Consider the following 54372-nt stretch of genomic DNA (forward strand, 5'->3'; position numbering starts at 1 on the left):
CCGGCTGGACGGGGAAGCTGTGGGCGCTGCGGAACGGCATGGCACTGGCACGCGCGCGTGGACCGGAGTTCCTGCTCCTGACGGACGCGGACATCGCTCATGAGGCGGACAGCCTCCGTCTTCTGGTGTCGGCGGCGGTGGAGTACGAGCTGGATCTGGTGTCGCAGATGGCCCGGCTCCGGGTGGTGACCCTCTGGGAGCGTCTGGTCGTGCCGGCGTTCGTCTACTTCTTCGCGCAGCTCTATCCCTTCCGCTGGATCAACCGGGCGCGGCCGCTCGCGACGGCCGCCGCGGGCGGCTGTGTGCTGCTGCGGACGGAGACGACGGTGGCCGCGGACGTGCCGGAGGCGATCCGGCAGGCGGTGATCGACGATGTGTCGCTGGCGCGGGCGGTGCGGCGGGCCGGTGGGCGGATCTGGCTGGGGCTCGCGGAGCGGGTCGACAGCGTGCGCCCGTATCCGGGGCTCGGCGAGCTCTGGCGGATGGTCGCGCGGAGCGCGTACGCGCAGCTGCGGCACAACCCGCTGCTGCTCGTGGGGACGGTGGCGGGGCTCGTGCTCGTCTACCTGGTGCCACCCGTGGCCCTGGTGGCGGGTGCGGTGAGCGGGAGCGGGGTGGCGGCCTGGGCGGGTGGGGTGGCCTGGGCGGTGATGGCGGGGACGTACGTCCCGATGCTCCGCTACTACCGGCAGCCGCTGTGGCTCGCTCCGCTGCTGCCCTTCACCGCGTTCCTCTATCTCCTGATGACGGTGGACTCGGCGGTGCGGCACTATCGGGGCGTCGGTGCGGCGTGGAAGGGCCGGACGTACGCGCGCCCGGAGGCGGCACAGGACCGGTGACCGGGCTGTCGCGGCGTAACGGAAATGGTTTTTCCGACACAGGGAGTAGCGCCGTCAATTCGGCGCGTACACAGCACCCCGGGCATCCGCGGATTGACGCTTAATCATGCCCATGATCACTTCCCCCACCCCCTCTCGGCACTTTTTCTTTATGTGTTCTTCATGCCCGGGTCCCCGGACTCGGCGGGCGACGCCCGACCCGCCGGTAACCCCCTCCGAACTCGGCTTTTACACGATCTTGAGACTCATCGGCGCCCGTTTTTGTCACGTTCGCTCTGATTGGGGATCCACTTCTTCACGAAGCCCGTCAAACAACCCTCTAATCAGGCTCCCCAACCAGCACATCGTGGGCTTAACTTATGTGCCATGACCTCCCCCCGCTCCACCTATGGAGGCGGTTACCACACCGCGCCGTCCTTCCCGGACACCCCGATCTACGACTCCCTGGTCGCGGAGCGGGGCACGCCTCAGATCGCCCCGATCCGAGTGCCCGCCGCCTACGACACCGGCAGCAGCTTCCCCTCGAGCGGTTCCTATCTGCCGGCGCTCCCCGCGGCACTGCCCGCCCTCCCGGCGGCGCCCACCCCGCAGCCCTCCTACGGCAACGGCTACGGATACCCGCAGCCCACGCCGCAGATGGCACCGGTGCCCCTGCAGCACGCCCCCGCCCCGTACATCCCGCAGCAGCAGGTGGCCCCGCGCGGCTACCAGGGCGGTCAGTACCCCCAGCAGGCCCGTCCCGCCCCCGCGGGATACGAGGCGATGCGTCCGGCGGCGCCCCGTCCCGCCCCCGCGCCCGTGCAGTACGACGACCCGTACAACCGTCCCTACCAGGGCGGGGGTTACTGACCGGCTTTCGCACACCGGACGACGTCGGGTCCGGAGCGGCTGGCAGGATGACCGTATGCCGACTCCTGTGCTCCGCTCCGTCCACGTCCACCCGGTGAAGGCCATGCGGGCGCTGGCCCGCACGGAGGCCGAGGTACAGCCCTGGGGGCTGGCCGGAGACCGCCGCTGGGCCGTTGTCGACTCCGCGAGCAAGGTCGTGACCCAACGCCGTCACCCCCGGATGGCGTTGGCCACGGCGGAGCCGCTGCCGGGCGGTGGGATCACCCTGTCCGCCCCCGGACAGCCGTCGCTGACCGTCGAGGTACCGCACCCCTCGGCCACGCTCACGGTGGAGATCTTCGACAAGCCGGTGGAGGCGGTCCCGGCGGGCCCCGTCGCGGCCGCCTGGCTCTCCGCGTATCTGGAGGGCGAGTTCCGGCTCGTCCACATGGACGCGCCCGAACACCGGCGGCCGGTCGACCCGGACTACGCACTGCCCGGTGAGACGGTGAGCTTCGCGGACGGCTATCCGCTGCTCGTCACCACGGCGTCCTCGCTCGACGCCCTCAATTCACTGATCGCGCAGGGAGACCACGCCCACGAGGGTCCCCTGCCGATGAACCGGTTCCGGCCGAACCTGGTGATCGAGGGAGCCGCGCCCTGGGCGGAGGACGGCTGGACACGGCTCGCCGTCGGAGAGGTCACCTTCCGGGTCGCCCGGCCCTGCGGGCGCTGTGTCGTCACCACCACGAACCAGTTCACCGCCGAGCGCGGCAAGGAACCGCTGCGCACGCTCGCCCGGCACCGCAAGAACGACGGCCGGGTCATCTTCGGCCAGAACCTCGTCCCCGAGCACACCGGCACGGTCCGGGTCGGCGACGAGGTGAAGATCCTGGACTGAAGCACCCCCGGAACACCCCCACGGAACACCCCCACCGAACACCTCCGCGGAAGCCCCCCTCCGAAGCCGGCCGGGAACCGGGCCCTCGGGGGACTCCCGTCACACTTCACCTGCCCGACAGGCGGGGAACCCTCCCCCGGGGCACACTCGTTGGAGGAACGGTGGACGACGAGAGGGTTCCGGCGTGCGCTCAGCCATCGGACTCTGGCGCTGGCGGCACAATCCCCTGCGCCGGACCACTGATCTCGTCGAGGCCTGGGTCGCCTTCGCGGCGCTCGCCCTGCTCTGTCTCGTGGCGCCCCTGACCGGCTGGGCCGCCGGCGCCTCCGCCCACGGCTCGCTCCAGCGCGCGGTCCGCACCCAGCAGGAACAGCGCGTACCGACGACGGCCCGGGTGGTACGCCCCGCAGACCGTCCGGCGAGCGCCCCGGCCAGCACCGAGGCGGCCGGCGAGGACCGTCTGCGCCGCTCCGTGGTGGCCCGGTGGACCGCGCCCGACGGCTCGGCCCGTACGGGGACGGTGACCACGGCCCGGCGGAACTCCGCCCCCGGTTCGGCCTTCCCGCTCTGGACCGACCGGCACGGACAGCCGGTGGCGCCCCCCATGCACCCCGACACGGCGCGGGCGCACGCGATCATCGCCGGGGTGACCGCCGCGCTCCTGGCGGGCCTCATGGTGGAGACCGTCCGCCGCCTCGCCGTACGCCGGCTCGTGCTGATGCGGTACGCGCGCCTCGACCGTGCCTGGGCCGCGGCGGGCCCCGACTGGGGCCGCACCGGAACCGGCAGCTGAACCGGCGGGACGAACGGACCCGGAACCCGACCGAGGCCGACCGACATCGACCACCCGTGACCGCCCCCGACCGTGCGTGACGTGCTCCCCGAGCCCTCTCCGCCGTCGTACCGGCACGGGCCCACGACCCGTCAACCCCGTGCCGCCGCGCGCGCTACGGTGGGGCATCGGATCAGCGGCGAGGCATGAGGCGGGGGCAGGACACACCCATGGCACAGGGCACGGTCCAGGTGACGCACACCGGCACATCGCGGTGGCGGCGCCGCACGGGTGAGTACCCCTCGCTTGCCGCCGCCCTCGAGGCCGCCGGGGACGGGGACGTACTCACCGTCGCCCCCGGCACCTACCGGGAGAACCTCGTGGTGCGGCGGGCGATCACCCTGCGGGGCCCCGAGGGCGCGATCGGCTCGGTGCGGATCGCCCCGCCGGACGGGGTGCCGCTGACCCTGCGCGCCTCCGTCACCGTGCAGGACCTCCACATCGAGGGGCAGGACGTCGCCGCACCGGCGCTGCTCATCGAGGACTGCACCCCCGAGCTGCTCGACCTGCGGATCATGACCCGCTCCGCCGCCGGGATAGAGGTGCGGGGCGCGGCCCGGCCGACGGTCCGCCGCTGCACCGTCGACAATCCCGCCGGAGTCGGCATCGCCGTCCTCGACGGCGCGGGCGGGGTGTTCGAGGAGTGCGAGGTGGTCTCCGCCGGGCAGGCGGGCGTCTCCGTGCGCGGCGGGGCCCATCCCCGTCTGGAGCGCTGCCGGGTGCACCACGCCTCCGGCGCCGGGATCGCCGTGACCGGCGAGGGCAGCGGACTCGAGGGCGTCGGCTGCGAGGTGTACGAGATCAAGGGCGCCGGCCTCCAGATCGCGGCCCGGGCCACCGCCCACCTCTCGGACTCCTCCGTGCACCGCACGTCGGGGGACGGCATCACGCTCGACACCGACGCGGTGCTCACGCTCTCGGACTGCGACATCCACGACGTCCCGGAGAACGCCGTCGACCTGCGCTCGCGCTCGGTCCTGACACTGACCCGGTCGACCGTCCGCCGCTTCGGCCGCAACGGTCTGTCGGTGTGGGACCCGGGGACCCGGGTGGACGCCAACCAGTGCGAGATCCACGACAGTACGGGCGACTACCCGGCGGTGTGGGTGAGCGACGGGGCGACGGCCGTCCTCGACGCCTGCCGGGTGCACGACGTGCCGGACGCGCTGTTCGTCCTCGACCGAGGGTCGCGGGTGGACGTCGTCGACAGCGATCTGTCGCAGGTGCGGAACACGGCGGTGTCGGTCAGCGACGGGGCGACGGCCCAGCTCGACGACTGCCGGATCCGTGAGGCCTCCACGGGCGCCTGGTTCCGGGACCACGGCAGCGGCGGCACCCTCGGCGGCTGCACGTTCGACTCCGTGCAGACCGGGGTCATCGTCACCAAGGGCGCCGACCCCACGATCGACCGGTGCACGGTCACCTCGCCCGCCGAGGCCGGTTTCTACGTGTCGGCGGAGGGCCGCGGTTCCTTCACCGGCTGCCGGGTCACGGGCAGCGGCGGATACGGCTTCCATGTCACGGACGGCTGCCGGACCACGCTGCGCAAGTGCCGTACGGAGCGGTGCGCGCGTGGCGGTTACGAGTTCCCCGAGGAGGGCGCGAGCGCGGAGGACTGCACCAGCGACGAGAGCGCGGTCCGTTCCTCCGTACCCGACGGCGGGACGGTCCTGACGGCCACCCAGTCGGGCGGGCTGCTCGGGAACGTGCCCGCGCCGCGAGTCCCGGCTCCGGCTCCGGTACCGGCCCCGGACGTTCCGGCGGTCGACGCCCGCTCCTCGCAGGACGTGCTCGGGGAGCTGGACGCCCTGGTCGGCCTGGAGAGCGTCAAGCTGGAGGTACGGACCCTCACCAACATGATCGAGGTGGGTCGCAGACGCCAGGAGGCCGGGCTCAAGGCCGCATCGGTCCGGCGTCATCTGGTCTTCACCGGCAACCCGGGGACGGGAAAGACGACGGTCGCCCGGCTCTACGGCGAGATCCTGGCCTCGCTCGGAGTCCTCGAGCGCGGGCATCTGGTGGAGGTCTCGCGGGTGGACCTGGTCGGCGAGCACATCGGCTCGACGGCCATCCGGACCCAGGAGGCCTTCGACCGGGCGCGCGGCGGGGTGCTGTTCGTCGACGAGGCGTACGCGCTCTCGCCGGAGGACTCGGGCCGGGACTTCGGCCGTGAGGCGATCGACACGCTGGTGAAGCTGATGGAGGACCACCGGGACGCGGTGGTGGTGATCGTCGCGGGCTACACGGCGGAGATGGAGCGGTTCCTCACGGTCAACCCCGGTGTGGCGTCCCGTTTCTCACGGACCATCACCTTCGGCGACTACGACCCGGACGAGCTGCTCCGGATCGTGGGGCAGCAGGCGGACGAGCACGAGTACCGGCTCGCCGCGGGCACCGACGAGGCACTGCTCAGGTACTTCGTGAGGCTGCCCAAGGGCCCGGCCTTCGGCAACGGGCGTACGGCGCGGCAGACCTTCGAGTCGATGGTCGAGCGGCACGCGGGCCGGGTCGCCGCGCTCACCGAGATGAGCACGGACGACCTGACGCTGCTCTATCCGGACGATCTCCCCGAACTCCCCTGATCCGTGAGGTTGTTCGGCTCGCGCTGATGGGGCAGGGCGGGCGGCAGCCGGTCCAGGAGGGCGCCGCGGCGACGGGCGAACGCCGGGTCGGCCTGGTAGTCGGAGTGCCCGAGGATCGGTTCGGGCAGCGGGTGCGCCCGGGTGCGGCCGTAGGCGACCGGGTCGAGCAGGACCGCTCCGTCGACGGCCGGCCGGCCGTCCTCGGCGGGGACCCTGACGGGCCCGCCGATGGGGTCGGTGGCGCGGTACAGATTGCTCCAGCAGTGGACCGTGCGGTTCAGGCCGCGGAGCGCCTCGGGGCCGAAGTAGGCGGGGAACCAGCGCCCGTAGAGCCGCTCCAGGGGTGAGCCGTAGGTGAGGAGCGCGACCCGGCCGCGGGTGGTGGGCGGCAGCTGCCAGACGGCGGCCGCGGCGAGGACACTGCCCTGGGAGTGACCGGAGATGACGAGCCGGCCGCCGGTGCTCCGGGTCCAGGAGCTCATCCGCCAGGTCAGGTCGGGTACCGCCCGTTCGGCGTAGCAGGGCGGGGCGAACGGGTGGGCGGCGCGGGGCCAGAAGGTGCCGACGTCCCAGAGGATGCCGATGGTGCGGCGCGCGGAGGCGTCGCGGTAGGCGCGCCGGCCCCAGGTGACGAAGAGCAGGAAGCCGAAGCCGATCATCCAGGAGCCGATGGCCTGGGTGGCCGAGGCCAGGGAGGCGATCGCCGGGTGGGCGCCGTCGAAGGCCCGCCCCGGGACGTTCCCGCTGGCCCACGCGCCGACGACGGAGCCTGCCCCGAGGAGCAGGGTCGCTCCGGAGATCACACCGACGAGGACGGGCGCCGAATCGGTGAGCGACGCCCGCGCCCGGCCGGCGGCGATCTGTCCGGTGCGGACGGGGTCGCGTTCCCCGGCGGCGTCGTAGTCGTCCTCGACCGTGGCGCGCAGCCGTCGGCCGGTGAGGACGGTCCGTACGGCGAGGAGGGCGGCGGGCGCGAGCAGCAGGAGGAGCAGGACGGGGATGACGGAGGCCTGCCAGCTGAGCAGCACGGGCGGGCCGATCCGGGGGCCCGCGTCTCCCATGCCGGGGGTGGCGGGCCCGTCGAGCCAGTCGGCGACGCGCTGCGCGACTCCGCCGGACATGACCCCGGCGAGCGCGCAGGCGAGCATCGCGACGGCGGGGCCGCCGAGTCCGCGCAGCGCGGTGCGCGGGTCCCGGTGGGGCCGCTGGAGGAGCAGGGCGACGGCACCGAGGGCGACGACGAGGCCGCCCTGGACGAGGGTGAGGGCTCCGAAGGCGACATCGCCGGGGAGGGAACCGCCCGACTTCCAGCCGGGTCGGGACCAGCCGGTGTGCACGGCGGTGAGGAGGAGCAGGGCGAGGGAGACGCGGGGCAGCCAGGAGACGAGGGCCCGTTCGACGCGCAGGTCGAGTCGGCGTTCGCTGCGGCCCCGGCGGCAGACGACCGAGACGACGAGCACGGCGAGGACGGCGACGGCGGCCTGGAGGACCGAGCCCAGGACGGCACGGATCCCCGGGGTGGCGGCGTCGTGGCGCCCGGCGGCGGTGGCGAGGACGGCGGCGACGGTGAGGAAACCGGCGGAGGTGTGGGCGGCCCTGAGGCGGGCGACGAGCCGGCGCCCGTACCAGAAGCCGGGGCGGCCGAGGGCGGGTCGCGGCTCGGCGGGCACGGGGGTGGCCTCCCCCGCGTCGGCCTGCGCGGTGGCGGGCGGCTGCGCCACGGGGTCGTCGTAGCCGGTGGGCGGGCGCTGGGCCTCGTACGCGCTCCAGGTGCGGTTCGACAGGTACCAGAGCAGGCCGACGAGGAGGGCCGGCACCAGGGACGCGAGGGCGAGCCGGCGGCCGGGCACGGACCACCAGCCGCCGCGCCCCTCGGCCAGGAAGCCGAGCCAGGAGTACGTGTCGGCGCAGGCGGCGCTCGCGGCGCACTGCCAGGCCGTCAGGTCGAGCGCGACCTCGCAGGCGGCGGCGGTGAGGAGCACGGTGAGGGTGAGGGCGACGAGCCGGACGAGGACCCCGTAGAGCCGGACGAGCCCGGGACGGCCCTGGGCGGGCGGGCGCATCCAGTGCGCCAGATTGGCGACCATGAAGGGCAGGAGCAGCAGCCAGAGGGCGCGGGCGCCGTCGCCCGAGGTGAGGTTGGACCAGACGTACGCCTCCGGGACCGGGCGGGCGGCGTACCGCTCGGGGTGGTCCTCGGCGTCGAGGTCCTCGGCGCGCCGGTGCATGGCGGCGGTGCGGTCGCCGGTGATCCGTACGGTCCTGGGGTCGTCGAGCATGTCCTGGGGGGTGGCTCCGCCGACTCCGTGGACGAGGAGTTCGAGCGCCGCGCCCCCGCTCTCCGGGGCGGGTGTGGCAGGGGACACTGAGGGGACTTCCTCTCAGGGTGGGAAGATGCGACGTCGGCACCAGGATCGCGGACGGTCGTACGCCAGCGCACCGTTCCTCACCGAATCCGACACCCATCCCCTTGACTCCTGCGGAAGGACCGGCCCCGGCGGTGACTGACAACCAGAACCTCCTCGCGGAGCAGCGGCGTGCTTTGATCCTCGACGAGGTACGGCGACGCGGCGGTGTACGGGTCAACGAGCTGACCCGGCGCCTCAGTGTCTCGGACATGACGATCCGTCGCGACCTGGACGCGCTGGCCCGGCAGGGCATGCTGGCGAAGGTGCACGGCGGGGCCGTTCCGGTGGTCGAGGCGAGTACCCACGAGCCGGGCTTCGCGGCCAAGTCGGTGCTCGAACCGAGCGCCAAGGACGAGATCGCCCGAGCGGCGGCGGCCCTGGTCGCGCCGGGCAGCGCGATCGCCCTGTCCGGCGGGACGACGACGTACGCCCTGGCACGGCACCTGCTCGACGTACCCGACCTGACGGTGGTGACCAACTCGGTCCGGGTCGCGGACGTCTTCCACGAGGCCCAACTGGCGGGCAGTGGGAACGAGTCGCGGCGCGGGGCGGCCACGGTCGTCCTGACGGGCGGGATGCGCACGCCGTCCGACGCCCTGGTGGGTCCGGTGGCCGACCGGGCGGTCCGCTCGCTCCACTTCGACCTGCTGTTCCTCGGGGTGCACGGCATCTCCGTGGAGGCGGGGCTCTCCACGCCGAACCTGGCGGAGGCGGAGACGAACGGATGCCTGATGCGGTCCGCGCGCCGGGTCGTGGTGGTCGCCGACCACACCAAGTGGGGCACGGTGGGCCTCAGTTCCTTCGCCGGCCTCGACGAGGTCGACACCTGGGTGACGGACCGCGGCCTGCCCGAGAGCGTCCGGGCCGAGGTCATGGAGCACCTGCCGGGGGTCGTGGTGGCGGGCGAGGAGCAGGCATGACCCTCTTCCGGGTCGAGCGGACGGTGCCGTCGGCACCGGAGGAGGTGTGGCGGCGGCTCACGGACTGGCCGGCGCACGGCCGCCAGGTGCCGCTGACCCGGACGAGGGTGCTGACCCCGGGACCGAACCGGGCCGGGACCCGGTTCACGGCCCGTACCGGCGTCGGCCGGCTGTCCTTCGACGATCCGATGGAGGTCGTGCGCTGGGAACCCCCGGCGGCGGACCGCCCGGGGACGTGCCGACTGGAGAAGTCCGGCCGGGTCGTGCGGGGGTGGGCGCTCGTCGAGGTGACGGGGCTGCCCGGGGGCGGCAGCCGGGTGGTGTGGACGGAGGAGCTGTCCGTACGAGGGGTGCCGAAGGGCTTCGACTCGCTGCTCCGGCGGGCGGGGCGGTTCCTGTTCGGGCGGGCCGTGGACGGGCTGCTGCGGGCGGGGTGATCCACTACTGCCGCACGCGGCGTGAGCCGTGCTGCCTCCGGAGGAGTGAGCGGGGCCACCGCCCCCTCCCCCTGTGCTGTTGACATCTCGTCAGCTACGGTGCTCTTTCGCGTCCGTCCTGGGGAGGTTCGGTCCATGTCACGCCGACTGAGGCCGGTGGAGCTCGACTTCACCGCATCCGCGCCCGTCCGTCTCGTCTTCACCGCCACGCTCGCCGCCCCGCCCTCGGCCGTCTACCGGTCTCTGGCCGTGGAGGTGGGGAGCCTGCCCGCCTGGTTCACCCCGGTCACCTCCGCCGTCCCGTCGGGCGACGGCGCGGGCCGGACCGTCCGGCTGCGGGGCGGGATAGCCTTCGAGGAGACCATCCTCGCCTCCGAGCCCGACGTCCGGTACGCCTACCGGGTCGACTCGACGAACGCCCCCGGCATCACGGCGCTCGCCGAGGAGTGGGCCCTCTCCCCCACCGGGAAGGGCACCCGGCTGCGGTGGACGATGGCCGCCGACGGCCCGGCCCCGCTGCGGCTCGGTCTGCGCCTCGCGGGGCCGGGCGTGGGGCTCTCCTTCAGGGACGCGGCGCGCCGACTGGACCGGAGACTCACTCCGGCCAGGCGCCCGTCGCCAGGAAGCGTTCGATGACGGCGCTGTACGGGGCGATGTCGAGGCCCTGGGCGGCCAGCCAGTCGTCGGAGTAGTACTTGTCGAGGTACCGCTCGCCCGGGTCGCACATCAGGGTGACGACACTGCCGGTCCGCTCGTGGGCGACCATCTCGGCGATGATCTTGAAGGCGCTCCACAGGCCGGTGCCGGTCGAGCCGCCCGCCTTGCGGCCGATCGCGGTCTCCAGGGCCCGGACGGCGGCGACGCTCGCCGCGTCGGGCACCTTCATCATGCGGTCGACGGCCCCGGGGACGAAGCTGGGCTCCATCCGGGGGCGTCCGATGCCCTCGATCCGCGAGCCGCAGTCCGCGGTGGCGTCCGGGTCGTGGTGCGTCCAGCCCTCGAAGAAGCAGGAGTTCTCGGGGTCGGCGACACAGATACGGGTGTCGTGCTGCATGTAGTGGACGTAGCGGGCGATGGTCGCCGAGGTGCCGCCGGTGCCCGCGGTGGCCACGATCCAGGCGGGCTCCGGATAGCGCTCCAACTTCAGCTGCTGGTACATCGATTCGGCGATGTTGTTGTTGCCGCGCCAGTCCGTGGCCCGCTCCGCGTAGGTGAACTGGTCCATGTAGTGACCGCCGGTGCGCTCGGCGAGCGCCGCGGCCTCCTCGTACATCGTGCGCGAGTCGTCGACGAAGTGGCACCGCCCGCCGTGGAACTCGATCAGCCGGCACTTCTCGGGGCTGGTCGTGCGGGGCATCACGGAGATGAAGGGCACGCCGATGAGCTTCGCGAAGTACGCCTCGGAGACGGCGGTCGAGCCGCTGGAGGCCTCGATGACGGGCGCTCCCGGCCGCACCCAGCCGTTGCAGAGGCCGTAGAGGAACAGGGAGCGGGCCAGGCGGTGCTTGAGGCTGCCGGTGGGGTGGGTGGACTCGTCCTTGAGGTAGAGGTCGATGCCCCACTTCTCGGGGAGCGGGAAGCGCAGCAGATGCGTGTCGGCCGAGCGGTTGGCGTCGGCCTGGACCTTGCGCACGGCCTCCTTGAGCCAGGACCGGTAGGCGGGATCGCTGCGGTCGATGTCGACGGTCACCGCCGCGGTGGCCGCGCCGCTCACGGCGCCGCTCTCCGCGCCGCCCACCCCACCGCTCACCGCACTGTTCTCCGTGGTGCTCATCCGCGCTTCTCCTCGGTCGCTTCCATGGGGTGCCCCGCCGCCGACAATACCCCTCCCACCTGGGCAAACGTTTCCTTTGACTGTCCATAGGGATGACTTGCGGAAGGGCCACTGGTGCGGACCGCGACGGCCCGGCACACTGGGAACGACAACCGGGTGAAAGGGGCGGATCGGTATGTCGGAACCCGAGTTCAGCGCCAGGGGTGTGCGGATCGCCCGCTGGCCGCGGTCACTGACACGCGCCGGCGAGGTGCGGATCGAGGACGGGCGGCTCGCCCTTCTCACGAGTTACGGCAGCGAGATCGACAGCGCGCCCGTGACGGCGGTCCGGGCGGGGCGGCCGTGGTTCGCGAAGCCCGACGAGGCGGTGGCGACCGTCAACGGCACCCGTTACCGGCTGACGCTCCACAAGGACGGCGACGCCGGGGGTGAGGGCCGCGGCGCGGCGGAGCAGTCGGGGCGGTTCCTCGCGGCGCTCAAGCGGGCGGCGGGACGGCGCTGAAGCCGTCGCCGGGGGCTGCCGAAGTCGTCGAGGGGGCTCGCGGTTCGCCGTGAGTTGCGGGACGGTCACCACTGGTTCACGCTGGAAGCACCTCACCGAGGGTTTACCGGTGGTGACACTGAGCTCAGTCCACCACCCCGCTGTACCGCATGAGAGATCCGAATCTTCGTCTTCTTCCGGACTACTTCGGGGAGTCGCAGCCGTGATCAGCGAGCCGAGCAGATATTACGCGGTGGAGCTTCAAGCTCTGCCGTCGCGGATCGGACAGGTCCGCAGGATTGTCTCCGCGCATCTTCGCCATTGGCATCTCGATCCTCTGATCGACCATGCCGTGCTCGGTGTCACCGAGCTTCTGACGAACGTCCACCGGCACGCGCAGCCGGACAAGCGGTGCACCGTGGAGATCGAGCTGCTGCTCGACCGCCTCACGGTCTCCGTCCGGGACCACGACCCCCGCATACCGAAGGCCGGCTGTCCGGACCCGCTCGACGCTTTCGACGAGCTGGCCACATCGGGCCGGGGCCTCGCCATCGTCGGCGCGGTCAGCGAGAGTTGGGGCGTCCGTCCCTGTGGGGCCGACGGGAAGGTGGTGTGGTTCACGCTCTCGGCACCCTCGTCGCCCGCGCCGGTCGCGACCCGTTCCCACGCCGTGTACGGCTCCGCGACCGAGGGCCCCTTCCTGGGGTACACGCCGTTCCCCGGCGTTCCGCTCAGCGCCCCGGCCGCGCCGGCCCCGGCCCCCGAGCCCGTCCTCGTGCCGGTCCCCGAGCCCGTCCTCACCCCGGTTCCCGAGCCCGTCCTCGCGCCGAGCCCCGCGCCGGCCCTCGCGCCGAGCACCGCCGTGGCCACGGCCCGCCGGTTGCCGGCGGGCCGCGCGGGCTGACCGCCGCCCGTGGCCACGGACCCGCCCCTCACTCCGTGGCGATCGCCCGGAGGATCTCCAGGCGGGCCGCCCGGCGCGCCGGGCGCCAGGACGCCACGGCGCCCGCGACGAGACCGACCAGGGCCACGGTCACCAGCTGCACGCCCGGTACGGCGAAGGCGAACGCGCTGTCGCCCGAACCCTCCGAGGCCCGGACCAGCACCCAGCCGAGGAATCCGCCGAGGAGCAGTCCGCCGACCGTGCCGAACGCGGCCACCAGGACCGACTCCCAGCGGACCATGGCCTTCAGCTGGGCCCGGGTCTGCCCGACGGCCCGCAACAGGCCCAGTTCGCGGGTCCGTTCGTGGACGGACAGGGTCAGGGTGTTCGCGATGCCGAGCAGCGCGATCAGGACGGCGAGCGCGAGGAGCGCGTACACGAGGGTGAGCATCATGTCGATGCCGGCCGCCGAGGACTCCGCGTACTCCTCCCGGGTCTGCACCTCCGGTTGGCCGTAGCGGTCCGCGACCTCGGTCACGGCCGCCCTGCCCCGGTCGGTGGTGACCCCGTCCACGAAGGAGACGGCGACGAGAGTGTCGGCGTCCTGGGTGCGGTGCGGGGCCCAGGCCTCCCGGGTGACGAGGTATTCGCCCGCGAGGTCGGCGCGCTCGTAGACCGCGCGGACGGTGAAGGTCCGCCGGCTTCCGTCCGTGAACGTCAGCTCGGCCGTCCTGCCGGGAGCGAGACCCGAGGACGCCGCCTCGTCTGCGGCGACGGCGAGACCGTCCGCACCGAGTCCGGTGAGCGAGCCCCGTACCTCCCCCAGGTCGAGGGTGCGGGCGAGGGCGGCCGGGTCGGTGACCGTCAGGGCGCGGCCCCGGCCGTCCACCTCCGCCACCCCGCGTCCCAGGCCCACGGCGGTGTCGACCTCGGGCAGCGCGGCCACGGCGGGGGCCAGTCGGGGGCTGAGGCCCGCGCCGCCCGCGCCAAACGAGGCGCCGCTGATGGCCACGTCGCCCGCGAAGGAGCGGTCGACCGTGCGGTCCATGGTCGCCTTGAGGGAGGCGCCGAAGACCGTGAAGAGGGTGACCACGGCGACGCCGATCATCAGGGCGGTGGCAGTGGCCGCCGTACGCCCCGGGCTGCGCAGGGCGTTGCGGCGGGCGAGCCCCCGGTTGGCACCGCGCAGCGGGCGGGCCAGCACCCGTACGGCGACGGAGGCGGCGACCGGTCCGAGGACCACGAAGGCGGCGACGGCGAGGGCGGCGCCGGTGGCGGCGAGCCACAGGGAGGGTGTGCCGAGCACCCCGGCGAGCACCGCGCCGACCGCGACGGCGAGCAGGGATCCGCCGGTCAGCGCCCGTGTGCGGGAGGTTCCCGAGGCGTCCACCCGCGTCTCGCGGAGTGCGGCGAGCGGGGCGGTGCGCCCGGCTCGTACGGCGGGCAGGAGCGCCGAACCGGCGCAGACCGCGAGCCCGACGCCGAGCGGCAGCGCCAGGGAGGTACCGGACACCACCAGGTCGCCCTCGGGGAAGGGGAAGCCGACGGCCGGGAACAGTGCCTGGAGTCCGGCCGCCACGCCGATGCCGGCGAGCAGTCCGCCGAGGGAGGCGAGCAGACCCACGGTCAGCGCCTCGGCCAGGGTGCCGGTGACGACCTGGCGCCGGGCGGCGCCGATCGCGCGCAGCAGGGCGTTCTCGCGGGTCCGCTGGCCGACGAGCACGGCGAAGGTGTTGTGGATGGTGAAGACGGAGACGAGCACCGCGACCCCGCTGAACACCAGCAGGAAGGTGGTGAAGAGGCTGAGGAAGCGGCCGGAGACCATCTCGGTGTTCTCCTCGGCGGCGCGCTGCCCGGTGATCGCCTCGACCCCTTCGGGGAGGGCGGGGGCGAGCGCGGTGACCAGCTCCTCCTGGGAGACACCGGGACCGGCGCGTACGGCGATGCTCGTCGCCTCGCCGGGGCTCGCCGTCAGATACCGCTCGGCGTCGGAGCGGGTGAGGCCGGCCCAGGTGACCTGGCCCATGCCGTCCGCGCCGCCGAAGGTGGCCAGACCGACGACGGTGACGCGCACCGGGTCGGGGGTGCGCAGCACGGTCGTGTCGCCGAGGGCGAGACCGGCGGTCTTCGCGGCCCCCCGGTTGACGACGACCTCCCCGGAGGCGTTCGGGGCGCGGCCTTCCGCGAGCCGGTACGGGTTGAGGGCCGGGTCCTCGATCCAGTTCCCGGCGAGGGTGGGCGGCCCCTTGCCGCCGACGGGGGTGCCGTCGGCGGCGAGGAGCTGGCCGGCGCCCTCGATGCGGGGCGCGGCTGCGGCGACCCCGGGCACACGCGCGAGGCGCTCGGCGAGGGCCGCGTCGACGGGACCGCGGGTGCCCTGGGCCTCGCCCGAGGCGGTCACCGTGACGGCGCTGCGGACCACGGCGTCCGTGCCCCGGGTGGCGCCGGTGAACATCGAGTCGAAGCTCGCGCGCAGGGTGTCGCCCATGACGAGGGTGCCGGTGAGGAAGGCGACCCCGAGGAGGACGGCGGCGAAGGTGCCGAGGAAACGGCGCCGGTGCGCGCGGAGGGAGGAACGGGCGAGGCGGAGGGAGGCCGGGGTACTCGTGGTTCCGGTTCCGGTGTTCGTCATGGCGTCGCTCCCCCGGTGGTGACGGGCGCCTGGCTGTCGAAGGCCTTCATCCGGTCGAGTACGCGGTCGGCCGTCGGTGACGTCATCCGGTCGACGAGCCTGCCGTCCGCGAGGAAGATCACCTCGTCGGCGTGGGCGGCGGCGACCGGGTCGTGGGTGACCATGACGACCGTGCGGCCGGTCTCGCGCACCGTCCGGCCGAGCAGCCGCAGGACCTCCTCGCCGGAGCGCGAGTCGAGGTTGCCGGTGGGCTCGTCGGCGAAGACGACGTCGGGGTCCCCGGCGAAGGCACGGGCGACGGCCACGCGCTGCTGCTGCCCGCCGGAGAGCTCGCTCGGCCGGTGGTGGAGGCGGTCGCGGAGCCCGACGGTGTCGACGAGCCGGTCGAACCGCTCCCGGTCGACGGTGTGTCCCGCGAGGTCGAGCGGAAGGGTGATGTTCTCGGCGACGGTGAGGGTCGGCAACAGGTTGAAGGCCTGGAAGACGAAGCCGATCCGGTCGCGGCGCAGCAGCGTCAGACGGCGGTCGTCGAGGGTGGACAGGTCGGTGTCGCCGAGGAGGGCTGCGCCGGAGGTGAGGGTGTCGAGCCCGGCGGCACAGTGCATCAGGGTGGACTTGCCGGAGCCCGAGGGGCCCATGACGGCGGTGAAGCGGCCGACCGGGAAGTCGACGCTCACCGCGTCCAGGGCCCGGACCTCGGTGTCGCCGCGCCCGTAGACCTTGACGGCGTCGACGACGCGGACGGCGGCGGGCAGGGTGGCCCGGGGGCGTGTTCCGGTGGTGGTCATGCCCGGCGCCCCTTGGTGTCGGTGCGTCGGCCGAACTGCTCTTCGAGCACGGTCAGCCGGCGCCAGTACTCGTCCTCGTCGATCTCTCCGGCGGCGAACCGGTGGCCGAGCAGGGCGATGGGCGAGGTGTCGTCGGGCCCGCGGTCGCGCTCCGGGCCGGCGAAGCGGCCGAAGCCGCCGAAAGGTCCGCGGCGCAGGCCGACGCGACGGGCGACGGTGACGAGCCCGAGGATCACGGCCGCCCAGACGAGGGGGAAGAGAAGGATCCACGGGCCGGGGCCCGCGTGGGCGAGTGTGTTCATGAGGGTTCAGCTCCTCGGTCGCTGTGACGGTCGTTGTCCTTGGTTCGAGGCTCCCTCCGGAGGGGGGTCGGGCGCGTCGTACGGGCAGCGGCATCGCGCGTACGACGGGGGGAGTACGTGGCGGCTCCGGGGCTCCTTCCGTTCTGTACCTACTGGTATGTACAGTGCGTGCGTGAGCACCTCCGAGCGACTGATCGAGGCGACCCGCGAGCTGCTGTGGGAGCGCGGATACGTGGGGACCAGCCCCAAGGCCGTCCAGCAGGCGGCGGGAGCGGGCCAGGGCAGCATGTACCACCACTTCGCGGGCAAGCCCGATCTCGCGCTCGCGGCGATCCGGCGCACGGCCGAGGAGACGGTGGCGACCGCCGAGGCCGTCCTCGGCGGCGAGGGCACGGCGTACGCCCGGATCGAGGCCTATCTGCTGCGCGAGCGGGACGTCCTGCGGGGCTGCCCGGTGGGGCGGCTGACGATGGACCCCGAGGTGATCGCCGATCCCGCGCTGCGCGCACCGGTCGACGAGGCGCTCGGCCGACTCCGTACCCGCCTCGCCGAGGTCGTCCAGGAGGGCCTGGACAGCGGCGGGCTGAGCCCCTCCCTCGACGCGGACGAGATCGCGGCGACGATCGTGTCGACCGTGCAGGGCGGCTACGTACTGGCCCGCGCGACGGGCTCACGAGCGCCCTTCGACAGCGCGGTCCGCGGCCTGCTGAGCCTCTTGTCCCCTCGTACCGCCGCCGGCTGAACAAACCTTCCGGCCGGCCGATTGGAGCCTTCCGTGCACGCGATGCAGTACGAGATCACCCTGCCCGCCGACTACGACATGGGGATCGTCCGCGAGCGGGTGGCGACGAAGGGCCCTCTCCTCGACGCCTTCCCCGGACTCGGTCTGAAGGCGTATCTGATCCGGGAGCGGGAGGCCGGATCACCGGTCAACCAGTACGCGCCGTTCTACCTCTGGACCACCCCCGAGGGCATGAACTCCTTCCTCTGGGGCCCGGGATTCCAGGGCATCGTGAACGACTTCGGCCGGCCCGTGGTGCGGCACTGGACGGGCCTGTCGTACGAGGAGGGCCGCGCGTCCGGTGCCGTACCGGGCGCGGCGACGCGCCGCGGGATCCCGCTCGGAGAGACGGTCCCGCCGGGTGAGGCCGTGACGGACGCGGTGGACCGGCACGCGCGCGAGGCGCGGCGGGACGGGGTGGTGGCCTCCGCCCTGGCGGTGGATCCGCACCACTGGGAACTGCTCGCCTTCACCCTGTGGGCCGGCGCGGAAGCGCCCGCCGACGAGGGCGAGCGCTTCCGGGTCCTGCATCTGTCCACGCCGGAGCGGGGGCGACTGGGCACCGGGCGGCAGTGGTGAGCCGGGGCCCGGGACGCGCTCGACCCGGGTCCGTCGACCCGGGAGTCGCTCGCGCCTGAGATCCGTGGGCCCCGGACGCGCTTGACCCGGGCCCGTCGTCCGGGGAGTCGCTCGGCCCGGGGCCCGTGGGGCCCGGACGTCGTGGATCAGGCCACGGCGACGAGCGTCAGATAGGTGATGCCGAGAACGCGACGGTAGCCGTTCACCCACGTCGAGCGCTGGCGGTCGACGCGCTCCCGGGTCTCGGCGGCGAGCGGGTGGTCGGGGTGGGCGGCGAGCCAGACCTCGGTGTCGTACCGGTAGCCCGACTCGAACTCCTCCCACTCCTCCCCGCTCGCCGTCTCGATCCGCGCGGGCCGGAAGCCCGCCTCGATCGCGAGGTCGACGAGGGCGCCGAGGGACAGGTGGTCGTCGGCGGTCGCGCCGGGCCACATCCGGGCCAGCTCCTGCTCCGTGGGGGTGCGCTCCCAGAAGCCCTCCCCGAGCACCACGTGGCCCCCGGGCCGGACGAGCCGGCGGAGCTCACGCAGGACGGCGGCCGGGTCGTACGGCTGCTCGGGGTCGCAGAGGGCCTGGCTCGATCCGAGACAGAGGATCGCGTCGACGGGCCCCCGGTCGGTGCCGAGCGCGGACTCCTCGACGAACTCGACGCGGTCGGCGAGGCCGCGGGACTCGGCGAGGGCCCGGCCGCGGGCCAGGTCCTCGGCGTTGATGTCGATCCCGGCGCCCTTGGCCGCCGGGGCGGCGTCCAGGACACGCAGCAGCAACTCGCCCCAGCCGCAGCCGATGTCGAGCACATCGGCCGGCTCGATGGCGGCGAGCCGCTCGACCATGCCGGTGGCGCGGGCCTCGGAGAGCGGGCCGTGGAAGGTGAGGCTGCCGAGGCGCGGAGGAAGATCGGATTCGGAAGTGATCATGAGGGGGAACGGTACGTGGTTCGACCGCCCTCGACCAGGAGTTTTCGCCGGCGAGGGGGAATGCGGGCGGCTCGCGCGACCGAGAAGGCGACGCGGCCGGACACCGCCTAGCCTGGGAGGGGTGTACACCACGCGCGTATCCCGTCATGTCGACGCCCCGCCCTCGGCCGTCTACCGGGCGCTTCTCGACCCGGAGGCCGTCGCGCGCTGGCGGGTTCCGTACGGAATGAGCTGCGAGGTCCACGAGTTCGACGCGCGCGAAGGGGGCACCTTCCGGATCTCCCTCACCTACGAGACGGCCGACGGCGCCGGCAAGTCGGGGGCGCGCACGGACACGTACCGCGGGCGCTTCGTGGAGCTGCTGCCCGACGAACGCGTCGTCGAGATCTCCGAGTTCGAGACACCGGACCCCCTGCTGCGGGGTCCGATGACGCTCACGACCACGCTGATCGCGCTGGAGGGCGGGACGGAAGTGGTCCTCGTCCATGAGGGGGTGCCGGACGCCGTACCCGCCGCCGACAACGAGGCGGGCACGCGAACGGCTCTGGACCGGCTCGCCGCGCTGGTCGAGGCGCGACCGGAGCCGTAATCCCCGCCCGTGGCCGAGCGGTCTCCAGGATCAGACCCGTTCGCGGCTCAGGGCCGCCAGCGGGTCGTCGAGGACCGGCTGCCACGCCAGCTCGGCGGCACCGACGAGACTGTTGTGGTCCAGGGTGCAGGGGAGGATCGGCACTCCGCCGCTGCGGCCCCAGAGGCTGCGGTCGGCGACGACCGCGCGGAGCCGCTCGGGGTCCGCGTCGAGGAGCTCGCGGTGGAGGCCGCCGAGGATGATCCGGTCCGGGTTGAGAATGTTCACGAGCCCGGCCAGGCCCAGCCCCAGACGGTCGATCAGCTCCCCCACGGCGACCCGGACACCGGGATCGTCGGGGCTGGTGCGCAGCAGGTCGCGGGATTGCTGGAGCAGGGAGACCTCGGGGCCGGGAGCGCGGCCCGCGACGGTCAGGAAGGCGAGCGGGTCGGTCTCGACGTCCAGGCAGCCCCGGCTGCCGCAGTGACAGGGGCGGCCCTCGGGGTTCACCGTGAGGTGGCCGACCTCCAGGGCGAGGCCCGCGCTGCCGGTGTGCAGGCGCCCGTCGAGGACGAGCGCGCCGCCGACGCCCCGGTGGCCGGTGGCCACGCAGAGCAGGTCCCGGGCGCCGCGCCCCGCGCCGTGGCGGTGCTCGGCGAGGGCGGCGAGGTTCACGTCGTTGCCGGTGAAGGCGGGGCCCTCGATGCCGGCGGCGCGTACGCGCTCGGCGAAGATCTCCCGGACCTGCGCCCCGGCGGGCCAGGCGAGGTGCAGCGGGTTGAGCGCGGTGCCCTCCGGCTCGGCCACGGCGGAGGGGGCGGCGAGCCCCGCGCCCACGCAGCGGCGGCCGCTCTCCCGGAGGAGTGCCGCTCCGGCGTCGACGACCTCGCCGAGGACCTGGGCGGGGTCCGCGGAGACGGTGACGCAGCCGGGGGCGGTGGCGACGATGGTGCCGCCGAGGCCGACGAGGGCGGCGCGGAAGCCGTCGGCGTGGACCTGGGCGGCGAGGGCGACGGGGCCCTTCTCGTCGACGGCGAGGCGGTGCGAGGGGCGCCCCTGGGAGCCGGCGGCGGCGCCGGGGTTGGAGTCGACGCGGATGAGGCCGAGGGCCTCCAGCTCGGCGGCGACCGCACCGGCGGTGGCCCGGGTGACGCCGAGTTCGGCGGTGAGGACGGCTCGGGTCGGCGCCCTGCCCGTGTGCACCAGTTCCAGTGCGGGGCCGAGCGCGTTGCGCCCCCTGTCCAGCCGTGTCCGGGTCGTCGTCGCCTTGCCGTTCATGGGGTGGAGTCTCCCATGATCGGGGGGTGGGGTGATGCCCGGGCAGCGGGGGGCGGGAGGCGGGGGTGGCGGCCGGAGGTTCTCGGGCGGTGGTCCGCCGCGCGGGACGCTCCGGGGCCGCGTTCGGAACCGCCCGACGACGACCGTCGGCTTGATTGCATCCGCCGGTGCCCCCTATCCTGAGTTTGTGCCGCTACTAAACAAAGTACGGACGGCCGTATCGGGGGGCTCCGGCGGAGACACCGCCACCCACTCCCTGTCCCGCCTCCGCCTCGCCCTGACCCTCTTCTTCGCCCTCGACGGCTTCCTGTTCGCCGGCTGGGTCGTCCGGATCCCCGCCGTCAAGCAGCAGACCGGCGCCTCGGCCGGCGACCTCGGCCTCGCGCTTCTCGGGGTGTCCGCCGGCGCCGTCATCACCATGACGCTGACCGGCCGGCTCTGCCGCCGCTACGGCTCCCACGCCGTCACCGTGGCCACCGCCGTACTGCTGTCCCTGTCGGTCGCCCTGCCGGCGCTCACCCGGTCCCCGCTCGCCCTCGGCCTCGTCCTGCTCGTCTTCGGCGCCGCGTACGGCGGGATCAACGTCGCCATGAACAGCGCCGCCGTCGATCTCGTGACCGCGCTCCGGCGCCCGGTGATGCCGAGCTTCCACGCCGCGTTCAGCCTCGGCGGCATGATCGGCGCGGGCCTCGGCGGACTGCTCGCCGGAGGACTGTCCCCGACCGCGCACCTGCTGGGGCTGACCGTCGTCGGCCTGGCCCTGACGGCCGTCGCCGGACCCGTACTCCTGCGCCACCCCTCCCCCGCACCCCCCGAGTCCCTCGCGCCCGTACGGGACAGGGAGGGCGTCACACCGGCCGGGGCCCGCCGTACCGTGCTGGTCTTCGGGGTGATCGCGCTCTGCACGGCGTACGGCGAGGGGGCGCTCGCCGACTGGGGCGCCCTGCACCTGGAGCAGGACCTCGACGCGCACCCCGGCGTGGCCGCGGCCGGGTACTCCGTCTTCGCACTGACGATGACCGCCGGGCGCCTCTCCGGCACCGCCCTGCTCGAACGCCTCGGCCAGACCCGGACCCTGGTCCTGGGCGGCGCCACGGCCGCCGTCGGGATGCTGCTCGGCGCGCTCGCACCCAGCGTCTGGGCCACCCTGCTGGGCTTCGCGATCACCGGTCTGGGGCTCGCCAACATCTTCCCCGTCGCCGTGGCCCGCGCGGGCGCCGTCGCCGGCCCCGGCGGAGTGGCGACGGCCTCCACCCTCGGTTACGGAGGGATGCTGCTCGGCCCCCCGTCCATCGGGTTCCTCGCCGACTGGTTCTCCCTGCCGGTGGCACTCACGACGGTCGCGGTGCTCGCCGCCGGCGCCGCCGCGATGGGCTACTGGGCACGGAACGCCGGAGCACCCCGGGCCAATTGAGTGCCGGACCCGGTCGACGGCTGCGAGAATCCACGCCATGGAAGCGACCGGGGGAAACATGAAGATCGCAGAGCACATCGAAGCGGTGGAGACGGCCGGACACGCCCTCGCCGAGGCGGCGGCCGGGGCGGGCTCGGACGCGGAGGTGCCGGCCTGCCCGGGGTGGCGGGTCCGGGACCTCCTCCGGCACACCTCGGCGGTGCACCGCTGGGCCACGGACATCGTGACCCGGGCACACACCGCCTACCATCCGGTCGGCGACGAGACGGAACTCGACGGCGAAGAGCTGCTGACCTACTACCGCGAGGGGCACGCCGGTCTGGTCACCGCACTGCGCGCGGCGCCCGAGGACCTGCGGTGCTGGACCTTCCTCCCGGCGCCCTCGCCGCTCGCCTTCTGGGCGCGGCGGCAGGCGCACGAGACCACCGTCCACCGCGCCGACGCCGAGTCGGCGCTCCCGAACGGCCCCGGGCCGGTGGACCCGGAGCTCGCCGCCGACGGCATCGACGAGCTGCTGCGCCTGTTCCACGGCCGGAACACCAGCCGGGTACGTACGGCCGAGCCCCGGATCCTGCGAGTACGCGCGACGGACACCGGTGACGTCTGGACCGTGCGGCTCTCGGCGACGGAACCTCCCCGGGCGGAGCGGAGCGGCCGCCCGACCGCGGCGGCGGACACGGAACTGAGCGGGCCGGCCGACCTGATGTACCTGACCCTGTGGAACCGGCTGCCGCCCGGGTCCGTGACGCTCACCGGCGACGAGGCGGTCGCCCGGCTGTGGCACGAGACCTCGGGGATCATCTGATCCCCGAGTCCCGGAGCCGTATCACCCGATCCCGGGTCCGAGGCTCGTGTCGTCCGGTCCCGAATTCCGGGTCCGTCAGGCCGTTCCGTCCAGCATCCGGGTCAGTACGTCACGCTGGAGCGGCCGCACCTCGGCGTGGCGGGCGAGACCCTTCTCGGTCACCTTGACCTGGACACCGCGCCGGTCCTCGGGGCACATCCCCCGCAGGACCAGGCCGTCCTTCTCCAGGCGCGCGACGAGACGGGACAGGGCGCTCTGGCTGAGATGGACCCGCCCGGCCAGCTCCTGGACACGCCAGGAGGCCGGGCCGTCCGCCGCCGCGCCCTCGGCGAGGACGTCGAGCACCTCGAAGTCGCTGGCGCCGAGTCCGTACGGATGGAGCGCCCGGTCGAGCTCACAGGTCGTACGGGCGTGCAGGGCGAGGACGTCACGCCACTCGTCCACGAGCGCGCGTTCGGACTTGTTCGCTGCCATGGCCGCACGTTAGCAGAAACGACTCTTTTTGTTGCACAGGAATTAAATGCGCTTGCATTCAATGCATGCGCATGTACCGTGCTGCTCATGACCACTCCGCTCACCGACGCGCCCAACTCCGTCCAGGAACACTGGAGTCCGCGCCTCTGGGGCACCCTGCTCGTGCTCTGCGCCGCGATGTTCCTCGACGCCCTCGACGTCTCCATGGTCGGCGTCGCCCTGCCCTCCATCGCCACCGACCTCGACCTCTCCACCGCCACCCTCCAGTGGATCGTGAGCGGCTACATCCTCGGCTACGGCGGCCTGCTCCTCCTCGGCGGCCGCGCCGCCGACCTGCTCGGCCGACGTCGGGTCTTCCTCATCGCCCTCGCCGTCTTCGCGCTCGCCTCCCTGCTCGGCGGGCTCGTCGACTCCGGGCCGCTGCTGATCGCCAGCCGGTTCATCAAGGGCCTCAGCGCCGCCTTCACCGCCCCCGCCGGCCTGTCGATCATCACCACGACCTTCAAGGAGGGCCCACAGCGCAACCGGGCCCTGTCCATCTACACCACCTGCGCCGCCACCGGCTTCTCCATGGGCCTGGTCCTGTCCGGGCTCCTCACCGAGCTGAGCTGGCGCTGGACCATGCTGCTTCCCGCCCCGGTCGCCCTCGTCGCCCTCGTCTTCGCACTGCGCCTCATCCCGCACAGCGCCCGCGAGAACGCCTCCGGCGGCTACGACCTGCCGGGCGCCGTCACCGGCACGGCCGCGATGCTGCTGCTCGTCTTCACCGTCGTCCAGGCCCCGGAGGCGGGCTGGACCTCCGCCCGCACCCTGCTCTCCTTCCTGGTCGCCGCCGCCCTGCTCGTCTCCTTCGTCCTCATCGAACGACGGAGCACGAGCCCCCTCGTACGGCTCGGGGTGCTGCGCTCCGGCTCACAGGTGCGGGCCCAGCTCGGCGCGGCCGCGTTCTTCGGCTCGTACGTCGCCTTCCAGTTCATCGTGACCCAGTACATGCAGTCGCTCCTCCACTGGTCGGCGCTCCAGACCGCCCTCGCCTTCCTGCCCGCCGGCGTGCTCGTGGCGCTCTCCTCCACGAAGATCGGCGGGATCGTGGACCGCTTCGGCACGCCCCGGGTGATCGCCGCCGGCTTCACGCTGCTGGTCGTCGCGTACGCGCTCTTCCTGCGGATCTCCCTCACCCCCGAGTACGCCGCCGTCATCCTGCCGTCGATGCTGCTCCTCGGAGCGGCCTGCGCGCTGGTCTTCCCCTCCCTCAACATCCAGGCCACCAACGGGGTGGACGACCACGAGCAGGGCATGGTGTCGGGACTGCTCAACACCTCGATCCAGGTCGGCGGCGCCCTTTTCCTCGCCGTCGTCACCGCCGTGATCACGGCGGACGGCGGCGAGGGGACCTCCTCCCCACAGGCCGTCCTGGACCACTTCCGCCCGGGTCTCGCCGTGGTCACGGTCATCGCCCTGGCCGGACTGGTCATCACCCTGCCGGGCCTCCGGAAGGCGCGGCAGCGGGGTGACGAGCGGTCGGTCGTGGTGGCTCGCTCCACGGTCGCGGAGGGCGCGTCCGAGAAGGTCTCGGTCCGCGACTAGCGGGTGCCCGCGTCCTATTGATCAGGCCGGAGCGGGCCGAGCCGGGCCGGATCCGGCCGAGCCGGGCCGGATCGGGCCGGATCAGCCCAGCCAGCCCGGCCGGACCAGGCCCGACTCGTAGGCGAGGACGACGAGTTGGGCCCGGTCCCGGGCGCCGAGTTTCACCATGGCACGGCTGACATGGGTCTTGGCGGTGAGCGGGCTGACGACCAGCCTGCGGGCGATCTCGTCGTTCGACAGGCCGATCCCCACCAGGGCCATCACCTCCCGCTCCCGCTCGGTCAGGGCGCCGAGCGCGGCCGTGGCCCCCGGGGCCTTGGAGCGGGCCGCGAACTCCTCGATCAGCCGGCGCGTGACGCCCGGGGAGAGCAGCGCGTCCCCGTGGACGACGGCCCGCACGGCCCGGAGCAGCTCCTCCGGCTCGGTGTCCTTGACGAGAAAGCCGGAGGCTCCGGCGCGGATCGCCTCGAAGACGTACTCGTCGAGTTCGAAGGTGGTCAGCATGACGACCCGGACCTCCGCGAGGTCCGGGTCGTCCGTGATGCGCCGGGTCGCCTCCAGGCCGTCGAGCCGCGGCATCCGGATGTCCATGAGCACGACGTCGGGGCGCACGGCGCGCACCTGCTCCACGGCCTCGCCGCCGTCGGCGGCCTCCCCCGCCACCTCGATGTCCGGCTGGGCGTCGAGCAGTGCGCGGAAGCCTGCCCGGACCAGCGACTGGTCGTCGGCGAGCAGCACACGGATCACGGGGTCTCCTCCGGACGGAGCGGGAGTACGGCGTGGACGCGGAAGCCGCCGTCCGGCCGGGCGCCCGCATCGATGGTGCCGCCGAGGGCCGCGGCCCGCTCCCGCATGCCGGCGAGCCCGTTGCCGCTGCCGCCCGCCTCGGTGCCGGTGGCGGGGCCGTCGTCGTCGACCGTCAGCTCCAGCCGCCCGGAGACGTACCCGATCCGTACCCGAGCGGTACGGGAACCGGAGTGGCGCACCACGTTGGTGAGCGCCTCCTGCACGATCCGGAAGCCGGCCAGATCGGCGCCGGGCGGCAGATCGGAACGCGGGCCGGCCGTCGCGACGGTGACGGTGAGGCCGGCGGCGGCGGCCTGTTCGACGAGTTCGGGGAGCCGGCCGAGACCGGGAGCGGGGGCGCGGGGCGCGTCGCCGCGGGCACGAAGGGTGTCGAGGACCTGACGCACCTCGCCGAGCGCCTCCTTGCTGGCGCTCTTGATGGTGGTCAGTGCGGTGCGGGCCTGCTCGGGGTCGGAGTCCAGGAGGGCGAGGCCGACCCCTGCCTGCACATTGATCACGGAGATCGAGTGGGCGAGCACGTCGTGGAGTTCACGGGCGATACGCAGCCGCTCCTCGTCGGCCCGCCGCTGCTCGGCGGCAGCCCGGTCGGCGCGCAGCTGGGCCCGCTGCTCGCGCCGCACCCGGACCGTCTCGGAGGCGGCCAGTACGGCGACGGCGAAGGCGGCCGCCGGGAGTTCCTGACCCCAGGGGGCGGGGCCGTCACCCGCCGGGGGCAGCCAGCGGTAGAGCCAGTGGGAGAGCAGCAGATGGCCCGCCCACAGGAGGCCGAGCGCCCAGGCGGCCGCGGTGCGGTGACCGTGCACGACGGCCGCGAAACAGGCGACGGCGATCATGACGAAGACCGGGCCGTACGGGTAACCGGCCACCAGATAGCCGAGGGTGACGGCCGCGACGCCGAACACCACCGGCACCGGCCACCGGTGACGGAACAGCAACGGAGCCGCGGCGAGGAGCAGCAGGACGCGGCCGAGCGCGTCGAGCGCCTCCCGGTCGGGCTGGTTCCGGGCGGCGAAGCCGGTCCCCGCCATGACGACCACGGCGATGAGCAGGGTCGACCGCCAGGGCAGCCCCTGTCCGCCGTCTCCCCGCCGCCACCGGCCCCACCGGCCGGTCCCGGCCGTCCGCTCCTGTTCCATGCCCGCCACGCTAACCGCGTCCGGCCCGCGAAATCGTCAGCCCGACGGGGTGGTCACCCGTACTCCCGGCGGAGTAGACGGGGCGGTGGCGGTGCCGTTGCCTCTAGGCCGAGGGGACGCAGCAGGCCTCCGGTGCGTCGGTGGCCTTGTCGAGGGTGTCGGCGTCGGCCTTGACCACGTAGACCTCCCACGGCTCCTTGCCCGGGCCGTGGACCCAGACCTTGTCCTGGAGGGCGTAGCAGCACGAGGTGTCGCTCTCCGGGCGGGTGGCGAGACCGGCCCGTGCCAGCCGGTCGGTGGCGGCGGCCACGTCCTCGGAGGACCGCGACCGGTCTGGCGAAGGCGTTCAAAGCCCTGTCGGACCCGGTCCGGCTGCGTCTCCTCTCGCTGATCGCCTCCCACGAGGGCGGTGAGGCCTGCGTCTGCGATCTCACCGGGCCGTTCGACGTGTCCCAGCCGACCATCTCGCACCATCTGAAGGTGCTCAGGGAGGCCGGCCTGGTCGGCTCGGAGCGGCGCGGGACCTGGGTCTACTACTGGGTGATGCCCACCGCCCTGACGCGACTCTCCTCCCTGCTCCAAGCCCCGGGCGGGGCGACGGGCGAGCCCGCCGGCACCCCCCGGTGACCGCTACGACCCCGCTCGGGCGTCGCGCGGCGGCCGAGTTCGTCGGGACCGGCGCCCTGGTCGCGATCGTCGTCGGCTCCGGTGTCCAGGCCACCCGGCTCAGCCAGGACGTCGGCGTGCAGCTCCTGGCCAACTCCCTCGCGACCGTGTTCGGCCTCGGCGTCCTCATCGCCCTGCTCGGGCCCGTCTCGGGCGCCCACTTCAATCCGGTCGTCACACTGGCGACCTGGGCGGCCGGCCGCCGGTCAGGCGACGGCCCGCCCGCACGCGAGATCGCCGCCTACCTGCCGGCCCAGGCCGCCGGGGCGATCTGCGGCGCGGTCCTCGCCGACGCGATGTTCGCCGAACCGCTCGTCCGCTGGTCCGGCCACGACCGGTCCGCGCCTCAGCTGTGGCTGGGCGAGACCGTCGCCACCGCCGGCCTGATCCTGCTGGTCCTCGGCCTGTCCCGGTCCGGGCGCGCGCACATCGCCCCGGTCGCGGTCGCCTCGTACATCGGCTCCGCCTACTGGTTCACCTCGTCCACCGGCTTCGCCAACCCGGCCGTCACGGCCGGCCGGGCGTTCACCGACACCTTCGCCGGCGTCTCCCCCGGGTCGGTTCCGATGTTCGTCCTCGCGCAGGCGGGCGGACTGGCCGCGGGGCTCGCTCTGTACGTCCTGCTCTTCGGCCGCCCCGGCGCCGTACCCGCCGCCTTCGCCCCGGGCCCCCCGGCCGTCCCGGAACCGGTACCCGCGACGCCCCCACGCCCCCGTGAAGGAAGTACCCACCCATGAGTGCTCCGCCGATCCCCTCCACCCCGTCCGTGCTGTTCGTCTGCGTGCACAACGCCGGACGGTCCCAGATGGCCGCCGCGTTCCTCACCCACCTCGGCCGCGACCGCGTCCAGGTGCGCTCGGCGGGATCCGCGCCTGCGGACGCGGTGAACCCCGCCGCCGTCGAAGCCCTCCGGGAGGTCGGGATCGACATCTCGGCCGAGACCCCGAAGGTGCTCACCGTAGAGGCGGTGCGGGAATCGGATGTCGTGATCACCATGGGGTGCGGGGACGCCTGCCCGTACTTCCCGGGCAAGCGGTACCTGGACTGGCGACTCGACGACCCCGCGGGCCAGGGTGTCGCCGCCGTCCGGCCGATCCGCGACCGGATCGAGCACCTCGTACGCGAACTGCTCGGCGAGCTCGGCGTCGAGGTGACGGGATGAACGCGAGGGATGACATGACCGGGAGTGATGGCACGGCCGGGACGGACGGCGCGATCGGGACGGACGGCACCGCCGGGGCGGACACGGTGCGCCTCGCTCCCCTGTCGCCCGTGCACGCCGAAGCGGTGCTGGAGATCTATCGACTCGGCATCGAGGGCGGCGACGCCACGTTCGAGACGAGTCCGCCCACCTGGGAGGCGTTCGACAGCGGCCGGGCCCGGCGGCACCGGCTGGTCGCGCTCGACGGGGACGGCCGGGTCCTGGGCTGGGCGGCCGCCACTCCGGTCTCCGACCGTTGTGCGTACGCGGGCGTCGTCGAGCACTCCGTCTACGTCCATCCCGACGCCCGGGGCCGGGGCATCGGCCTGGCGCTCCTCGACGGCCTGCTCGCGTCCACCGACGCCGCCGGGATCTGGACGGTCCAGTCGGGCATCTTCCCGGAGAACACCGCCAGCCTCGCCCTCCACGCGAAGGCGGGCTTCCGTGTCGTCGGCACGCGGGAACGCCTCGGGCGCCACCGGGGCGCCTGGCGCGACGTGGTCCTCGTCGAACGCCGCAGCCCCGCCGTCGACTGACGCGCGCCGGGACGGCCGACGATCCCGATGCCTGCCGCGCGCGGTCTCAGCCGCGCGGCAGCAGGCCCACGTCCTGGCCGAGCCTGCGGGCGGCGGCCGTGAAGAACGCGTCGCGGTCCTCGACGATGTTGTGGAAGTGCCCGAACACCTCGAAGGAGACGAGGCCGAACAGCTGCGACCAGGCCGCCACGAGCGTGACCGCGAGGGCAGGGGGCAGGTCCGGCGCGAGGTCGGCGGCCAGCCGGGCGGCTTCGGGACGGAGCCCTTCCGGGAGCGGGGGGAGGGCGACGCCCTCGCCGGTGTGCGCACCGCGCACGGTCTCGATGAGGACGAGGCCGACACGGGAGGCGGGGCCGATGGTGTCCTGCGGGGCCGTGTAACCGGGCACCGGGGAGCCGTAGATCAGGGCGTACTCGTGCGGGTGGGCGACGGCCCAGGCGCGGACCGCCCGGCAGACGGCGGTCCAGCGCTCCAGCGGGCTCTGTTCGGCGGCCTCGGCGGCGGCCTGTTCGGCGGCGGCGCCGACGGCGTCGTAGGCGTCGACGATCAGGGCCGTGAGGAGGTCGTCGCGGCTCGGGAAGTAGCGGTAGAGCGCGGAGGACACCATGCCGAGCTCGCGGGCCACGGCCCGCAGGGACAGCTTGGAAGCCCCTTCGGCGGCGAGCTGGGTGCGGGCCTCGTCCTTGATGGCGGCGGTGATCTCGATACGGGCGCGGGCGCGGGCTCCTCGAACGGTCGTCATGGAGAGCAGTGTGCCACTTTTAGAGCGGCGATACGAAACGAGAGCACCGCTCTTGCTTGAGAGCGGCGATTCGTGCACACTGATCTCAAGCGAGAGCAGTGCTCACACATTGCTCCGGTGGTCAGCAGTCACCCGTCGATTCACTTCCGCAGGAGGAACCCATGTCCGCCCAGCCCACCGGCTCGAACGGCTCCACCCCCGCCGCACACGTCATGAAGCCCGGCTGGCTCACGGTGAACGTCCTCAACCGCACGGTCGCCTGGATGACCCGCCGGGGCATCAGCGTCTGGGGCTCCCGCGTACTCGCCGTCCGCGGCCGCAAGAGCGGTGAGTGGCGCCGCACCCCCGTCAACCTCCTGACGCTGGACGGCAGCCGTTACCTCGTGGCCCCCCGCGGCCACGTCCAGTGGACCCACAACATGCGGGCCGCCGGCGGCGGGCAGCTGATCCTCGGCAAGCACGTGCAGGAGTTCACCGTCGTCGAGGTGGCCGACGACGACAAGCCCGCGCTGCTGCGCGCCTACCTCAAGCGCTGGAAGGCCGAGGTCGGTGTCTTCTTCGGCGGTGTCGGCCCCGACTCCTCCGACGCGGAGCTGCGCGCCATCGCCCCGAAGCACCCGGTCTTCCGCGTCACGCCGACGGGCCCCACCACTCCGGCCGCATGAACCGGCCGGAGCGGCGGAGCCCGTCCGCCGCACTCACCTCACGCACGCCGAGACGTGCGACGAGGCCTGTCTCGATCGGTCAGACGACTTCCGGAGCGTCCGGCGTCTCGGAAGCCGCGGAGGTCGCGGAGGTCGCGGAGGTCGCGGAAGCCTCAAGGGACTTCGTCCCCTCGGTCTCCGCCCCCTCGGGCTTCGAGCCCTCGTCCTGCGGCGCCGAGCGTTCCCGCTGCCCGACCCCCCGGCCCGCCGGGCCGACACCCGTCGAGGTGTCCATCCGCCGGTCCAGGATCTCCAGCGCGCGGCGGGCCATGCCGTTCGAGCGGACCATGCCGCCGAGCGTCGCCGATCCCCGGGTGATGTCCGCGAACGCGTTCCACGCCGGCCGCAGCCCCGTGAGCGTCGCGTGCAGCAGCCCCGGCCGCCGCTCGAAGACGGCGAGCATCCGGCGGCCGACGGCCATCTCGACACCGAGCCCGGCCTTGATCGCGAAGGCGTAGTTCAGGGCCTGGCGCCGCGCGTCGACCGCGTCGTTGGCCTCGGCGACCCGTACCGCCCACTCGCCCGCCAGCCGGCCGGAGCGGAGCGCGTACGAGATGCCCTCACGCGTCCAGGGCTCCAGGAGTCCGGCCGCGTCACCGCAGACGAGGACCCGGCCGCGGGAGAGCGGCGAGTCGTCCGTGCGGCAGCGCGTCAGATGGCCGGAGGAGATCGTGGGCTCGAAGCCGGCGAGGCCGAGCCGGGCGACGAAGTCCTCCATGTACCGCTTGGTGGCGGCGCCCTCGCCGCGCGCCGAGATGACGCCGACGGTCAGGGTGTCGCCCTTCGGGAAGACCCACCCGTAACTTCCGGGCATCGGGCCCCAGTCGATGAGGACCCGGCCCTTCCAGTCCTCGGCCACGGACGGCGGCACGGGGATCTCCGCCTCGAGCCCCAGGTCGACCTGACCGAGCTTCACCCCGACGTGAGCGCCTATCCGGCTGGCACTGCCGTCGGCGCCGACGACCGCGCGGGCCAGGACGGTCTCGCCGTCGGCGAGGACCACGGCGACGGTCCGCCGGTCCGGGACCGCCGGGCCGTGCTGCTCCACCCGGCTCACCGTGGCTCCGGTCCGCAGCTCGGCGCCGGCCTTCTGCGCGTGCTCGACGAGCTGCGCGTCGAACTCCGGGCGGTTGATGAGCCCGAAGAGCATCTTGCGTGAGCGGCGGGTGCGGGCGAAGCGTCCGTCCAGGGAGAAGGTGACGGCGTGCACCCGGTCCTGGAGGGGCAGTTCGAAGCCGGGCGGCAGACAGTCGCGGGAGGGGCCGATGATGCCGCCGCCGCAGGTCTTGTACCGGGGCAGCTCGGACTTCTCCAGCAGCAGTACCCGACGTCCGGCCACTGCGGCCGCGTAGGCCGCGGACGCGCCGGCCGGGCCCGCGCCGACGACCACCACGTCCCAGACCTCGGCCGACGGATCCGGCTCGGCCGACCGGTCCGGCTCGACCGACGGGTCCGCTTCTGCCGACGGCTCCGGCTGGGCCGACGACTCCGGCCCGGCCGACGGATCCGCCTCGGCCGGAGCGGTCGTCTCGTTCGACGCGCCGCCTTCCGTGCCTCGTTCGGCCGCCGGCTCCGTGACCTCGTCCGACACTGCGGCCGGGCCCGCGTCCGTCGCCGCCTCCACACCGATGCCCTCAGGAGCCGCGCCTTCGGGCGCGGTGTTCTCCGGACCGGCGTTCTCTGCGTGCTCGCTGCTCACGATGTGCTTCTGCTCCTGATCCGACCGGTGGTCTGCTCCTGACGCATCCTACGGCGCGGTAGCCGACGGCCTGCGCCGTAGGATCGGCGGTGCGTTCGCCGTACCACGACATACTCCGAACGCACTCCTCACGTCGTAAACGTCGCACCCATCAGGAGCGTGCCCATGACCTCGAATCCGATCGCCGAGACCGTCCGGTCCCTGATGCCCCGGGCCAAGGCCGAGCTCACGGAGCTGGTGGCCTTCGAGTCGGTGGCGGACGAGACCGTGGCGCCCCGCAGCGAGTGCGAGGCGGCGGCCAACTGGGTCGCGGACGCCCTGCGTGCCGAGGACTTCCAGGATGTGGCGCTGCTCGACACCCCGGACGGATCGCAGGCGGTGTACGGCATCCTGCCCGGCCCGGCCGGCGCGCCGACCGTTCTTCTCTACGCCCACTACGACGTGCAGCCGAAGCTCGACGAGTCCGCCTGGCTCACCCCGCCGTTCGAACTGACGGAGCGGAACGGGCGCTGGTATGGGCGCGGCACGGCCGACTGCAAGGGCGGGTTCGTCCTGCACCTGCTCGCGCTGCGCGCCCTCAAGGCGAACGGCGGCGTCCCGGTGACGGTCAAGGTGATCGTCGAGGGTTCGGAGGAGCAGGGCACCGGCGGTCTGGAGCGGTACGCCGAGCAGCACCCCGAGCTGCTCGCCTCGGACGCGATCGTGATCGGTGACGCGGGCAACTTCCGGGTGGGGCTGCCGACGGTGACCGCGACCCTGCGCGGCATGACGATGATCCGGGTGCGGATCGACACCCTGGAGGGCAACCTGCACTCCGGCCAGTTCGGCGGCGCCGCGCCGGACGCGCTGGCCGCGCTGATCCGCGTACTGGACTCGCTGCGGGGCCCCGACGGTTCGACCGTCATCGACGGGCTGCCGGGCGACGAGGTCTGGGACGGCCTGCAGTACCCCGAGGAGAACTTCCGCCAGGACGCCAAGGTCCTCGCGGGCGTGGACCTGCCGGGTGCCGGTACGGTCGCCGACCGGATCTGGGCGCGCCCCGCCGTCACCGTCGTCGGCATCGACTGCCACCCGGTGGCCGGGGCGACCCCGTCGATCCCGTCGTCGGCCCGCGCCCAGGTCAGCCTGCGGGTGCCGCCGGGCCAGAACGCGGCCGAGGCGACGAAGCTGCTCTTCGCGCACATCGAGAAGCACACCCCGTGGAACGCCCGGGTGTCCCTGGAGCAGGTCGGCCAGGGCCAGGCGTTCCAGGCGGACACGTCGAGCCCGGCGTACGCGTCGATGGCCGAGGCGATGCGCGTCGCGTACCCCGGTCAGGAGATGCAGACGGCCGGCATGGGCGGTTCGATCCCGCTGTGCAACACGCTGGCCGAGCTGTACCCGGAGGCGGAGATCCTGCTGATCGGTCTGAGCGAGCCGGAGGCGCAGATCCACGCGCCCAACGAGTCCGTGTCGCCCGAGGAGCTGGAGCGTCTCTCGGTGGCCGAGGCGCACTTCCTGCTCAACTACGCCCACTCCAAGAAGGTCTGACGCGGGCACGGATCCTGACGGGCTGACACGTTTCGCGTTGGGCGAAGCTCGCCGAGAGCGTAGAAGCATACGGCGGACCTGCGGGGATGCGTAGGTTCGCCGTATGGAACTCACCCGGATCACCCCGCGCCTACACCTCCTCGACTACTCCATCGGCCAGGCCTATCTCTGGCAGGACGAGGAGGAACTGACCCTGGTCGACGCCGGCTGGGCCGGTACGGCGACGGAGACGGCGAAGGCGATACGCGCGGCCGGCCTGGACCCGGACCGGCTGCGCCGGATCGTGCTGACGCACTGTCACAGGGACCACGTGGGCGCCGCGCAGGAGCTCGCGGACCGGCACGGCGCCGAGATCCTCGCGCACCGGCTCGACGCGCCGGTGATCCGGGGCGAGGCTCCGGTCCCCGAACCCGATCTCCTGGACTGGGAGCTCCCGCTGTTCGAGCACGGGCTGACCGTGCCGGACGCACCGCCGACCCGAGTGGACCGCGAGGTCGAGGACGGCGAGGAGCTCGGCTTCGGCGACGGCGCGGTCGTGATCCACACGCCGGGGCACACGCCCGGCTCGATCGCCGTCCACCTCCCCCGCCACGGCGTGCTGTTCACCGGGGACACGGTGGCGACGGTCCAGGACGTGACGTTCGGCGTGTTCCATGTCGACCGCGCGCTCGCCATGGAGTCGATGCGGGGCCTCGCGAAGCTGGCACCGTCGGTGCTGTGCTGCGGCCACGGCGCTCCGGTGACCGAGGACACGGCGGACCGCCTCACCGCCGCGGTGGCGTAGCCCCCGGCCTTCGCGGTGCGCCCCGGTCGACGACGATCCCACCGGGGCGTTGCGCCCCTGCCCCCGGGTGCGCCGTCAGCCGACCGGGACTCCCGCCTCCAGGTTGAGCACCGTGCCGCGCTCGCGGGCGCGCAGCGCCCAGCGGAGGCGGCGGTAGCGGACCGGGGGCAGAAGCTCCTCGGCCTCCGCCTCGGTGACGAAGCGCCAGTCGCGGAGTTCGGCGCCGGGGAGGTGGAGCCGTGCGGTGTCGTCGGGGCCGAGCGTGCCGCCGTCGAAGAGGAGGCGCAGTCCTCCGTAGCCGGGGGGCCGGGGCCGTTCCCAGTCGACGAGCAGGAGGCGGGGTACGGCGTCGAGTTCGAGGCCTATCTCCTCGGCCACCTCGCGCATGCCGGCGCGGGCCGGGGGTTCGCCGGACTCGACGACGCCGCCGGGGAACTCCCAGCCGGGCTTGTACGTGGGGTCGACGAGCAGGAAGCGGTCCTGTTCGTCGAAGAGGAGGACGCCGGCGGCGAGGGTCTCACCGGTCGGTTCGGGGGTCTGGACGATGCCGCAGGGGGCGGCGAGTCCGGTGAGGACCGCGTCGGCGACGGACCGGGCGGCCTCGGGGACGGTGAGCGACGAGGTGTCGACGACGTGGGCGTCGGCGGCGAGCCAGTCGAGGGCGGCGCGGTAGGGCCCGACATGCTGGTGGCACCACTCCCGGACGCGGGCGTCGACCTCGGGATCGCCGTACTCCGCGCGGGCGTCGATCCGCTGACGCAGGATCGTTTCCTCCGGGGCGAGCAGGACATGGCGCACGTCGATACGGCGGGCGGCGAGCCCACCGAAGATCTCGTCCCGGTACTCCTGGCGCAGCAGGGTCATGGGAACCACCAGGACACCGCCGACCTCGGCGAGCAGGGCGGCCGCGGTGTCGACCACCAGACGCCGCCAGATCGGCAGGTCCTGGTAGTCCTCGACCTCGGCGAGCCGCTTGGCCGGCAGGAGGCGGCGCAGCCCCCCGCCGGTGACCTCGGGGTCGTACAGCGTGCTGTTCGGGATCAGATCGACCAGCTCGCGCGCGGTACTGGACTTCCCCGCGCCGAACGTCCCGTTGATCCAGACGATCACGATTCCCCCTCTTCGACGGCCCCCTGTGGCTTGCCCGCAACACCCTGCCACGAAAACCACGAACACATGTCCGGGCCTGTGCGTGACACTTCCGCGCTGCCGTCGTTGAGAACGGCAAGCACGAGGGGGTGCGGAGAATGAGTCGTAGGGTTCTCGAGCGTTTTCCGGCCGGCGGCCCGCGGGGCAGCTGGCCGGCGGAGGAGTTCGCCGGTGCGCGGCGCGACGAGGGGGTGCCGGCCAGGGTCGTGATGGACCTGGAGTCCGACGCGTTCCTGGTGATCGTGGAGCAGCGGACGGCCGAGCGGGTACGGGAGGAATGAGGGACGGCTGCGGGATCGGACGCCGGGGCCACGGGCCGGCCTACGGGCCTACGGGCCTACGGGCCAGACTGCCGGGCCGCACACTTCGCGTGCCGGGCCCAGGCGCGGGGGCGTGGACTCCGGCCGCCGACCCGCGGGGTCAGGACGCCGGGCCCGCCCACGCTGCCGCGCCGTTCGCGCGCGATGCCGCCGCGGCCGCGCCGAGGAGGCCCGCGTCGGTGCCCGTCAGAGCCGGGACGACCGTCAGGTTCCGGACGAAGGAGAGCGTGGCGTACGTGCCGAGGCTGCGCCGGAGCGGGGCGAAGAGGATCTCGCCCGCGCCCGCGACCCCGCCGCCGACGACCGCGATGTCGATCTCGACGAGGGCGGCCGTCGTGGCGATGCCCGCCGCGAGCGCCTGGGCGGCCCGCTCGAAGGACGCCACGGCGACCGGGTCCCCCGCGTGGGCCGCGGCGGCCACCGCGGCGGCGGAGAGGTCGCCGTCGGGCCCCGGGCGCCAGCCGTTCGCCAGGGCGCGGCGGGCGAGGTGCGGGCCGCTGGCGATGCCCTCGACGCACCCGCGGCCGCCGCAGGCGCAGGGCTCGCCGTCCATGTCCACCACGATGTGGCCGATGTGACCGGCGTTGCCCGTGGGGCCGGCGTGGACCCGGCCGCCGAGGACGAGACCGCCGCCGACGCCCGTGGAGACGACGAGGCACAGGGCGTTGTCGTGGCCCCGGGCGGCTCCGAGCCAGTGCTCGGCGGCCGTCATGGCGACGCCGTCGCCCACCAGGGTGACGGGCCGTCCGCCCGTCGCGCGGTGGACCCGTTCGACGAGCGGGTAGTCGCGCCAGCCGGGCACGTTGACCGGGCTGACGGTCCCCCGGTACGCGTCGACGGGGCCCGCGCTGCCGATCCCGACGGCCCCCGCGGCCTCCCACAGGGGCGAGGCGGCGAGGTCCGTGAGGACGTCCTCGACCGCGCGCATCACCGTCTCGCCGTCCTCGCGCGCGGGCGTGGGCCGCTGCGAGCGGACGCGGATGCGGCCCTCGTCGTCGACCAGGGCACCGGCGATCTTGGTGCCGCCGATGTCGAGAGCGATGACGAGACCGTCGGCGGGGCCCGTGGCGGGGTCGGTCTGCATGAGCGCGGGGTCTCCAGTCGGCGACGGGCGGACGGAACGGTGTTCCGTACAGTCTCCCCTGCCGTGACAACGTTGTCCAGGCCCTATGCTTCGGGCAGGGGGTCCATCCGACACCCCACTGAACGACCTGCCGGACCGCCGGACACACCGAGCACCGAGCACCGAGCACCGAGCACCGAGCACCGACGGAGGAATCGCACACCGTGGCCGAGATCGCCCGCCGCCCCGAACACCGTTACGGCAACCGGCCCACGATGAAGGACGTCGCCGCACGCGCCGGCGTCGGCCTGAAGACGGTGTCACGGGTCGTGAACGGCGAGCCGGGCGTCACCCCGGACACCGAGCGCCGGGTCCAGGAGGCCATCGAGATCCTCGGTTTCCGCCGCAACGACAGCGCGCGGGTGCTGCGCAAGGGCAGGACCGCGACGGTCGGACTCGTCCTGGAGGATCTCGCCGACCCGTTCTACGGGCCGCTCAGCCGGGCGATCGAGGAGGTCGCGCGGGCGCACGGCGCCCTCCTCATCAACGGCTCGAGCGCCGAGGACCCGGACCGGGAGCAGGAGCTGGCGCTCGCGCTGTGCGCGCGCCGGGTCGACGGCCTGATCGTCATCCCCGCCGGGGACGACCACCGCTATCTGGAGCCGGAGATCCGGGCGGGCGTCGCCACGGTCTTCGTCGACCGTCCCGCCGGGCTCATCGACGCCGACGCCGTCCTCTCCGACAGCTTCGGAGGGGCCCGCGACGGAGTGGCGCATCTGATCGCCCACGGCCACCGCCGCATCGGCTTCATCGGCGACCGTCCCCGGATCCACACCGCGTCCGAGCGGCTGCGCGGCTATCGCGCGGCGATGGAGGACGCGGGCCTGCCGGTCCAGGACGCCTGGGTGTCGCCGGGTTCCACGAATCCGGAGCGGGTGAGGGCGGCCGTACGGGAGATGCTGGCCGCGCCGGAGCCCGTGACGGCGCTGTTCGCGGGGAACAACCGGGTCATGGTCACGGTGGTCCGCGCCCTCGCCGAGCACTCGAGGCCGGTCGCCCTGGTCGGCTTCGACGACATCGAACTGGCCGATCTGCTCGGCGTCACGGTCATCGCGCAGGATGCCGCCGCGCTCGGCCGAACGGCGGCGGAGCGGCTGTTCCGGCGCCTCGACGGGGCCGACGGGGCGCCGGAACGAGTGGTCCTCGGCACCACGCTCCTCACCCGCGGATCGGGCGAGATCCCGCCGCCGGCAGCCTGAGCGAAGGCCGTCCCGGGCCGCCGGATCCCGGATCCCGGATCAACAAGCGTTCCGGGCCGCCGACGAGGCGACCCGGAACGGTGTGGCGACTGCTCGGCGAGCCTCGGCGAGCCGAAAGTCCTCCCTGCTGCTCCGCTACTCCGCCGAAGCCGTGAGGTCGCCGCGTCGCGGGGCCGCGAAGCGGTCGAGGGCGGCGCGGTTCATGCCGGTGAGCGCGTCGACCTCGGCGGTGTCGAGGGCCCCGCAGTCGATGCCGCGCAGCAGGTAGGAGCTGAGCGCCTTGGCGGTGGCGGGCTCGTCCATGACGTCGCCGCCCGCGTGGTTGGCGTAGGCGGAGAGGCGCTTGGCGGCGGCCTCGAAGCCCTCCCGGTAGAAGGCGAAGACGGCGGCGTACCGGGTCGGGATGTGGCCCGGGTGCATGTCCCAGCCCTGGTAGTAGGCGCGGGAGAGGGCGCGGCGGGTGAGGCCGTAGTGCAGGCGCCAGGCCTCGTGGACGTGCTCGGTGGTGCCGACGGGGAGAATGTTGGTGGAGCCGTCGGAGACCCGTACGCCCGTGCCCGCGGCGGCGACCTGCATGATCGCCTTGGCGTGGTCGGCGGCCGGGTGGTCGCTCGCCTGGTAGGCGGCGGAGACGCCGAGGCAGGCGCTGTAGTCGAAGGTGCCGTAGTGCAGTCCGGTGGCGCGGCCCTCGGCGGCGCCGATCATGCGGGCGACGGCGGCGGTGCCGTCGGTGGCGAGGATGGACTGGCTGGTCTCGATCTGGATCTCGAAGCCGAGGCGGCCGGCGTCGAGGCCGTGGGCCTTCTCGAAGGCCTCCAGGAGGCGGACGAAGGCGGTGACCTGCTCGGGGTAGGTCACCTTGGGGAGGGTGAGGACGAGCCCCTCGGGGAGGCCGCCGTTCTCCAGGAGGCCGGTGAGGAAGACGTCGGTGGTGCGGATGCCCCGGTCGCGTACGGCGGACTCCATGCACTTCATCCGGATGCCCATGTACGGGGCGGCGGTGCCGTCGCGGTACGCCTCCGCGATGAGCCGGGCGGCGCGGGCGGCGTCCTGGTCCTCGTCGGCTCCGGCGTAGCCGTCCTCGAAGTCGACGCGGAGGTCCTCGACGGGCTCCCGCCGCAGCTTGGCGACCACGCGGCCGTAGACGTCCTCGGCGAGGTCGTCGGAGAGGCCGAGGACGGCGGCGAAGGAGTGGGCGTCGGGGGCGTGCTCGTCGAGGGCGGCGAGTGCCTGGTCGCCCCAGGAGCGGATCGTTCCGGCGTCGAAGACGTTCCCGGGGACGTAGACGGTGTGGACGGGCTGGCGGGTGCCGGGGTCTCCCGGGTAGCGGCGGTCCAGCTCGGCGTCCACCTCTGCGAGGGAGGCGCTGATGCCCTCGCTGACCGTGCCCGCGAGGCTCGTCGACACCTTCTCCTGCTGACCCATCCCACATCCTCCTGTTTTCCGCTTCACGGAATCAACAATCCGTATAGCGAAGTTAGTAGTCCGTCGGGACCCACGTCAATGGGTGTCCGAAACGGCCGGGGGCCGCGCGGTGATGATCACCACGCGGCCCCCGGACCGTACAGAATCGCAGGTCAAGCCTACCGAGCTCAGCCCTTGCGGGACTTGACCTCTTCGGTCAGCTGCGGGACGACGTCGAAGAGGTCGCCCACGACGCCGTAGTCGACGAGGTCGAAGATCGGCGCCTCCGCGTCCTTGTTGATCGCGACGATCGTCTTCGAGGTCTGCATGCCCGCGCGGTGCTGGATCGCGCCGGAGATGCCGGAGGCGATGTACAGCTGCGGCGAGACCGACTTGCCGGTCTGGCCGACCTGGTTGGAGTGCGGGTACCAGCCGGCGTCCACCGCGGCACGCGAGGCGCCGACGGCCGCACCGAGCGAGTCGGCGAGCGCCTCGATGATCGCGAAGTTCTCGGCACCGTTGACGCCGCGGCCGCCGGAGACCACGATCGCGGCCTCGGTCAGCTCCGGGCGGCCGGTGGACTCGCGCGGGGTACGGGCGGTCACCTTGGTGCCGGTGGCCAGCGCGCCGAAGGAGACCGTGAGGGCCTCGACGGCGCCGGCGGCCGGGGCGGCCTCGACGGGAGCCGAGTTCGGCTTGACCGTGATGACCGGAGTGCCCTTGGAGACACGGGACTTGGTGGTGAAGGAGGCGGCGAACGCGGACTGCGTCGCGACCGGGCCCTCGTCACCGGCCTCCAGGTCCACGGCGTCGGTGATGATGCCGGAGCCGATGCGGACCGCGAGGCGGGCCGCGATCTCCTTGCCCTCGGCGGAGGACGGGACGAGCACGGCGGCCGGGGAGACGGCCTCGTACGCGGCCTGGAGCGCGTCGACCTTGGGGACGACGAGGTACTCGGTGAACTCGGGGGCGTCGGCCGTCAGGACCTTCACCGCGCCGTGCTCGGCGAGGACGGCCGCGGTGTCGGCGGCGCCGTTGCCCAGCGCGACGGCGACCGGCTCGCCGATGCGGCGGGCGAGGGTCAGCAGCTCCAGGGTGGGCTTGCGGACGGCTCCGTCGACGTGGTCGACGTAGACGAGAATCTCAGCCATGGGACTTCAATCTCCTGCAAACGAAAGGGGCGGTCTGAGGGGCTCGCGCGAGCCTCGGACGCGTGTCCGGCCCGCGAGGCCGAGCTCTAGATGAACTTCTGGCCCGCGAGGAACTCGGCGAGCTGCTTGCCGCCCTCGCCCTCGTCCTTGACGATCGTGCCGGCGGTGCGCGCCGGGCGCTCGGCGGCGGAGTCGACGGCCGTCCAGGCGCCGGCGAGGCCGACCTCGTCCGCGTCGATGTCCAGGTCGTCCAGCTCCAGGGACTCCACCGGCTTCTTCTTGGCGGCCATGATGCCCTTGAAGGAGGGGTAGCGCGCCTCGCCCGACTGGTCGGTCACGGACACGACCGCCGGGAGGGAGGCCTCAAGCCGCTCGGAGGCGGTGTCGCCGTCGCGACGGCCGGTCACCTTGCCGTCCTCGATCTTCACCTCGGAGAGCAGCGTGACCTGCGGGACGCCCAGACGCTCGGCGAGGATCGCCGGGAGGACACCCATGGTGCCGTCGGTGGAGGCCATACCGGCGATGACGACGTCGTAGCCGGTCTTCTCGATCGCCTTGGCGAGCACCAGCGAGGTGCCCATGACGTCGGTGCCGTGCAGGTCGTCGTCCTCGACGTGGACGGCCTTGTCGGCGCCCATGGAGAGCGCCTTGCGCAGCGCGTCCTTGGCGTCCTCGGGGCCGACCGTCAGCACGGTGACCTCGGCGTCGTCCGCCTCTTCGGCGATCTGCAGTGCCTGCTCGACGGCGTACTCGTCGAGCTCCGACAGCAGACCGTCGACGTCGTCGCGGTCGACCGTCAGGTCGTCCGCGAACTTGCGGTCTCCGGTCGCGTCGGGCACGTACTTCACACAGACAACGATCCTCAAGCTCACGCCGGCTCTCCTACTGCATCGTCATAACTGGGCTGCCTTGTTGCTCGCAGCATAGGCGCCTGAAGGGCGGGTTTCCGGTCGGGGCGCCGGACGCCCCGACCGAAATATTACTCGCCAGTACACCCAGTCTGTTACAAGTAAGCAAGCGCTCAGCGATGTGATCTGCCCAACGCCCGGAGAGCGGCGCGCGCGGGAACTCTCAGTCGCGCAGCGCGTTGAAGCGGCCGTGGTGGTAGAGGAGCGGCCGGCCCACCCCGTCGGGATCCCCGGCGACCGCCTGCGCGATCACGATCCGGTGGTCCCCGGCGGGCACACGGGCCACCACACGGCAGACCAGCCAGGCGAGTACGCCGTCGAGCACCGGCACGCCCTCGGGGCCCACACTCCAGCGGGTCCCCTCGCCGAAGCGGTCGGCGCCGCTCCGCGCGAAGGTGGCGGCCAGGTCCTGCTGGTGTTCCCCGAGTATGTGGACGCCGATGTGCTCGGCCTCGGCCAGCACGGGCCAGCTGGAGGAGGAGGTGCCCACCCCGAAGGAGATCAGCGGGGGCTCGGCGGCGACCGAGTTCAGCGAGGTCGCGGTGAAGCCGACGGGGCGCTCGCCGTGGGCGGTGACGACCGCGACACCGGCCGCGTGCCGGCGGAAGACTGAGCGGAGCAGATCGGGAGAGGCCTGGCGGGGTGCGCCGATCGTGGGAACGGCACGGAGCTCGGGCGAAACCGTCATGGAGTTGTCCTTCGGCGAGGGCGGCATGAGAGAGGTCCTGGGGTCGTCAGACGCCCGGACAGCGCGCGCTCGCGTTGCGGGCCAGGTCCACGTGGGTCCGGCCGTAGAGAAGGAGTTCTGGGGGCACTCCGCCAGGGTGACGATCGTTGCCGCGTGCAGTCAAGTGCGTACCGGGATGTGGGAGAAGTGTCACGGCGTCAGACCGCGCGGCCCAGGGCCGCGATGACGTCCGCCTTCCGCGGCTGTCCCGACGCCCGGCGGACGATGGTTCCGGTCCGGTCGAGGACGAGGACGGTGGGGGTCCGAGCGATGCCCAGCTCGCGTACGAGATCGAGGCGTTCCTCCGCGTCGATCTCCACGTGCCCCACGCCCGGCACCAACGCGGCGACCTCGGCGAGAGTGCGGCGGGTGGCCCGGCAGGGCTGGCAGAAAGCGGTGGAGAACTGAACGAGGGTGGCGCGCTCCCCCAGTTCGGCGCCGAGCGCCTCGGCCCCGAGTGTCCCGGTCACCTGTCGTCCCCTCTCTTACGGTCTTCGTGGCGGTGTCACCAGGTGCAGCGTCGCACGGCGGCGTTCGATTCCCGCCACGACCACCGCGAGTGACGAGAATCTCCCTGTACGAAGCCGCCTGGACTGGTCACGGCGCCCCGCATGGGGCACGATCTGCCCAAAGCCGAAAACCTACGGCTGCGTAACTTCGCCGGGAGAACCCTCCCCAGGCACAGAAGAAGGGGTCCCTCTCAGATGGCAGAACTCGTGTATCGGCCGGTCATCGGAGCCGCTCTGACCCTGTTCAAGGCGCTCGACCTGAAGATCGACACGCAGGGTTCGGAGCACATCCCGCGCACGGGTGGCGCGGTGCTCGTCAGCAACCACATCAGCTATCTGGACTTCATCTTCACAGGCCTGGCCGCACTGCCGCAGAAGCGTCTCGTCCGCTTCATGGCGAAGGACTCGGTCTTCCGGCACAAGGTCTCTGGCCCCCTCATGCGCGGCATGAAGCACATCCCGGTGGACCGTGCGCAGGGCGAGCACGCCTACAAGCACGCGCTCGAGTCGCTCCGGGCCGGCGAGATCATCGGTGTCTTCCCCGAGGCGACCATCTCCCAGTCGTTCACGCTCAAGGGCTTCAAGACGGGTGCCGCGCGACTCGCCCAGGAGGCCGGGGTTCCGCTGATCCCGATGGCGCTCTGGGGTACGCAGCGCGTCTGGACGAAGGGCCGTCCGCGGAACTTCAAGCGCAGCCACATCCCGGTGACGATCCGTGTCGGCGAGCCTCTCGAGGCGCCCGCCGACCAGTACGCGGGTGCCATCACCCGGCGGCTGCGCGAGCGCTGCCAGGAGCTCCTGGAGGCCGCGCAGCGCGCCTACCCGGTCCGCCCCAAGGACGCGAGCGACACCTGGTGGGTGCCCGCGCACCTCGGGGGTACGGCTCCGACTCCGGCCCAGGTCAAGGAAGCGGGCTGACGGCAGCGCGGACGCGCGCCACCGCACCGTTCGAACGAAGAACCGTTACTCCGGGTCCCGGACGGTGATCCGGGCGCCCGGGCTGAGCTTCTCCAGCGACTCGGCGAGCTCGGCGCCCGCCGCGAGGAGCTCCTCGCGGGTCATGGGGGCGAGCGACTCCAGCAGGAAGACCGCGTCGACGGTGTCGTCGTCGATGCGGGTACGGGGACCCTGGCGCCAGTTCCAGCGGCGGCAGGTGACACCCTCCTCGTCGCACCAGACGATCTCCCCGGGCTCGGGGTGCTCCACGGTCTCCACGCCGCCCGCCACGGTGACGAAGGGCTCGTCGCCGACGGCGCGGACCAGCCGCATGGCGCCCCGGATCCTGCCCAGATCCTCACCGCCCACCGGGATGAGGTGGGCGACGCTCACCGCGTTGTAGGCGTCGACGAGCCGGTTGACGCGAGGCAGCCCCCCGTCCGCCAGCGCCCGCTTGGCGAGCGCCTCCGCGGAGTTGCGGGTACGGGAGGGCTTGGCCCCGAAGGCGGTGTACGCGGCGCGCCAGGCGGCGATGTGCGGGTCCTGGTCCGGCGTCAGGCCGTCGAGGCGCTCGGCGAGTCGGCGCGCGGCCTCGTCGAGGAGGGCCGAACTCGCTTCGTCACTGGGGCCGTTGACGAGTCCGCGGGCCTCGACGGCCAGTGCGGTGAAGCCGGGTGCGAGGGTGCGCACCTCGTCGGAGACGGTGAGCGTGAGAGTCATGATCCGCCGTTCGGTGATGTCCGGGGTCAGAGCTCCGTGGGGAGCGTCCGCCAGAGGTACGACCGGTCGGGCGCGGCACGGAGCGCGTCCAGAACGGCCGGATGCGGTTCAGTGTAGAGCACTGGATAATCCACTTCATTGAACTCCGGTCGTACGGTCCAGGCCAGCCGCTCCTCCCCCAGGGAGAAACGCGCGTCGACGCCGGGCTTGTTGCCCCGCACGTCCTGGCGGGCCCACGCGCGCTCGCCGGGCAGCAGGACGGCGACGAGACCGTGGATCACCGGGTTCGAGCCGTCCTCGTCGGCGAGCCGCTGGTAGCACAGGGCGGCCGGGATGCCGCGGGCCCGCAGGAGAGCGGCGTACGCGACGGACTTGGCGTAGCAGATGCCGGTGCGCTGCTCCAGTACGTCGGAGGCGCGCCAGGTGACGCGGGGATCGCCCGCGTCCATGGAGTGCGGGACGGCGTCCCGGACGTACTCGAAGGCCGCTTCGGCGTATGCGTATGCGTCGGGGTGAGTATCGGCGAGGCGCCGCGTGAGGCTCCGGACGACCGGGTGTTCATGATCGACGGTCTCACTCGCGGCCAGATAGGCGGCGATGTCGGGGTTCTGCTGGATGAATGCCATGCGGTCCATGCGGGTGGAGCGTACGGAAACGGCCGGACGGAAGTCAATGACTTTCCATCCGGCCGTATATCCATGCAGCGAGGGCTAGCGGGCCAGCTCTTCCTTCAGCGCCTGGAGGAAGGCGTCGACGTCGTCCTCCGTGGTGTCGAAGGCGCACATCCAGCGCACGTCGCCGGCGTTCTCGTCCCAGAAGTAGAAGCGGAAGCGCTCCTGGAGCCGCCTGGTCACGTCGTGCGGCAGCCGGGCGAAGACCGCGTTGGCCTGCACCGGGTAGAGGATCTCCACCCCGTCGACCTCGCGCACCCCGGCCGCGAGGCGCTGGGCCATCGCGTTGGCGTGGCGGGCGTTGCGCAGCCACAGGTCCTTCGCGAGAAGGGCCTCCAGCTGCACCGACACGAAGCGCATCTTCGACGCGAGCTGCATGGACAGCTTGCGCAGGTGCTTCATGTGGCTGACCGCGTCGGGGTTGAGGACGACGACGGCCTCTCCGAAGAGCATGCCGTTCTTCGTGCCGCCGTACGAGATCACGTCGACGCCCACCGCGTTGGTGAACGCGCGCATCGGCACGTCCAGCGAGGCGGCGGCGTTGGCTATCCGGGCCCCGTCGAGGTGCACCTTCATGCCCTTGGCGTGGGAGTGCTCGACGATCGCGCGGATCTCGTCCACGGTGTAGACCGTGCCCAGCTCGGTGTTCTGGGTGATCGAGACGACCTGCGGCATCGCCCGGTGCTCGTCCTCCCAGCCCCAGGCCTGCCGGTCGATCAGCTCGGGGGTGAGCTTGCCGTCCGGGGTCGGCACGGTGAGCAGCTTGAGGCCGCCCATCCGCTCCGGCGCTCCGCCCTCGTCCACGTTGATGTGCGCGGACTCGGCGCAGATCACGGCGCCCCAGCGGTCGGTGAGCGCCTGGAGGGCCGTCACGTTCGCCCCGGTGCCGTTGAAGACCGGGAACGCCTCGGCCATGGGGCCGAAGTGGCTGTGCATGATCCGCTGGAGGTGCTCGGTGTACTGGTCCTCGCCGTAGGCGACCTGGTGGCCGTCGTTGGCGAGGGCGAGGGCCGCGAGGACCTCGGGGTGGGCGCCGGCGTAGTTGTCGCTGGCGAAGCCCCGGACCGACGGGTCGTGGTGACGACGTGCGTCGGTCCTGGGGCCGAGGGCCGCGGTCACGGCTTGGGGGTCAGCCACAGACGCTGTCCATTCACTTCCTGGGCGGGCTTGTCCCAGAGCCCGGCGATCTCTTCGGCCAGGTCCTTCACGTCGGTGAAGCCCGCGAACTTCGCGTTGGGGCGTTCGGCGCGCATGGCGTCGTGCACCAGTGCCTTGATCACCAGGATCGCAGCCGCCGCCTGCGGGCCGTCGTCGCCCCCCAGCTTGCGGAACGAGTCCGCCATGGCGAGGGTCCAGGCCTCGGCCGCCGCCTTGCCCGCGTTGTACGCGGCGTTGTTGGCCAGCGGCTTGTGCGCGCCCACCTGGCTGATCAGGGCGTAGCGGCCGCGGCCACCGGCGCGCAGCAGCCCGTCGTGGAAGGCGAGCGAGGTGTTCTGGACCGTACGGATGAGGAGCTTCTCCAGGAAGTCCCAGTCCGCGAGGTCGGTCTCCGTGAAGGAGGCGCTGCCGCGCCAGCCGCCGACGAGGTGGACCAGGCCGTCGATCCGGCCGAACTCCTTCTCGGTCTTCGCGGCCCAGTCGCGCGTGGCGTCCAGGTCGAGCAGGTCGACGGTGTCACCGACGACCTTGGCGCCGCCGTGCGCGTAGCGGGCGGCGTCCACGGCCTCCGCGAGACGCGCCGGGTCGGCGTCGGAGCCGACCACGGTCGCACCGGCCTCCGCGAGACGCAGCAGCGCCGCACGGCCCGCCGGACCGGCCGCGCCGGCGACCGCGATGACGGCGCCGTCGAGCGGCCCGCCGTTTCCGTTGGCGTTCATGGGCGACGCCTCCTCGGTGTCCTCGGTACGAGAGCTCACGCGGCGGCCCGATCGGTCCGCGAGACGTCGGCGGCGGTGATCCCCTTGGTTTCGGCGATCACGCCCTTCAGCTTCTTCGCGAGGGCCTCAAAGAACATGCTGAGCGGAAACTCGTCCGGAAGCACGTCGTCGACGAGCTTGCGGGGCGGGAGGGAGAGGTCGAGGGCGTCGGGACCCTTGGCCCACTTCGATCCCGGGTGCGGGGCGAGGTAGGTGGAGACGAGGTCGTACGCCTTGAACCAGTGGACGAGCTTGGGGCGGTCGATGCCGTCGCGGTAGAGGGTCTCGATCTCCGCGCAGAGCTGGTTGGTGACCTCGGGGGCCCGCTGCCAGTCGATCTTGAGGGTGTTGTCCGTCCAGCGCACCACGTCGTGCTTGTGGAGGTACGCGAAGAGGAGCTGGCCGCCGAGACCGTCGTAGTTGCGGGTGCGGTCGCCGGAGAGCGGGAAGCGGAACATCCGGTCGAAGAGGACCGCGTACTGCACGTCACGGCCGTGCGTGTTGCCCTCGGCCTCCAGCTTCACGGCCTCCTTGAAGGCGGTGAGGTCGCACCGGAGCTCCTCGAGGCCGTACATCCAGAAGGGCTGCCGCTGCTTGATCATGAAGGGGTCGAAGGGCAGGTCGCCGTGGCTGTGGGTGCGGTCGTGGAGCATGTCCCAGAGCACGAAGGCCTGCTCGCAGCGCTTCTGGTCGCCGACCATGGCGGCGATGTCCTCGGGCAGCTGGATGCCGAGGGTGTCGACGGCGGCCTCGGTGACCTTGCGGAAGCGCGCGGCCTCGCGGTCGCAGAAGATGCCGCCCCAGGTGAAGCGCTCGGGGGCCTCACGGACGGCGATGGTCTCCGGGAAGAGGACGGCCGAGTTGGTGTCGTACCCGGCGGTGAAGTCCTCGAAGGCGATGCCGCAGAAGAGCGGGTTGTCGTAGCGGGTGGCCTCCAGCTCGGAGAGCCACTCCGGCCACACCATGCGGAGCACGACGGCTTCGAGGTTGCGGTCGGGGTTGCCGTTCTGCGTGTACATCGGGAACAGCACCAGGTGCTGGAGCCCGTCCACGCGGTCGGCGGCCGGCTGGAAGGCGAGCAGCGAGTCCAGGAAGTCCGGGACCACGAAGCCGCTCTCGGCCCACTTGCGCAGGTCGGAGACGAGGGCGCGGTGGTACGCGCCGTCGTGCGGGACGAGCGGGGAGAGCTGCTCGACGGCGGCGGTGACGCGGTCGAGGGTCAGCTCGGCCAGGGCGCGCGCGGGGGTGTCCTCGCGCTCGAAGTCGATGGAGCCGTCCGCGCTCTGCCAGGCGCGGATCTCCTCCACGGCATTCTTGAGCTCGGGCCAGGCGGGGTGGTCGATCACCCGGGCGGCGGTGGATATCCCCCCACCAGTCACATCCTGCACAAGAATTTCCGTCATGCCTCTTCCTCCACAGGAGAACCTCGCGTCAAGCCACCGTAACCGGCGATGCGTGTCCCCCACAAGGGGAGCAAGAGAAATTCTCCTGTGAGACCCCCCTGATCGCAGAAGTTTTTCCCGTCAGACAGGGGGGAAGCCGCCCTTCCGGCGTGTGGCTCAGCTCAGCGTCTTCACCAGGAGCTCGAACTCCAGGTCGTCACGCTGAGGCACGCCGAAGCGCTCGTCGCCGTACGGGAAGGGGGTCGTCCGCCCCGTGCGCCGGTAGCCCCGCCGCTCGTACCAGGCGATGAGCTCCTCCCGCACGGAGATCACCGTCATGTGCATCTCCCGCACGTCCCACAGCGTGCGCACCCGACGCTCGGCCTCCGCGATGATCTGCTTGCCGAGACCCGCGCCCTGCAGCTCGGGGCGGACCGCGAACATGCCGAAGTAGGCGGCCTCACCGCGGTGCTCCAGCTGGCAGCAGGCGACGAGCTCGCCGTCGCGCTCGACGACCAGGAGCCGGCTGCCGGACGTGGCGATCACGGCGGCCACACCCTCGGGGTCGGTGCGCTGCCCCTGGAGGATGTCCGCCTCGGTCGTCCAGCCACCCCGGCTGGCGTCGCCCCGGTAGGCCGACTCGACGAGCGGGACGAGGGCCGGGACGTCGTCCAGGACCGCCTCGCGGTAGCTGATCCGGCCGGTCTCGTGCGACGTGGCGGTGTCCATGTGAACGGGGCTCCCCTCGGGTGCTGACGATCGCCGTACGCGATCCGCCCGAGCCTAACGCGCACACCCTTCACTCCCCTTCGTACGCCTGTGCGCGCCCGTGCGCCCGCGTGTGCTCGACCGGTGCCGGGCATCCTCCGGTGAGGGGACGGCATCGAGGGGGAGGTGTGCCGTGCACGGACCGGCCCTGTCCGGGTGGTTGATGGTCGCGCTGTCCGTGGCGACGGGCGGGTACTGCCTGCTGCGGATGCGCGCGTGCGCCGGCGAGGAGCGCCGGGCCGCGGGCGGCGAGGCGGTGATGGGTTTCGGGATGGCGTCCATGGCGCTGCCCGCGGCCGTGCTCACCCCGCCGGGCTGGAGCTGGTCGGTGTACGCGGCGGTGTTCGGCCTCGCGACGCTGCACGCCCTGCTCGCGGTCCGGCACGGCGGGCACCATCTGCACCATCTGGTCGGCTCGCTCGCCATGGTCTACATGGCGGTGGCGATGGCGGCGCCCGCCGCGGGGGCGCACACGGGGCACTCCGCGGGCACGGCGGCCGGCATACCGGTTCTCACGGGCGGACTGCTCCTCTACTACATGGGGTACGTGCTCCACGCGGGCACGAGACTCGTACCGGTCGCGAGAGCGGCGACGGCCGGCGACCCGGGGCCGGCCTGGGCGACCCGGCCGGAACTGACACTCGTCTGCAGGCTGTCGATGGCGCTCGCCATGCTCGCCATGCTGGTGACGATGTGAGGCCGACGCGTCGGTGACCGGCGGAGAACGGGTCACGCCGCCCGGCGGCTGACGGGTGCGAGCGCACCGGTAATCGGTGACCCGCGACCGGCGGGAGGAGCCGCGTCGGCCTCCCCGCGCGACAACGAAACCGTGGCGTACGTCACTTGCCGTCCGCGGCCGTACCCCCGACCCGTATCCCCCTCATAGGGTGACGGGCATGTGGGTCTCCCTCGCGCTGTTCCTGCTCGGCGTCCTGACCGCCCTCGCGGCCCCCCGGCTGCTGTCACGTGCGGACTGGGTGGAGCGAGAACCCGTGGTCGCCCTCTGGGTCTGGCAGTGCGTGGTCGCCGCCGTGCTGCTGAGCTTCGCCCTCTCAATGACGTTCAGCGCGTCGACCGCCTGGCAGGCCGTGCGGGGACAGGTCTTCGCTCCCGCGCCGCGCGCGGTGGTCGACGCGTACGAACTGGGCACGACCGGCCCCTGGTCGGCGGTGCTCGCCGTCGCGCTCGCCGCCGGCGGCGTCTGGTCCGGGGCGATGCTGGGGCGGGAGTTCGGCCAGGCCCGCGCCCGGCGCAGGCAGCGCCGCTGCGATCTCCTCGTCCGTGCGCCCGTCCTGCCCGGGGAGGAGCCGGACGGCGAGCGCCTCGTCGTCCTGGAGGGCGAGCGGGCCGACGCCTGGTGGCTCCCGGGAACCACGCCCCAGCTGGTCATCACCACGGCGGCGCTCCGCAGGCTGAAGGGGCGTCAGCTCGACGCCGTCCTCGCACACGAGCAGGGGCACGCGCGCGCCCGGCACGACTGGCTGCTGCACAGCTCGGCGGCGCTGGCCGCCGGGTTCCCGGGGATCCCGGTCTTCGCGGCCTTCCGCGGGGAGATGCACCGGCTGGTGGAGCTGGCGGCCGACGACGTGGCCTCGCGCCGGTTCGGGCGGCTGACGATCGCGCTCGCACTGGTCGGACTGAACGAGGACCGGGGGGTGTTCGGGCCCGGCCCGGCACCGTGCGGGGATCTCCCGCGACGGGTGAACCGCCTGCTGACCGCGGCGCCCCGTCTCACCGCCGGCCGCCGGCTCCGGCTCACGGCCGCCGCGTCCCTGGTGCCGGTGGTCCCGGTGCTCGTGGCCTTCGCCCCGGCGCTCAGCGCGCTGGGATAGCGGGTGACGGCAGACGCTCCGCTCCGGCCGCACGCGGCAGGGCGCACGGCGGCGCGCGCGGGAGGCACGGAAGGTCGACCGGGGCCGTTCGTCGGGCAGGATCGACCTATGCGCTCCTCCGCAGTGGTCTCCGGCATCCTGTTCGTCCTGCTGCTGGTGCTCGTCGCCGTCGGATGGGCACCCCTGATCTCCTTCGACCGCTGGGCCGTCGAGGCGCTGCACCGCGACGCCGTCGCCGAGCCCGGACTCACCCACGCCCATCGTGTCCTCAGCGACTGGGGCTGGGACCCGTGGACGATGCGCGCACTCGCCGCGGCCGCCGTGGTGCTGCTGTGGTGGCGACGGGAGCGGCGCCTGGCCCTCTGGGTGACGGGGACGAGCCTGCTCGCCGTCGGGCTGCAGCAGGGCGTCAAGTCGCTCGTGGGGCGGGAGCGGCCGCAGTGGGACGATCCGGTCGACTCCGCGCGGTTCGCCGCCTTCCCGTCCGGGCACGCGATGACGGCCACGGTGACCTGCGGACTGCTGCTGTGGGTGCTCGCGATGCGCTGGAGGCCCGAGTGGCGCGGGTGGGGCACCCTCGCGACGGTCGCGCTGGTCTCGGTCCTCGGGGTGGGCTGGACGCGGGTCTATCTCGGCGTCCACTGGCCCTCGGACGTGCTCGGGGGCTGGCTGCTCGGCTGGTGCTGTGTGGCCGTGGCGGTCCTGACGTACCGCAGGAGCGTGCGTCGTGACCCGCGGACGCAGCCCGGGGCGACCGGGGACAGCGGGAGCAGAATGGGAGAGACAGGATGAAGCCGTCTGTTCTGGACGATCCCCCGTGTCGCCCAGAACAGACGGTATCCCCGGCGACCTGCCACGAAGGCATGCCGACGGGATGCGCCGAGTATATTGGCCGGCAGCCAGTCAACGCAGGAGTCCAGCATGTCCCCGCGTAGCCCATCGGTCAATGAAGAGCTCCGGCGCAAGTCCCGGGAGCGCATTCTGGAGGCCACGGTGGAGCTGGTCGACACACACGGCTATGAGGCGACCACGCTCGGCGACATCGCGGAGCGGGCCGGTTCGGCGCGCGGGCTGATCTCGTACTACTTCCCGGGCAAGCGGCAGCTCCTCCAGTCGGCGGTGCACCGTCTGATGCATCTCACCCTGGAAGAGGCGCTGGAGCGCGAGCCGCACACGGACGACGGGCACGAGCGGCTGGCCCGCGCGATCGACGCGATCCTGGGCCTCGCGGCGGAGCGCCCCACGCTGATGCGGACCCATATGGCGGGCATCCTGCAGGCCGAGGGGTTCGTGCAGTGCCCGGAGCAGCAGCGCCTCGCGTTCCTGCTGCGGGACACCGTCACGCGGTACGGCTCCGAGGACGTGGACACCGACTATCCGCTGCTGCGCGCCCTGCTGATGGGCGCGGTGGTGGCGGTCCTGCTCCCGGGCGCGGAGATGCCGCTGAAGCGGCTGCGGTCGGAGCTGTTCCACCGGTACGGCCTCGACTGGGAGGCGGGCGCGCCGCCGGACGGGGGTCCGCCCGACGGCACGCCGTCGCTCAGGCCGTCAGCCGGCCGTCACGGCTCCGGTCAGTCGTCGAAGTCGAAGTAGTCCGGCTGCGTCTGGACGTTGAGCTCGTCCATCCGGATCCGCTTCGCGGGGTCGGTACGACGGTCGGAGAGCTTCAGGACGTCGAATCCCTTGGCGATGTCGTTCGAGTAGATGTAGCCGTTGTAGTAGTACGCGGACCACGAGCCACCGACCGAGAGGGTGGTGGCGGACAGCGGGCCGCGCTCGAAGTAGGCGATCTCCTTGGGCTTGCTGGAGTCGGTGAAGTCCCAGACGGAGACACCGCCCTGGTACCAGGACTGGACCATGAGGTCCTTGCCCTTGACCGGGATCAGCGAGCCGTTGTGGGCGACGCAGTTCTCGGTGTCGGCCTGGTGGCGCGGGATCTTGAAGTAGCTGCGGAAGACGAGCTTGCTGCGCTTGCCCTTGCCCACGATGTCGTAGATGCCGTCGGCACCGCGGTTCGGGCCCACCGCGGCGTTGCAGGTGGCACCGCCGCCGCCGCCGAGCTCGTCGGTGAAGACGACCTTGTTCGCCTTCTGGTTGAAGGTCGCGGAGTGCCAGAACGCGAAGTTGACGTTGTCCTGGACCTGGTCGATCACCCGCGGGTGCTCCGGGTCCTCGATGTCGAAGAGGATGCCGTCACCCATGCACGCGCCGGCGGCGAGGTCCTTCTCGGGCAGCACGGTGATGTCGTGGCAGCCCGTGGTCTTGGAGACGCCCGGGTTGGTGGGCCCGCCCGGGTTGCCGCCGCCGTCCGGGCCCTCGCCCGGGAAGAGGACGGGGAAGGAGACGATCGCGGCCTTCTCGGGCGCCTTGCGGGGCACCTTGATGACCGAGATGCCGTCGTGCGGCGGCTGGCAGTCCGGGAACGCGGCGTTGGGCGAGTACGAGGAGACGTAGACGTACACGTCCCGCTTCTTGGGAACCAGCGTGTGGGTGTGCGAACCGCACGCGGTCTCGACGGCGGCGACGTACTTCGGGTTGCGGACGTCGCTGATGTCGAAGATCTTCATGCCCTCCCAGGATTCCTTGACCGAGGCGGGCTGCGTCGTGCTGGCGCAGGAGTTGTCGCTCCGGGAGGAGTCCGTCGAGAGGAAGAGCAGGTCCCCGGAGACGGAGATGTCGTTCTGGGAACCGGGGCAGAGGACCTGGGCGACGGTCTTCGGGGCCTTCGGGTCGCTGATGTCGAAGATCCGGAAGCCGTCGTAGTTGCCCGCGAAGGCGTACTTGCCCTGGAACGCGAGGTCCGTGTTGAGGCCCTGGAGCGCGTCCTTGGGGATGTTCGCGA

General features: G+C 72.8%; 55 protein-coding genes and 2 pseudogenes (2 of these 57 cut by a window edge). 30 read left to right on the top strand and 27 right to left on the bottom strand.

Translation table 11 applies throughout. The features are described from left to right. From ACH4MY_RS18225 to ACH4MY_RS18245, 5 genes are all read left to right on the top strand, one after another. On the top strand, positions 1-839 hold the 3' portion of the coding sequence (locus tag ACH4MY_RS18225) for a glycosyltransferase (protein ID WP_398004143.1). The gene continues 433 nt to the left of window position 1, outside the view; only the last 839 of its 1272 coding nucleotides appear in the window; its start codon lies beyond the left edge, outside the window; the stop codon is at positions 837-839. 366 nt (positions 840-1205) lie between these two features. Continuing rightward, positions 1206-1688: a DUF6643 family protein gene (locus ACH4MY_RS18230; protein ID WP_398004144.1), complete on the top strand. Its 483-nt coding sequence runs from the start codon at positions 1206-1208 to the stop codon at positions 1686-1688. Between the two features lie 55 nt (positions 1689-1743). Continuing rightward, positions 1744-2568 (top strand): MOSC domain-containing protein, encoded by an 825-nt coding sequence (locus tag ACH4MY_RS18235; protein WP_398004146.1) that lies wholly within the window; start codon positions 1744-1746, stop codon positions 2566-2568. A gap of 184 nt (positions 2569-2752) precedes the next feature. After that, entirely contained in the window at positions 2753-3361 is a 609-nt protein-coding gene (locus ACH4MY_RS18240; RefSeq protein ID WP_398004147.1) for a hypothetical protein, read from the top strand. 209 nt (positions 3362-3570) lie between these two features. Next, positions 3571-5982: a right-handed parallel beta-helix repeat-containing protein gene (locus tag ACH4MY_RS18245; protein ID WP_398004149.1), complete on the top strand. Its 2412-nt coding sequence runs from the start codon at positions 3571-3573 to the stop codon at positions 5980-5982. Here the strand turns inward: ACH4MY_RS18245 and ACH4MY_RS18250 are convergent. Next, entirely contained in the window at positions 5952-8348 is a 2397-nt protein-coding gene (locus ACH4MY_RS18250; protein ID WP_398004151.1) for a hypothetical protein, read from the bottom strand. The genes ACH4MY_RS18245 and ACH4MY_RS18250 overlap by 31 nt on opposite strands. 134 nt (positions 8349-8482) lie before the next feature. Between ACH4MY_RS18250 and ACH4MY_RS18255 the strand changes: the two genes are divergently transcribed. The 3 genes from ACH4MY_RS18255 to ACH4MY_RS18265 all read left to right on the top strand — a co-directional run bounded on the left by ACH4MY_RS18255 (position 8483) and on the right by ACH4MY_RS18265 (position 10383). Continuing rightward, on the top strand, positions 8483-9310 hold the full coding sequence (locus tag ACH4MY_RS18255; RefSeq protein WP_398004153.1) for a DeoR/GlpR family DNA-binding transcription regulator: 828 nt from the start codon (positions 8483-8485) through the stop codon (positions 9308-9310). Then, positions 9307-9747 carry an SRPBCC family protein gene (locus ACH4MY_RS18260; protein WP_398004155.1) on the top strand — a complete coding sequence of 147 codons (441 nt, stop codon included), beginning with the start codon at positions 9307-9309 and terminating at the stop codon, positions 9745-9747. The genes ACH4MY_RS18255 and ACH4MY_RS18260 overlap by 4 nt, the downstream gene beginning before the upstream one ends. A gap of 135 nt (positions 9748-9882) precedes the next feature. Further along, positions 9883-10383: an SRPBCC family protein gene (locus tag ACH4MY_RS18265; protein WP_398004157.1), complete on the top strand. Its 501-nt coding sequence runs from the start codon at positions 9883-9885 to the stop codon at positions 10381-10383. Here ACH4MY_RS18265 and ACH4MY_RS18270 read toward each other — a convergent pair. Further along, entirely contained in the window at positions 10343-11521 is a 1179-nt protein-coding gene (locus ACH4MY_RS18270; RefSeq protein WP_398004159.1) for a PLP-dependent cysteine synthase family protein, read from the bottom strand. The two genes, ACH4MY_RS18265 and ACH4MY_RS18270, sit on opposite strands and share 41 nt — an antisense overlap. 175 nt (positions 11522-11696) lie before the next feature. Between ACH4MY_RS18270 and ACH4MY_RS18275 the strand changes: the two genes are divergently transcribed. Continuing rightward, the gene (locus ACH4MY_RS18275; protein ID WP_398004161.1) at positions 11697-12023 is read left to right on the top strand and encodes a hypothetical protein; all 327 of its coding nucleotides are present in this window, start codon (positions 11697-11699) and stop codon (positions 12021-12023) included. Between the two features lie 202 nt (positions 12024-12225). Then, positions 12226-12756: pseudogene (locus ACH4MY_RS18280) on the top strand (ATP-binding protein); the annotation flags it as partial. 178 nt (positions 12757-12934) lie between these two features. On the opposite strand, the gene ACH4MY_RS18285 reads toward ACH4MY_RS18280, so the two are convergent. The 3 genes from ACH4MY_RS18285 to ACH4MY_RS18295 are packed head-to-tail and all read right to left on the bottom strand — an operon-like array spanning position 12935 to position 16607. After that, positions 12935-15517: an FtsX-like permease family protein gene (locus ACH4MY_RS18285; RefSeq protein WP_398004163.1), complete on the bottom strand. Its 2583-nt coding sequence runs from the start codon at positions 15515-15517 to the stop codon at positions 12935-12937. Beyond that, entirely contained in the window at positions 15514-16305 is a 792-nt protein-coding gene (locus tag ACH4MY_RS18290; RefSeq protein WP_398004165.1) for an ABC transporter ATP-binding protein, read from the bottom strand. The genes ACH4MY_RS18285 and ACH4MY_RS18290 overlap by 4 nt, the downstream gene beginning before the upstream one ends. Then, positions 16302-16607, bottom strand: a complete 306-nt coding sequence (locus ACH4MY_RS18295; protein ID WP_398004167.1) for an SHOCT domain-containing protein — start codon at positions 16605-16607, stop codon at positions 16302-16304. Before ACH4MY_RS18295 ends, ACH4MY_RS18290 begins: the two co-directional genes overlap by 4 nt. A gap of 157 nt (positions 16608-16764) precedes the next feature. Between ACH4MY_RS18295 and ACH4MY_RS18300 the strand changes: the two genes are divergently transcribed. Together ACH4MY_RS18300 and ACH4MY_RS18305 are read left to right on the top strand one after the other, a co-directional pair. After that, positions 16765-17349 carry a TetR/AcrR family transcriptional regulator gene (locus ACH4MY_RS18300; protein ID WP_398004169.1) on the top strand — a complete coding sequence of 195 codons (585 nt, stop codon included), beginning with the start codon at positions 16765-16767 and terminating at the stop codon, positions 17347-17349. A 33-nt stretch (positions 17350-17382) separates the two neighbouring features. Continuing rightward, positions 17383-17967 (top strand): DUF4865 family protein, encoded by a 585-nt coding sequence (locus tag ACH4MY_RS18305; RefSeq protein WP_398004171.1) that lies wholly within the window; start codon positions 17383-17385, stop codon positions 17965-17967. 146 nt (positions 17968-18113) lie between these two features. Here the strand turns inward: ACH4MY_RS18305 and ACH4MY_RS18310 are convergent, their stop codons facing one another. Beyond that, positions 18114-18884: an SAM-dependent methyltransferase gene (locus ACH4MY_RS18310; RefSeq protein WP_398004173.1), complete on the bottom strand. Its 771-nt coding sequence runs from the start codon at positions 18882-18884 to the stop codon at positions 18114-18116. A 121-nt stretch (positions 18885-19005) separates the two neighbouring features. On the opposite strand from ACH4MY_RS18310, the gene ACH4MY_RS18315 reads away from it, so the two are divergent. Then, complete coding sequence (locus ACH4MY_RS18315; RefSeq protein ID WP_398004175.1) at positions 19006-19473, top strand: SRPBCC family protein; 468 nt, start codon at positions 19006-19008, stop codon at positions 19471-19473. 30 nt (positions 19474-19503) lie between these two features. Here the strand turns inward: ACH4MY_RS18315 and ACH4MY_RS18320 are convergent, their stop codons facing one another. Next, on the bottom strand, positions 19504-20730 hold the full coding sequence (locus tag ACH4MY_RS18320) for an ROK family protein (protein ID WP_398004177.1): 1227 nt from the start codon (positions 20728-20730) through the stop codon (positions 19504-19506). Positions 20731-20917: 187 nt separating this feature from the next. On the opposite strand from ACH4MY_RS18320, the gene ACH4MY_RS18325 reads away from it, so the two are divergent. Next, entirely contained in the window at positions 20918-22144 is a 1227-nt protein-coding gene (locus ACH4MY_RS18325) for an MFS transporter (protein ID WP_398004179.1), read from the top strand. A gap of 58 nt (positions 22145-22202) precedes the next feature. Further along, complete coding sequence (locus tag ACH4MY_RS18330; protein WP_398004181.1) at positions 22203-22949, top strand: maleylpyruvate isomerase family mycothiol-dependent enzyme; 747 nt, start codon at positions 22203-22205, stop codon at positions 22947-22949. Between the two features lie 75 nt (positions 22950-23024). On the opposite strand, the gene ACH4MY_RS18335 is transcribed toward ACH4MY_RS18330, so the two are convergent. After that, positions 23025-23423: a MarR family winged helix-turn-helix transcriptional regulator gene (locus tag ACH4MY_RS18335; protein WP_398004183.1), complete on the bottom strand. Its 399-nt coding sequence runs from the start codon at positions 23421-23423 to the stop codon at positions 23025-23027. Positions 23424-23510: 87 nt separating this feature from the next. Here ACH4MY_RS18335 and ACH4MY_RS18340 point away from each other — a divergent pair, with 87 nt between their 5' ends. Then, positions 23511-25010, top strand: coding sequence for an MFS transporter (locus ACH4MY_RS18340; protein ID WP_398004185.1), 1500 nt, complete (start codon positions 23511-23513; stop codon positions 25008-25010). A gap of 81 nt (positions 25011-25091) precedes the next feature. Here ACH4MY_RS18340 and ACH4MY_RS18345 read toward each other — a convergent pair whose 3' ends face one another. From ACH4MY_RS18345 to ACH4MY_RS18355, 3 genes and pseudogenes are all read right to left on the bottom strand, one after another. Then, positions 25092-25757: a response regulator gene (locus tag ACH4MY_RS18345; protein WP_398004187.1), complete on the bottom strand. Its 666-nt coding sequence runs from the start codon at positions 25755-25757 to the stop codon at positions 25092-25094. Further along, on the bottom strand, positions 25754-26953 hold the full coding sequence (locus ACH4MY_RS18350) for a sensor histidine kinase (RefSeq protein WP_398004189.1): 1200 nt from the start codon (positions 26951-26953) through the stop codon (positions 25754-25756). The genes ACH4MY_RS18345 and ACH4MY_RS18350 overlap by 4 nt, the downstream gene beginning before the upstream one ends. A 103-nt stretch (positions 26954-27056) precedes the next feature. Then, positions 27057-27275 (bottom strand): annotated as a pseudogene (locus ACH4MY_RS18355) (glyoxalase/bleomycin resistance/dioxygenase family protein); the annotation flags it as partial. Between ACH4MY_RS18355 and ACH4MY_RS18360 the strand changes: the two are divergent. From ACH4MY_RS18360 to ACH4MY_RS18375, 4 genes are read left to right on the top strand one after another with little or no spacing between them, the layout of a single operon-like run. Then, the gene (locus ACH4MY_RS18360) at positions 27236-27580 is read left to right on the top strand and encodes an ArsR/SmtB family transcription factor (RefSeq protein ID WP_398004190.1); all 345 of its coding nucleotides are present in this window, start codon (positions 27236-27238) and stop codon (positions 27578-27580) included. The pseudogene ACH4MY_RS18355 and the gene ACH4MY_RS18360 sit on opposite strands and share 40 nt — an antisense overlap. Then, on the top strand, positions 27577-28356 hold the full coding sequence (locus ACH4MY_RS18365) for an aquaporin (RefSeq protein ID WP_398004192.1): 780 nt from the start codon (positions 27577-27579) through the stop codon (positions 28354-28356). Before ACH4MY_RS18360 ends, ACH4MY_RS18365 begins: the two co-directional genes overlap by 4 nt. Next, positions 28353-28781, top strand: coding sequence for an arsenate reductase ArsC (locus ACH4MY_RS18370; RefSeq protein WP_398004194.1), 429 nt, complete (start codon positions 28353-28355; stop codon positions 28779-28781). Before ACH4MY_RS18365 ends, ACH4MY_RS18370 begins: the two co-directional genes overlap by 4 nt. A 14-nt stretch (positions 28782-28795) precedes the next feature. Then, positions 28796-29356, top strand: a complete 561-nt coding sequence (locus ACH4MY_RS18375) for a GNAT family N-acetyltransferase (protein ID WP_398004196.1) — start codon at positions 28796-28798, stop codon at positions 29354-29356. 46 nt (positions 29357-29402) lie between these two features. Here the strand turns inward: ACH4MY_RS18375 and ACH4MY_RS18380 are convergent, their stop codons facing one another. Next, entirely contained in the window at positions 29403-30098 is a 696-nt protein-coding gene (locus tag ACH4MY_RS18380) for a TetR/AcrR family transcriptional regulator (protein WP_398004198.1), read from the bottom strand. A 161-nt stretch (positions 30099-30259) separates the two neighbouring features. Here ACH4MY_RS18380 and ACH4MY_RS18385 point away from each other — a divergent pair, with 161 nt between their 5' ends. Beyond that, a complete protein-coding gene (locus ACH4MY_RS18385) occupies positions 30260-30763 on the top strand; it encodes a nitroreductase family deazaflavin-dependent oxidoreductase (RefSeq protein WP_398004200.1) in 504 nt (167 codons plus the stop codon). 79 nt (positions 30764-30842) lie between these two features. Here the strand turns inward: ACH4MY_RS18385 and ACH4MY_RS18390 are convergent, their stop codons facing one another. Then, complete coding sequence (locus ACH4MY_RS18390) at positions 30843-32195, bottom strand: geranylgeranyl reductase family protein (RefSeq protein ID WP_398004626.1); 1353 nt, start codon at positions 32193-32195, stop codon at positions 30843-30845. A 471-nt stretch (positions 32196-32666) separates the two neighbouring features. Here ACH4MY_RS18390 and ACH4MY_RS18395 point away from each other — a divergent pair, with 471 nt between their 5' ends. Together ACH4MY_RS18395 and ACH4MY_RS18400 are read left to right on the top strand one after the other, a co-directional pair. Further along, a complete protein-coding gene (locus tag ACH4MY_RS18395; RefSeq protein WP_398004202.1) occupies positions 32667-34031 on the top strand; it encodes a dipeptidase in 1365 nt (454 codons plus the stop codon). A 103-nt stretch (positions 34032-34134) separates the two neighbouring features. Continuing rightward, positions 34135-34815: an MBL fold metallo-hydrolase gene (locus ACH4MY_RS18400; protein ID WP_398004204.1), complete on the top strand. Its 681-nt coding sequence runs from the start codon at positions 34135-34137 to the stop codon at positions 34813-34815. 75 nt (positions 34816-34890) lie between these two features. Here ACH4MY_RS18400 and ACH4MY_RS18405 read toward each other — a convergent pair whose 3' ends face one another. Beyond that, positions 34891-35925, bottom strand: a complete 1035-nt coding sequence (locus ACH4MY_RS18405; protein WP_398004206.1) for an NUDIX domain-containing protein — start codon at positions 35923-35925, stop codon at positions 34891-34893. Positions 35926-36062: 137 nt separating this feature from the next. Here ACH4MY_RS18405 and ACH4MY_RS18410 point away from each other — a divergent pair, with 137 nt between their 5' ends. After that, positions 36063-36245: a hypothetical protein gene (locus ACH4MY_RS18410; protein WP_327160675.1), complete on the top strand. Its 183-nt coding sequence runs from the start codon at positions 36063-36065 to the stop codon at positions 36243-36245. 139 nt (positions 36246-36384) lie between these two features. Here ACH4MY_RS18410 and ACH4MY_RS18415 read toward each other — a convergent pair whose 3' ends face one another. Beyond that, a complete protein-coding gene (locus ACH4MY_RS18415; RefSeq protein ID WP_398004208.1) occupies positions 36385-37368 on the bottom strand; it encodes an ROK family protein in 984 nt (327 codons plus the stop codon). Between the two features lie 203 nt (positions 37369-37571). Between ACH4MY_RS18415 and ACH4MY_RS18420 the strand changes: the two genes are divergently transcribed. Beyond that, positions 37572-38606 carry a LacI family DNA-binding transcriptional regulator gene (locus tag ACH4MY_RS18420; RefSeq protein ID WP_398004210.1) on the top strand — a complete coding sequence of 345 codons (1035 nt, stop codon included), beginning with the start codon at positions 37572-37574 and terminating at the stop codon, positions 38604-38606. Between the two features lie 135 nt (positions 38607-38741). Here ACH4MY_RS18420 and ACH4MY_RS18425 read toward each other — a convergent pair whose 3' ends face one another. The 5 genes from ACH4MY_RS18425 to ACH4MY_RS18445 form a co-directional block, all read right to left on the bottom strand. Further along, entirely contained in the window at positions 38742-40031 is a 1290-nt protein-coding gene (locus ACH4MY_RS18425; RefSeq protein ID WP_398004212.1) for a DUF6986 family protein, read from the bottom strand. A 167-nt stretch (positions 40032-40198) separates the two neighbouring features. Further along, the gene (locus ACH4MY_RS18430) at positions 40199-41161 is read right to left on the bottom strand and encodes an electron transfer flavoprotein subunit alpha/FixB family protein (protein WP_398004214.1); all 963 of its coding nucleotides are present in this window, start codon (positions 41159-41161) and stop codon (positions 40199-40201) included. Positions 41162-41247: 86 nt separating this feature from the next. After that, on the bottom strand, positions 41248-42033 hold the full coding sequence (locus ACH4MY_RS18435) for an electron transfer flavoprotein subunit beta/FixA family protein (protein WP_398004216.1): 786 nt from the start codon (positions 42031-42033) through the stop codon (positions 41248-41250). Between the two features lie 199 nt (positions 42034-42232). Continuing rightward, entirely contained in the window at positions 42233-42757 is a 525-nt protein-coding gene (locus tag ACH4MY_RS18440) for a flavin reductase family protein (RefSeq protein ID WP_398004218.1), read from the bottom strand. A 197-nt stretch (positions 42758-42954) separates the two neighbouring features. Then, a complete protein-coding gene (locus ACH4MY_RS18445; RefSeq protein ID WP_398004220.1) occupies positions 42955-43266 on the bottom strand; it encodes a TlpA family protein disulfide reductase in 312 nt (103 codons plus the stop codon). A 234-nt stretch (positions 43267-43500) separates the two neighbouring features. On the opposite strand from ACH4MY_RS18445, the gene ACH4MY_RS18450 reads away from it, so the two are divergent. Beyond that, on the top strand, positions 43501-44223 hold the full coding sequence (locus ACH4MY_RS18450) for a lysophospholipid acyltransferase family protein (protein ID WP_398004222.1): 723 nt from the start codon (positions 43501-43503) through the stop codon (positions 44221-44223). Positions 44224-44268: 45 nt separating this feature from the next. Here the strand turns inward: ACH4MY_RS18450 and ACH4MY_RS18455 are convergent, their stop codons facing one another. From ACH4MY_RS18455 to ACH4MY_RS18480, 6 genes are all read right to left on the bottom strand, one after another. Further along, complete coding sequence (locus ACH4MY_RS18455) at positions 44269-44961, bottom strand: B3/4 domain-containing protein (protein WP_398004224.1); 693 nt, start codon at positions 44959-44961, stop codon at positions 44269-44271. 26 nt (positions 44962-44987) lie between these two features. Continuing rightward, a complete protein-coding gene (locus ACH4MY_RS18460; protein ID WP_398004628.1) occupies positions 44988-45587 on the bottom strand; it encodes a transglutaminase family protein in 600 nt (199 codons plus the stop codon). Positions 45588-45671: 84 nt separating this feature from the next. Beyond that, positions 45672-46751: a threonine aldolase family protein gene (locus tag ACH4MY_RS18465; protein ID WP_398004630.1), complete on the bottom strand. Its 1080-nt coding sequence runs from the start codon at positions 46749-46751 to the stop codon at positions 45672-45674. Beyond that, positions 46748-47509, bottom strand: a complete 762-nt coding sequence (locus tag ACH4MY_RS18470; RefSeq protein ID WP_398004226.1) for an SDR family NAD(P)-dependent oxidoreductase — start codon at positions 47507-47509, stop codon at positions 46748-46750. The genes ACH4MY_RS18465 and ACH4MY_RS18470 overlap by 4 nt, the downstream gene beginning before the upstream one ends. Positions 47510-47544: 35 nt before the next feature. Beyond that, positions 47545-48951 carry a DUF6421 family protein gene (locus ACH4MY_RS18475; protein WP_398004228.1) on the bottom strand — a complete coding sequence of 469 codons (1407 nt, stop codon included), beginning with the start codon at positions 48949-48951 and terminating at the stop codon, positions 47545-47547. A 156-nt stretch (positions 48952-49107) separates the two neighbouring features. Further along, a complete protein-coding gene (locus ACH4MY_RS18480; protein WP_398004230.1) occupies positions 49108-49659 on the bottom strand; it encodes a GNAT family N-acetyltransferase in 552 nt (183 codons plus the stop codon). Positions 49660-49831: 172 nt separating this feature from the next. On the opposite strand from ACH4MY_RS18480, the gene ACH4MY_RS18485 reads away from it, so the two are divergent. From ACH4MY_RS18485 to ACH4MY_RS18500, 4 genes are all read left to right on the top strand, one after another. Continuing rightward, positions 49832-50395, top strand: a complete 564-nt coding sequence (locus ACH4MY_RS18485) for a DUF5134 domain-containing protein (protein ID WP_398004232.1) — start codon at positions 49832-49834, stop codon at positions 50393-50395. A 199-nt stretch (positions 50396-50594) separates the two neighbouring features. Further along, positions 50595-51530 (top strand): M56 family metallopeptidase, encoded by a 936-nt coding sequence (locus ACH4MY_RS18490; protein ID WP_398004234.1) that lies wholly within the window; start codon positions 50595-50597, stop codon positions 51528-51530. Between the two features lie 108 nt (positions 51531-51638). After that, a complete protein-coding gene (locus ACH4MY_RS18495) occupies positions 51639-52322 on the top strand; it encodes a phosphatase PAP2 family protein (RefSeq protein ID WP_398004236.1) in 684 nt (227 codons plus the stop codon). 129 nt (positions 52323-52451) lie between these two features. Further along, on the top strand, positions 52452-53123 hold the full coding sequence (locus tag ACH4MY_RS18500; RefSeq protein ID WP_398004238.1) for a TetR/AcrR family transcriptional regulator: 672 nt from the start codon (positions 52452-52454) through the stop codon (positions 53121-53123). Here the strand turns inward: ACH4MY_RS18500 and ACH4MY_RS18505 are convergent. Next, positions 53102-54372, bottom strand: the 3' portion of a protein-coding gene (locus ACH4MY_RS18505; protein WP_398004240.1) for an LVIVD repeat-containing protein. 265 nt of this gene lie beyond the right edge of the window; only the last 1271 of its 1536 coding nucleotides appear in the window; its start codon lies off the right edge, out of view — the gene reads right to left on this strand; its stop codon occupies positions 53102-53104. The two genes, ACH4MY_RS18500 and ACH4MY_RS18505, sit on opposite strands and share 22 nt — an antisense overlap.

This window comes from Streptomyces sp. NPDC017246 (assembly GCF_044331325.1).
Taxonomy (GTDB): domain Bacteria; phylum Actinomycetota; class Actinomycetes; order Streptomycetales; family Streptomycetaceae; genus Streptomyces.

Coding starts and splice junctions, on each gene's coding strand:
- ACH4MY_RS18425 (WP_398004212.1), bottom strand. CDS start 40,031: ATGGGTCAGCAGGAGAAGGTGTCGACGAGCCTCGCGGGCACGGTCAGC.
- ACH4MY_RS18295 (WP_398004167.1), bottom strand. CDS start 16,607: ATGAACACACTCGCCCACGCGGGCCCCGGCCCGTGGATCCTTCTCTTC.
- ACH4MY_RS18235 (WP_398004146.1), top strand. CDS start 1,744: ATGCCGACTCCTGTGCTCCGCTCCGTCCACGTCCACCCGGTGAAGGCC.
- ACH4MY_RS18500 (WP_398004238.1), top strand. CDS start 52,452: ATGTCCCCGCGTAGCCCATCGGTCAATGAAGAGCTCCGGCGCAAGTCC.
- ACH4MY_RS18490 (WP_398004234.1), top strand. CDS start 50,595: ATGTGGGTCTCCCTCGCGCTGTTCCTGCTCGGCGTCCTGACCGCCCTC.
- ACH4MY_RS18330 (WP_398004181.1), top strand. CDS start 22,203: ATGAAGATCGCAGAGCACATCGAAGCGGTGGAGACGGCCGGACACGCC.
- ACH4MY_RS18375 (WP_398004196.1), top strand. CDS start 28,796: ATGACCGGGAGTGATGGCACGGCCGGGACGGACGGCGCGATCGGGACG.
- ACH4MY_RS18335 (WP_398004183.1), bottom strand. CDS start 23,423: ATGGCAGCGAACAAGTCCGAACGCGCGCTCGTGGACGAGTGGCGTGAC.
- ACH4MY_RS18275 (WP_398004161.1), top strand. CDS start 11,697: ATGTCGGAACCCGAGTTCAGCGCCAGGGGTGTGCGGATCGCCCGCTGG.
- ACH4MY_RS18320 (WP_398004177.1), bottom strand. CDS start 20,730: ATGAACGGCAAGGCGACGACGACCCGGACACGGCTGGACAGGGGGCGC.
- ACH4MY_RS18230 (WP_398004144.1), top strand. CDS start 1,206: ATGACCTCCCCCCGCTCCACCTATGGAGGCGGTTACCACACCGCGCCG.
- ACH4MY_RS18385 (WP_398004200.1), top strand. CDS start 30,260: ATGTCCGCCCAGCCCACCGGCTCGAACGGCTCCACCCCCGCCGCACAC.
- ACH4MY_RS18300 (WP_398004169.1), top strand. CDS start 16,765: ATGTACAGTGCGTGCGTGAGCACCTCCGAGCGACTGATCGAGGCGACC.
- ACH4MY_RS18410 (WP_327160675.1), top strand. CDS start 36,063: ATGAGTCGTAGGGTTCTCGAGCGTTTTCCGGCCGGCGGCCCGCGGGGC.
- ACH4MY_RS18495 (WP_398004236.1), top strand. CDS start 51,639: ATGCGCTCCTCCGCAGTGGTCTCCGGCATCCTGTTCGTCCTGCTGCTG.
- ACH4MY_RS18285 (WP_398004163.1), bottom strand. CDS start 15,517: ATGACGAACACCGGAACCGGAACCACGAGTACCCCGGCCTCCCTCCGC.
- ACH4MY_RS18480 (WP_398004230.1), bottom strand. CDS start 49,659: ATGGACACCGCCACGTCGCACGAGACCGGCCGGATCAGCTACCGCGAG.
- ACH4MY_RS18265 (WP_398004157.1), top strand. CDS start 9,883: ATGTCACGCCGACTGAGGCCGGTGGAGCTCGACTTCACCGCATCCGCG.
- ACH4MY_RS18395 (WP_398004202.1), top strand. CDS start 32,667: ATGACCTCGAATCCGATCGCCGAGACCGTCCGGTCCCTGATGCCCCGG.
- ACH4MY_RS18450 (WP_398004222.1), top strand. CDS start 43,501: ATGGCAGAACTCGTGTATCGGCCGGTCATCGGAGCCGCTCTGACCCTG.
- ACH4MY_RS18440 (WP_398004218.1), bottom strand. CDS start 42,757: ATGACGGTTTCGCCCGAGCTCCGTGCCGTTCCCACGATCGGCGCACCC.
- ACH4MY_RS18340 (WP_398004185.1), top strand. CDS start 23,511: ATGACCACTCCGCTCACCGACGCGCCCAACTCCGTCCAGGAACACTGG.
- ACH4MY_RS18270 (WP_398004159.1), bottom strand. CDS start 11,521: ATGAGCACCACGGAGAACAGTGCGGTGAGCGGTGGGGTGGGCGGCGCG.
- ACH4MY_RS18415 (WP_398004208.1), bottom strand. CDS start 37,368: ATGCAGACCGACCCCGCCACGGGCCCCGCCGACGGTCTCGTCATCGCT.
- ACH4MY_RS18460 (WP_398004628.1), bottom strand. CDS start 45,587: ATGGCATTCATCCAGCAGAACCCCGACATCGCCGCCTATCTGGCCGCG.
- ACH4MY_RS18350 (WP_398004189.1), bottom strand. CDS start 26,953: ATGGAACAGGAGCGGACGGCCGGGACCGGCCGGTGGGGCCGGTGGCGG.
- ACH4MY_RS18475 (WP_398004228.1), bottom strand. CDS start 48,951: ATGACGGAAATTCTTGTGCAGGATGTGACTGGTGGGGGGATATCCACC.
- ACH4MY_RS18380 (WP_398004198.1), bottom strand. CDS start 30,098: ATGACGACCGTTCGAGGAGCCCGCGCCCGCGCCCGTATCGAGATCACC.
- ACH4MY_RS18455 (WP_398004224.1), bottom strand. CDS start 44,961: ATGACTCTCACGCTCACCGTCTCCGACGAGGTGCGCACCCTCGCACCC.
- ACH4MY_RS18470 (WP_398004226.1), bottom strand. CDS start 47,509: ATGAACGCCAACGGAAACGGCGGGCCGCTCGACGGCGCCGTCATCGCG.
- ACH4MY_RS18290 (WP_398004165.1), bottom strand. CDS start 16,305: ATGACCACCACCGGAACACGCCCCCGGGCCACCCTGCCCGCCGCCGTC.
- ACH4MY_RS18245 (WP_398004149.1), top strand. CDS start 3,571: ATGGCACAGGGCACGGTCCAGGTGACGCACACCGGCACATCGCGGTGG.
- ACH4MY_RS18370 (WP_398004194.1), top strand. CDS start 28,353: ATGAGTGCTCCGCCGATCCCCTCCACCCCGTCCGTGCTGTTCGTCTGC.
- ACH4MY_RS18310 (WP_398004173.1), bottom strand. CDS start 18,884: ATGATCACTTCCGAATCCGATCTTCCTCCGCGCCTCGGCAGCCTCACC.
- ACH4MY_RS18430 (WP_398004214.1), bottom strand. CDS start 41,161: ATGGCTGAGATTCTCGTCTACGTCGACCACGTCGACGGAGCCGTCCGC.
- ACH4MY_RS18400 (WP_398004204.1), top strand. CDS start 34,135: ATGGAACTCACCCGGATCACCCCGCGCCTACACCTCCTCGACTACTCC.
- ACH4MY_RS18260 (WP_398004155.1), top strand. CDS start 9,307: ATGACCCTCTTCCGGGTCGAGCGGACGGTGCCGTCGGCACCGGAGGAG.